A 46,515-nucleotide genomic window follows, 5' to 3' on the forward strand; every position below is an offset into this window, starting at 1 on the left:
TTCCGTTCCCTTGATTTTGATTTGAAGGATGCCTCTACTGTTGTTATCCCCGATTATTCCGGTGAGAACCGTTTCAGTTGGGCTTCACTCTCTTCCGGCGAATTGCTTCGTAAATCCGAGCAGATACCTGTGTCCGATCCGGAACTGTTGAGAGAAAGTGCGCCTGCTGTGGCTCAAGGCTGGAACAGTTTTGTATCATTCAGTCCTGATAAGAAGATATTGGTTTCTGTCACTCAGTTTGGAGATAGGCTCGATATTTATAGCATGGCTTCACAAAAGCATATAGGAGAATTGGGTGGGGATGGTGAACCCCAATTTAAAGTGAGTCCTGAAGGGTATGGACTTCCGGCGGGGAGAATCTGTTATTATGATGTGCAGGTGACTGACCAATACATTTATACCATTTATGACGGTCGTAAATTTAAGGATATTATGAAGTTGGCCGATGCCTATCAGCAGGGTGGTAAAATATTACGTATATCCACCCACGAGGGCGATGTGGTGAAAACCTATGTATTGGATCGTCCTATTGCCGGTATTTATGTAGATGAGGCTGCCGGTATGTTATTCGGTTTGGATGTCAATGCTGACGAGCAGATAGTGAAATTTCCCCTTGAATTGGAATAGAGGAAGTTTTGAAAAGAAATCACCGTGTTATCCTATAATGGCGGATAATTTATTGTAGTGTATGGTTGGAAAAACATAAGTTCGTTTTCCGAAAAGAACAGGGCCTTTTTTAAAAAGGTTCTAGTGTTTTATGAGCTGGACTGTCTGCTTATACCAATTTAGAATTCATGCGTTTTTTCTTTCAAATCCTTCATCCTTATGTAAGATGTTAGTTCTTAGCTGATTATAATGACGGATTTGTACCCGGAAAGCTTCAGCCAAAAAAAATCCTTCAGGGTGAAGGAATATGGATGATTTTCAAGTTTGCTTTCATAGAGTTTAAAAGTGAGAATTATCTGTCACACTGTCACAGTACTAATTATTTTGCTGAAAAACAGGTTGTTAAGATGTGACAGATAGCGTGACGGAGAGTGTGACAGATAAAAGTCTGTCACAGTGTTATTGTCCTGCACTGCATTGTCCTGTGGCCTATAATGAATGAATCAGAATATAGTAACGAGAATCTCTTTGTTTCCCGTGTATTACAGTGTGTTCCACTGTTTGGTACAATTAATTTTATATGGTGGAACAAATAGTTTTATATGGTGGAATATTTAGTTTTACCTTGATGAAATAAATTATTCCACCTTAATGAAACAACTCGTTCCGCTGTGAGAAATGCTTTGTTCCTGCTGCGGTGGGTTGGTGATTTTAAGTAAGATTGTATACCTTATGTATGCTTATTATTGGAAATAGGAGCTATTCATTCGTTTGAGGAGATAACCAGTCGGTATCCTCCTTTTTCTGTCACTATCTGATATTCGGGAAAGTCCTTGAGTGAGGATTTAAGGGTGGAGATATGACTATATATTTTATTTTCGGGATTGTTATCTTTCGGCCAGAAAGCATTTTTAATATCTTCTTTAGTCAAAAGATGCTTGGGCGTTTTGATAAACAGTTCCAGCAGATTGAAATCTGCCGGTGCTATGTGGCAAAGCCGGTCGCCAATATATAGTTTCTTGCTTTCCAACTTTAAAGTCATTTTCCCCAATTGTATGTAGTCCGGATTGTCAGGAATTTCTTCACATGGTATGCAGTCCGGATTGGCGGGAGTTTCTTTTTCCTGTGGTTTTTTCAGAAATGACAGAGACACCCATATCAAGACAATGAAATAAGCAATGATACTCCATAACACTTTTGGAGTGGTATGTTTTACTATTTCTGTCCAATGAATCATAGCCCATGCCTGTACGCCGGCGGTTCTTTTAGCGTCTATTGCTTGTACAGGGGTGACAAGAGCTTTCTGGAAAGAGATTGAATCATTGTCACTGAATACCTTTTTCTTGTTGGGGCAGTAAATGATTCCCGTCTTAGCGGCGGAAACTCCATTCTTTTCCCATTCTTCTTGGAAGATCTTATTGAAATTGTCTGGATTGACGGGGATAATCCTTGTCATCACATACTGGTTGGCCAGTTGGGTAGCCAGTGACTCATGGGTGCTGTCTTCAAAATAAATGATTTCTAGACTATCACCGTATTCTATTTGGACACCTTTTACCTTTCTGCCTAAAGGGCGATAATGAATAAGAATCTTGTTTAAGCGTTCCTGATAATCAATATTGATTGCTTCACGTAGGCTGTCCTTCATTGTTATCAGAACATTTGTTTTTTCATCTTTAAAAGCAACATAACATAGCAGGATGAATACAATCCATCCCAATGCAATAAAGCTAAACTTGAATAAGTTTGTCGGTATTTTCATGTTTCTTGTTCATGTTAGAGATTGCAAAGATACGCATATTTATAAAAAAGGAACTTATAAGTTAAAGAAAGAATATGATTTAATTGGATGAACCTTATGATTTGGAGATCAGGGCATTAAAATAATCCTTCCGATGAAATGGGGATTTTTTGAATCTTAAGAAAACTTTAAGGTCACCTTAAGATCAATTTAAGGGAAAAAATTTGCGTGCCCGATAGATGTTCTCTACCTTCACACAAAAAATGATAAACCAATGAAAAAAGTATTTGTATTATTTACCGTTGTTATGCTAATGGCGGTAATGGCTTGGGAAAAGCAATCCGGAAAGCCGGTAGAGAGTGAGTTTCTTTTAGATAATGTGGAAGCATTGGCTGCAGGAGAATTTGGACGTGATATATGTCTGGGTAGTGGGAATGTGACTTGCAGTACCGGAGAAAAAGTAGAGTGCGTAATTAGACCTTTTGGCTTGGATTAATCAATGAGATACCTTTGTCTATTACTATGTGTTTTTGCTCTTTTTTCCTCCTGCAAGGAATCAGAAAAAGATAAAATCGCTCGTTTGGTTGAGGAATGGGAAGGGAAAGAAATTCTCTTTCCTGCCCATTCCTTTTTTACTATTCAAGGGAAGGATACAGTGGACTTTTCTTTAGCGGATGCGGATTATAAGGTAGTGACTTATATCGATTCTGTAGGCTGTACTAGTTGTAAGTTACAATTGCTTCGCTGGAAGCTGTTTATGCAGGAAGTTGATTCAACGTTGAACCGTCCGGTTCCCTTTGTCTTCTATTTCCATCCGAAAGATATGAAAGAACTGCGTTATATTACCCGTCGTGATGCATTTGTCTATCCTGTTTGTTTCGATGAAAAGGACGATTTTAACCGATTGAACCACTTTCCGGATGAAATGACTTTCCAGACATTCCTATTGGATAAAGACAACAGGGTGGCGGCTATAGGCAATCCTGTTCACAATCCAAAGGTGAAGGAACTTTATTTGAAAGTATTGACAGGTGGTGAAGTTGTAAAAGCGGAAACACCGATAACGAAAGTCAGTCTGGACGTAACAAGCATAGACTTCGGTTCATTTCCTCAGTCGGAGAAGCAGGAACGCAAGTTCACACTGACCAATACGGGACAGCATGTACTGGTGATATACGATGTCATCACTTCCTGTGGATGTACCAAGGTAAACTATAATAAGGAGGGTGTTCGTCCGGGAGAAAAAGCGGAACTGACCGTGATTTATGAAGCCGAAAAGGCTGAGCATTTCAGTAAGACGGTTACCATTTATTGCAATGCAGATAATTCTCCACTTCGTTTGAAGGTAACGGGGAATGCTGAATAAAGGATGAAGTATGAATCAATGGGAGTAAAAAGCGGATGGAAAGAAATTCATTTTCTTTGCCGAAAGTCGATTCTTTCCACCCTGTGGCTCTCTCCTAAAAGAAAAGGAGGTTAAGTCCGATGTAAAAGTAGTGTAAATAATCAGAATAAGCAAGCGGTATTTTTGTTTTTTCTGCGGTGGAGTTCTTTCCGAGAATAAGATGAAAATATGAATAATAATAATTTTTTTTACTAGAAATAAGATGAAGAAGAATATTTTGAAGGCAACTTTGGTTGTTGCGTTTGCTTTGATAGCAGGAATGAATGTGTATAATGCTCAGCAATCGGATGTAATGTCTGATTTGGCTTTGGCTAATGTGGAAGCGTTGGCTAGTGGTGAATCTTCGACAACAAATAGATACCAAACTATGGGGTATTGTGCACCATTAAACATGAATTATATGTGTACTTCAAGACGAACTGCAGAAAGTTGTCGAAGGCCGTGCAGATAAAATGAGAGTATTATGATATAAATTTGAAACAGCTCCAATTCATATACTCCATTGGATTGGAGCTTATTTTAACTTTAAATTCTATATAATGAAAAAGTTGATATTAATATTTTTCCCATTTCTTTTTGTTTCATGTAGTGTAAAACATAAAAAAACATTTGATTATATTTTTAATAAAACTGAAGCAATCACACTTGAGCAAAGCAAATTGACTTTGAGTAAGGATATAACCGTTCTCAGTTTTTCAGATTCTAGTATGGTCGATCGTAATTCATCTATAATTAAAGTTGACAGTGGTTGGATTGTATATTCAAAAAATTCAGAATCATCTATACTTAGCTTTACTAGTGATGGACAGTTTTCCGGTTATATCGGACACAGGGGAAATGGCCCTGGTGAATATACTAGCGTCTATGATGTCGTTGTTAATCAGAAAAGTAAAGTTTTAGAGGTCCTATCAGATGGAGGAATTTTTTGTTATACTTTTGGGGGAGATTTCTTAGACAAGAAGGAGGTTACTTATCCTGCGTTTTCTTTTGCCATAGATGATAGGCAGAATTATTGGTTTTATGTAGGTAACAACACCACGTATGGCGATGCTAAAATGATTTGTACAGATGAAAATATCGCCAATGTGGCATATTATCTTCATCAAAAGTCTAATATGCTTCCGATGGTAGAGAATAATTTTGGAAGAAATGGAGAATGGTTGACGTTTCATGAGTCGCTAAATCATGATTTGTATACGATAGAAAATGGGAAATTGGACTTATCATATGCTATGGACTTTCCTAATTATAAGCTGCCTAAGAAATTACATGAATTATCGGGCATGGAAGTTATAGAAGAATTGCAGCGTTCTAACTATGCATCTATTATAAATTATTTGGAAAATCATGATTATATATTTTTAAATGTTTTATTGAACAATGAAGGTGAACGAATCCCAGAGGTTTATTATTGGATTATTAGTAAGAATTTGCAAGAGGAAGTTATCATCAAAATTGATGGTGGAATTTCTGCAGAATCCTATTTGTTTAATACTCAGTATTTGTCTAATGATAATAAATTATATTGTTTGGGGTATATATGGGAAAATAAGGATGTGGAATCCTTTGAGGAAAATTTAAATCCTTCTGTAGTAGCACTTGAATTTAATGAACTATTTAGTAAAGTACGATGACAAATATAGTATCTTTATTTTATTGTAAGTGTGAATCCTTATTCTCTCCTTTTCTGAAAATAAGATGAAGTAACTAATTATTGAAACTAAAAATATCAATTGAGTCTGATTCTTCAGACTGGTTGAAATGTAGTTTTACTCAGGTACATAATTTAATTCCTGTGTTTTAGATTGTATCAGATAGCGGGAAGAATAAGGTGTGTTTTGAGTTTAGTTTTAATTTATGTTTTCGCAGGGGTAAATTATACTATTCCACCAAATTAACAAATGAATAATATTATGTTCTTAGCAAGACTCCTTGTCCTTTTTTCATTAGTATGTATCTCTTGTGCCCACTCTTCTTTTGAGCAGAAACAATTGAAACATGCTTTAGATTTTGCTACTTCTAATCGTTTGGAATTGGAGATACTGCTTCAGCATTATACCTATGATTCTTTAAAATTGGAAGCGGCTAAATTTTTGATACGGAATATGCCTCATTGCTATTCCTACCAACAGGGAGGTGAAATGGATAGTGTGAAGCGTGTACGTACTTATTATAGTCCTTTCGGACAAATAGACCAGACTTATGCCAGACGTTGGGGGCATTATACCTATCGTAATCTTCCTAAAATATATGATGCCCATATTATCACAGCCGAATACTTGATAGACAATATAGACCGTGCTTTTGATAATTGGCAGAAACGTCCATGGAACCGTTCTCTTTCATTTGAAGATTTTTGTGAATACTTGTTGCCTTATCGTATAGGGGATGAACCGCTGGAAGAATGGCGTGAACTTTATGAAAAGAAATATGGATATTTATTAGATTCCATATATAAAGGCAGTGATGTGGTGGAGGCCGCGAATTTGGTAAGCAGGCATCTACAAGAACCTGTCTTTATTTATTGTGAAGACTTTGAACTGCCTCATATCGGTCCCAGATATTTATTCAGCTATCGATATGGTAGTTGCGTGGATGCGGCGGATATAGTGACTTATGCATTTCGGGCTGTCGGCATTCCTTGTATGGAAGATACGGATGCCAGAGGGGGACATGTGTGGAATGTTGTTCGTGACACGACAGGGCGCGATGTACCTATTTGGTATATAGCTTCGGAGGCTGTAAGGGGGAGTAGGGATACGGGAGGGTATAAACGTGGCAAGGTTTACAGGCCCATGTATGGTTTTCAAGAAGAAAAGGCAGCACATCTGGGAGATGATTGGAAATCAATGCCGCTTTTATTCTATCACCCTTATATGAAAGATGTCAGTTATGCATATTATCCGGATACGTTACGCATACTTACCGGTATTCCTGATGATGAGGTTTGTTATCTGGCCCATTTCCACGAAGCGCATTGGTGGAGTTGTGCCTGTGCACGCTCGGCAAGCGGCAAGATGGAAATACCTAATCTAGAATCGGAACTGGTATATCTTCCCATGAAATATACCAAAGGCAATTATTATCCTTCCGGCTTCCCCTTTTGGTTTGCAGGTGGAGAAATAAATACGTTTCTTCCGGATTGGGAGAAAACAGTAAAGGTTCGTTTGTATAGAAAATATCCGGTATATGGTTGGTTGCGCAGCTTTATGGGCCATGTGGTGGGAGGTACTTTTGAGGGAAGTATGACGAAAAATTTTGAAGATGGAAAGACATTATATGAGATAGCGGATACTCCCGTGATAGCAAGGAATAGAATCTTTCTGAATAAGTCGGTTAAGTGCCGTTACATAAGATATAAGGCTGACAATGATAAATGTGCGGAACTGGCGGAAATGACATTTTATGCCAATGGAAAGGCTGTTTCTCCGATAGCGGTTTGGGGGAGTCCTACGGAAAAAGGAAATATGCATGTGCTGGCAAAGCACGTGGCGGATGGTGATCCTCTTTCTTATTATCTGTCTTCAGACAAAGGAGGGGAGGTTGTTGTTGATTTGGGCCGTGTCGCAGTTATAGATTGCCTGGAGTATATGCCCCGGAATGATGACAATTTTATTTCTCCGGGTGATATTTATGAGTTGTTCTGTCATGCCGGTACTGAAGGATGGAAGAGTTTGGGAAAACAGCGGGCTGATACTACCTGTTTGGACTGGATTGTGCCTGACAATGCATTGTTCTGGTTACGCGATCTGACCCGTGGGCGTGAAGAACATATTTTCTTTATGCAGAACAGGCGGCAGAAATTTCCAACCTTTTAAGATTTAAAATGAGGTATATAAAGAAATACATAGGCGTTTTATATAACTTGCTGGTTTGTGTGACCGGAGGGAGTTTGTTAATGATGATTATTTGGTTGTTATTACAGATATTTGTTTTTGCCTCATTTGCCATACCTTCTGACTCCATGGAGCCGGTTCTGATACCGGGTGACTATGTGCTTGTCAATAAAATGTTGAAAGGACCACGTATATTCAGCCTTGGTGATGCCCGGCAACATAAGCCGCTACACATCGATCGTTTGAAGGGATTCAGTGAATTTCAGCGCAATGAGGTATTGGTCTTTAATTTCCCTTATCCGGAACGATGGGACAGTATAGGGTTTAACCTGATGCTTTATTATGTAAAGAGGTGTATCGCATTGCCGGGTGATACTGTTGAAATAAGGGACGCCCGATATAGGGTCAGAGGTTATGATAAGGAATTAGGAAATATAGTTTCACAAAACAGTTTGGCGCATTTTTTGGAGAAACCGAGGAATGTGGAGAAAATGATACAGGAAAATTGTTTTTTTGCTTATCCCGGTGATACCATCTTAAAATGGAGTATTAAAGATTTTGGTCCTTTTTATCTTCCTTCCCGTGGGGATACTATTGTGATGGATGATAAACATTATTTGCTTTATCGCAATCTTATAGAATGGGAGCAACAAGATAAATTAATAGCAAGTAACGGGCATTTTTATTTAAATGGGCGGGAAGTGGAGCATTATGTTTTTATGCACAATTATTATTTCATGGGTGGTGATAATTGTTATAATTCTCAGGACTCGCGCTATTGGGGGCCTTTGCCGGAGGAATATATTGTAGGAAAGGCGACATTGATATGGAAGTCTAAGAATGGAGTGACGGATGAAATACGTATGGACAGGATATTTAAAAAGATAAAGTAGTATGAGAGTTTGTGGTGTATATTTTGTTTTTGTAATTCTTCTTTCTGCTTGTACAAATGGAGTAAGTCATTTGGATATTGCTTTGCAGCAGGCTAAACATAATAAAGCGGAGTTGGAAAAAGTGTTGAAGCATTTTAAACATGATAGCTTGAAATACCGTGCTGCCTGTTTTTTGATTGAAAATATGCCTGGTAAATATTCAATACTCCCTTATGATTCGTTGGATAGATATAAGAACTTTTTGAAGATTATCCCACAAAATGATCCTATAAGTTGGGATGTGCGATATTCTAAGATTTGGCATGGATTTGATTCTATTTCTAAACGACAGTTGGCAGGTTTTAGTAAGATTGAAGATATAAAAGTTATAACGGGAGATTATTTAATAAAAAATATTGAATATGCTTTTAAAATATGGGAGAATGGAAAAATAAAAGATTACTGTTCATTTGATGAATTCTGTCATTATATTTTGCCTTACCGTATAGACCATGAGCCATTATCGAATTGGCGCGAGGAAGGTTTTCAAAAGTTTGGTCATTTATTGGATTCTTTAATGTCTCCACGAGAATTGGCCCTTCGTATCATAAAATTAGGTGGAATGCGTTATAATATAGGAATGACTAAATATCCTTATAAACAGTCTTATGCTGAAATGCTACAGACCCGTTGGGGTACTTGTGATGATATGGCGGCATTTTTAGCTTTGTCTTTACGTGCCATTGGAATCCCTGCTTCTATTGATTATGTTCCGGCATGGGCTAATAGGAGTTCTTCGCATTGTTGGAATGTGGTGAAAGATGCTACTGGTGATTTTATAGAAGTGGGATATGGCCCTGAAGGAAAAAATGAAGTTGTATACAAGATTTCTAAGATTTATAGGAAAAAATATGATATTCCACTATGTGATGTTACATCCGAATATGCTATGCCTCTTTCTGATTTAACCTTTAGAGTGCCTTCACAGAAAGATAAACAATTAATCAGTCTTTGTACTTTTAATAATCATGACTGGGTTCCTGTTGCTTTATCAAAGGTGATGAATGGAAGTGTTTTGTTTGAATCAGTCGGGAGAGGAATTTTATGGGGAGATAATCAAATAAGAACTTATTTAAACGAAGGAAAGGGGATCGTTTTCTTAGCATTTATCAGCCAAAATGGGCGGTTGAATAATAAACCTATAGGGTTTCCTATAATTCTTTTAGAAGATGGAACCATAAAAGAGCTGTGTGCTAGTACAGAAAAAGAAAGTATTATACTTTACCGTAAATACCCATATTATGGAAGTAATAATGCAATAATACATGATAGTAATGAAATATGTGTCGATAATGAATATGAATTGTTCTATTGGAATATGAAATGGATTAGTTTAGGGCGAAAATTAGCAGTCGACAATAAACTTCATTATGATGATGTGCCTAAAGGCGCTTTATTGTGGTTAAAAAATCATACTCAAGGAAAAGAAGAGCGGATTTTTACATACGAAGACGGGAAACAAGTTTGGTGGTAGAAATGGAAAATAAATGGCTGAAATATGGAATAGCATTGGTGGCAGGCATACCGGTTGCGTTGTGTCTCAGCGTGGTGTGTTGTAGTACGTCTTCACTGTCATCCGATATTTTGGCGGATGACTGGCGGTGGATGTATGCCTGTGGAGTTCTTTCATCGGCAGCTTTTGCCCTGTTGATATTTCTTTTTCCGGCACGGATTAAGGAATGTCTGTCGGCTGTCGTTTCATGGGTGTTTATTCTATACGGAGGTATAGAAGCCGTTTGGGGCATCCGCCAGGTATACGGATTTACCTATTCCAACCATTCCCTCTATGCCTTGACCGGTTCGTTCTATAATCCCGGTCCTTATTCAGGCTACCTTGCCATGATATTCCCTATCTGCCTGTATGAATGGTTAAAGCGGAAAGAGGGTAAGAAAACCATACCTTATTATGTTGCTTTAGCTGTCATGCTATTGATTCTTTGTGTGTTGCCTGCCGGAATGAGCCGCTCGGCATGGATAGCCGCAGCGGTCTCTTCCATTTATGTTTGTGGTATACACTATAAGATGGAAATTCAGCATTATATCAGGCATCATCGTAAGCAGGCAGTGTCTTTTGCCATAGTAACCTTTATTTTGGGCGGTATAGCATTGGGTGGCATTTATCAAATGAAAAAGGATTCGGCAGACGGCCGTCTGTTTATGTGGAAAATTGCTGCCCAAGCTGTCAGTGAGTACCCATGGACAGGATGCAGATGGAACAGTGTTCCGGCTGCTTACGGACAAGCGCAGGAGAATTATTTTGCAGCCGGAAATTATACGGCAACGGAGGAACTTGTGGCAGGTGCTCCCGAATATGTTTTCAATGAATATCTGCAAGTAGCCATTGCCTGGGGAATACCTGTGCTTTGCATCGGGTTGTTGATACTAGGTGGGAGCATGTACATAGGTCATAAACAAGGCATCTATGGACTATGCGGCGCATTGCTATCTTTAGCGGTATTTGCGTTTTCTTCTTATCCATTACAATTTCCAGCGTTTGTTTCGGCTTTGATTATATTAGTATTAGCTTGCGGTATCCGTGTTCTTCCTTTAGAGAAAGTTTGGCCTCGCATTTTATTTACTGTTTTATTGTTAATCGGAAGCTATGGCTGTTTCTGTAAATATCAGCAGAAATCCAAGACTGTAGAAGCTTGTAAGCAATGGACCAAAAGCCGTATGTTTTACCACTCGGGAGCTTATCAGCAAGCGGTGGAAAGCTATGCTGAAATTCAGAAAGAAATGAAAGGGAATGCCCGCTTTATGTTTGAGTATGGCCATGCCTTGCATAAACTGCATGAACCCGAACTGTCTAACAAGGTACTGAAAGAGGCCTTGAAAGTGAGTGGCGATCCCATGATACTAAATATTATCGGGAAAAATGAACAGGACATGAAGCACTATGATAGTGCGGAATATTGGTTTATGCGTGCTGTCCATCGGTTGCCCGGAAGGATTTATCCTTATTATCTTTTGGCCAATCTATATGCGGATCCGTTTTTTTATCGGTGTGACAAATTGGAGCGGATGGTACAGACGGTATTGGAGAAAGAACCGAAAATTCAATCTACCGCTATCAAGCAGATGAGACGGAAAGCACGGGAATTATTAAAAAAAGTACCCGAAAATTAGTTTTTTCAAAATAAAAAGTTTTTATTTGTTATAGATATCACAAAATATGACCATGAAATTACACATATTTGCATCAGGCTTATTATTAGCCGTTTCTTTCACTGCCTGCTCGGGAGAAAAAAAGGAAACAACGGAAAAAGAAGGGGTGGAAACAGTTCTTCCTTCTTTACCCAATGAGGTGACGGTGATGCCGCTGAAAAAGCAGGTTTTCAATCATGAATTGATCAGTAACGGGAAAGTGACGGCACAGGATTATGCCGACCTGTATTTTCGTACCTCGGAAGTGGTGGCGAATATCTGGGTAAAGAACGGGGATATAGTGCGGAAAGGTCAAAAAATAGCCCAATTGGATTTGTTTAAGTTGAACAATACGTTGGTACAGAATAAAAATAGTTTGGCACAGGCTACCCTGGAGATGCAGGATGTGTTGATAGGACAAGGATATGCTCCCGATAATCTGAAGGTGATACCTGCTGATGTGCTGGAACTGGCAAAAGTAAAAAGCGGGTATGAGCAGAGCAAAGCTCAATATGAATCTGCTCAATATGATATGGAACAAGCTACGTTGACTGCTCCTTTCGATGGAGTGATTGCCAACCTCTTTGAAAAGAGATATAATATGCCCAAAACTTCCGAGCCTTTCTGCCGGGTAATCAATGCCGGAAATATGGAGGTGGATTTCACCGTACTTGAAAATGAGCTGCCATTGCTGAAAGTGGGGGATAAGGTGGAGATTACTCCTTATGCATCGGCAGCAGGGGTGCGCCAGGGAAGTATCAGTGAGATTAATCCGCTGGTGGACGAGAATGGAATGGTACGGATAAAGGCGCGAGTGAACGGGAGTAATAAATTGTTCGACGGCATGAATGTAAGGGTAAGCGTGAAGCGTTCTGTGGGCGAACAACTGGTTATCCCCAAAACGGCGGTTGTACTACGTTCCGGCAAACAGGTGGTATTTACACTGAAAGAGGGTAAAGCTATGTGGAACTATGTGCATACGGGATTGGAGAATATGGAGGAATATACTGTCACAGACGGACTGGAAGAAGGCATGGAGGTGATAACTACCGGAAATGTGAATCTGGCTCACGAAGCCCCGGTGAAGGTCATTAAAAATTAGGAGTATGGTTAAGTTCTTATTGCAACGCCCCATTGCGGTGCTGATGGCCTTTACTGCCTGCTTTATTGTGGGGCTGGTGACCTACTTTTCGCTCCCTGTATCTCTGCTGCCCGATATTGCCATACCGCAGATTACCATACAGGTAACGGGTGAGAATTCATCGGCGCGGGAACTGGAGAATACAGTGGTTACCCCTGTGCGCAGACAGTTGCTGCAAGTGGCCGGACTGAGAGAAATAAAAAGTGAAACCCGTGACGGGGCGGGTGTGATCCGTCTGGAATTTGACTTTGGAGTGAATACCGACCTGGCATTTATAGAGGTGAATGAGAAGATAGATGCCGCTATGAACAGTCTTCCCAAGGAAGTGACACGTCCCAAGGCTATCAAAGCAAGTGCAACGGATATTCCTGTACTTTATGTCAATATGACTTTGAAAAACGACGGTGCTTATCAGGAAACCGACGAGCAACAATTTCTGGAGTTGTGCGAATTGGCGGAGAATGTGGTGAAACGCCGCATCGAACAGTTACCCGAAGTGGCTATGGCGGATATAACCGGAGTGCCCGGAAGGCTTTTGCAAATTGTTCCTGATAAAAATAAACTGGCCATGACAGGTATCAGTGTGGAGGATATAGAGAATACACTTTCCGCCAATAATGTAGAGCCGGGAAGCATGTTGGTGAGGGATGGTTATTATGAATATAATATTCGCATAGCTACCCTGCTTCGTACCCCGGAGGATGTGAAGAATATCTATATCCGCAAGGGGGAACGTATTATGCAGTTGAAAGAGCTCTGCAAAGTAGATATTGTTTCGCAAAAAGAGATGGGACGTTCCGTAGCCGGAGGAAAAAGGGCGGTGACGCTGGCCATTATCAAGCAGAGCGATGAAAATATGGATGTCATGAAAGAGAAGCTGAAAGAAACAACCGATTATTTTGCTTCTCTATATCCGGATATTGAATTCAGCGTAAGCCGTAATCAGACGGAATTGCTGGACTATACCATTTCGAATTTGCAGCAGAACCTATCTTTGGGTTTCTTGTTTATCTTTATTGTAGCCGTGCTGTTTTTGGGGGATGTCCGTTCACCGTTGATTATCGGCATCAGCATGGTTACTTCTATTGTAATCACATTCTTTTTCTTTTATTTCTGTCATGTGTCGCTGAATGTGATATCACTTTCGGGCTTGATTCTGGCAGTAGGTATGATGATAGACAGCGCCATTATTGTAACGGAAAATATTTCGCAGTATCGTGAACGGGGGTATTCTCTGAAACGTTCGTGTGCCGTGGGCACGACGGAAATGATCACACCGATGCTCAGTTCGTCCCTTACAACCATTGCGGTATTTGTGCCTTTGATATTTATGAGTGGCATAGCCGGAGCTATTTTTATGGATCAGGCTTTTTCTATCACGGTGGGATTGATGATATCTTATATTACGGGTATTATGTTGCTGCCCGTATTGTATCTGTTGTTTTATAAGGTCGGTATCCGCAGTAAGGGATTTCTTTCCAGACGTTTTGACAATCTGCTGAAAAATGAGTGGCTGGAAAGCTTTTATGATAAAGGGATTGACTGGGTGTTCTCACATAAAAAGCTTTGTGTGACCGGCACGCTGGCAACCCTTCCACTGTGTGTGTTTCTTTTTTATGTAATGGAAAAAGAGCGTATGCCGCAGATTGACCAGAATGAACTGGTGGCAAGGATAGAGTGGAATGAGAATATCCATGTGGACGAGAACAACCGCCGGGTGGATGATTTAATGAAACAGGTGGACGACCGGGTAACGGAGCATGCTGCTTATGTGGGTATGCAGGATTATATATTGAACGGGGGTAGTGAACTTTCGTCTACCGAAGCGGAACTTTATTTCAAGACGGAAAAGCCATCCGGAATCTATTCATTGCAGGAATTATTAGAGAAGGAGATAAGAGAGAAATATCCGTTGGCTGTGGTTACTTTCTCACCTCCCGAAACAATCTTTGAAAAATTGTTTGTGACAGGAGAAGCGGATGTGGTAGCGGAACTCCATACGGCGAATAAGTCGCAGGCACCGGATGCGGAGCATTTGCAGCGGTTGGAAAAGGAAATTACGCGGGTGGCGGGTAATATTCCGACAGGCATCGCTTTCCGGAATCAGATGAATCTGATAATCAATAAAGAAAAACTGTTGTTGTATAACGTATCATATGATGAATTGACGCGGGTGCTCCGCACGGCTTTCAAAGAAAACAAGGTTTCCGTTTTACGCTCTTATCAGCAATATCTGCCTATCAGTATTGCCGGAGAGGAAAAGAGTGTAAATAGTGTATTAAGTGAAACTTTGGTGCGGACGATGGCGGATGGTAACGGAGAGGTGAATCATATTTCTTTGAATAATCTGGTGACGGTAGTGCCCGCCGAAGATTTGAAGAGTATTACGGCGGGAAAGAACGGAGAATATATTCCTTTAAGTTTTTATGATGTGAAGGATGCACCGGAACTGATGCGGAATGTAAAAGAGGTGGTTAGTGAGGAAAAGGAATGGGAAGTGGATTTCTCGGGTAGTTTCTTTTCGAATGAAAAAATGATGGGGGAATTGACAGTGATTCTTTTTGTTTCTTTGTTGCTGATGTATTTTATCCTTTGCGCGCAATTCGAGAGTTTCCTGCAACCGCTGATTGTCTTGATGGAAATTCCTATTGATACGGCTTTTGCTTTGCTGGCATTATGGGTTTTCGGTCACACGTTGAATTTGATGTCTGCCATAGGCATTATCGTGACTTGTGGTATTGTGGTGAATGACTCTATTTTAAAAATGGATGCCATCAATGAATTACGGAAAGCGGGGATGCCTTTGGTGGAAGCCATTCATACAGCGGGCAGGCGCAGGTTGAGAGCGATTATCATGACTTCGCTGACAACTGTCTTTGCAATGGTTCCGTTGCTGTTTACCTCGGATATGGGGTCGGAGATGCAGAAGCCTTTGTCTATTGCCATGATTGGCTCTATGGTGGTGGGAACTTTGGTCAGCTTGTTTATCATTCCTTTAATATATTGGTTTATTTATAGAAAACATGACAAAAATGAAGTACATTAGCATATGGATGGTGGGGTGTATGCTGTTGTCTCTCGGAGCAAAGGCGCAGCAGGTGGTGAAGCTGGATTTGCAACGCACGATAGAGATTGCGAATGATAGTTCCTTGTCCGCTTTCAGATATCAGAATCTTTATTTGTCGGGATATTGGGAATATCGTACTTACAAGGCGAACCGTTTGCCGAGTCTTACGCTGGATCTGACTCCGGCTAAATATTATCGCTATATCACCCAGCGTTATGATTCGAATGAGGATATGGATGTATATCGTGAACAACAGATGTTCAGCGCATCGGGTGGATTGAGTATCAAACAGAATCTGGACTGGACGGGCGGTACTTTCTATATTGATTCGGAACTGGACTTTATGCGTAATTTCGGTGACTCAAAGTCTACACAGTATTCCAGTATCCCTGTGCGTGTGGGATATCAACAGAGCCTGTTGGGATATAATGCTTTTCGTTGGGACCGGAAAATAGAGCCGTTGAAGTATGAAAAGGTGAAGAAGCAATTCATTTATAACACGGAAATGGTTTCAGAAGAAGCGGTGACTTATTTCTTTGCGTTGGCTATGGCACAGGCGGATTACCGCTTGGCGGAGGAGAATGTGGCGTCCAGTGATACCCTTTATAGCATCGGACTCCAGCGTCATAAGATAGCAGCCATATCACGTGCCGATTTGCTGACATTGCAGCTGGACAAAGTGAATGCGCATAATACGTTGCAGAATGCGCAGATTGCTTTGAAACGCGCTATGTTTTCATTGGCTTCCTTTCTGAACCTGGATAAGAATACTGTGATTGAATTGGATATACCGGGACGTCCCACAGGAAAGATGATTCCCGTAGATGATGCGTTGATGCGGGCCAAAGAGAATAATCCTACTTTCCTGGAACAACGGCAGAATGTGCTGGAAGCGGAACAGAATGTGGACAAGACAAAGAAAGAATCCCGTTTCAATGCCAGCTTTAATGCCAGTGTGGGCTTTAACCAGGTGGCGGATAAACTGGGAGATGCTTACAGGCATCCTTTGCAACAGGACTTGGTTTCTGTCAGTGTTTCTATTCCTTTGATTGACTGGGGGGTGAGAAAGGGTAAATATAATATGGCGAGAAATAATCTGAATGTGGTGAGGATTGCCGCCCGTCAGGAAGAACTGAGTGTGGAGGAAGAGGTGATTATGACGGTGAATGATTTTAATATTCAGCAGAGTTTGATTGCGAGTGCGGAGGAGGCTTTGGATCTTGCCGTAATGGCATACGAGCAGACACGCCAACGTTTTATCATCGGAAAGGCGGATGTGAATAGTCTTACTCTTTCGTTGAACCGCCAGCAGGAGGCGCAGAAAAATTATATTTCGGCTTTGCAGAATTATTGGTTGAATTATTATAAGATACGTAAACTGACGCTGCACGATTTTGAGTCCGGTTTTTCCCTTGCGGACAAGTTTGATTTTAATACAGGAATTTATCGATGAGTAATCTGCGTAACCTCTCCTCGTTTACCTTGATAGTGACATTTGTCTGCCTGTCACTGATAGGGGTGGTATTAGTACCGCTGTTGCCGGTTAAGCTGGCGCCGTCGCGTACCTTGCCCGGTCTGACTGTTTCTTTCAGTATGCCCGGCAATTCGTCACGGGTTATTGAGGCGGAGGTTACCAGTAAACTGGAGGCGATGATGGCCAGAGTAAAGGGAATCAGGAAGGTGAACTCTACTTCGGATAACGGCAGCGGCTCAATTTCTTTGGAACTGGACAAGCATGCGGATATTGACGTTACCCGCTTTGAAGTGTCTACCATCATCAGACAGACCTGGCCTCAGCTGCCCGAGGGGGTGAGTTATCCTCAAATCAGTACGCGACGTTCGGATGATAAGGCATCCAGACCTTTTATTACTTATACACTGAATGCGCCTGCCAATCCTATTTTGATTCAGCAGTATGCGGAAGAGAATATCAAGCCGGTATTGGGACAGTTGAAGGGGATTTATAAAGTGGAACTGAATGGAGCTACACCTATGGAGTGGCAGTTGGAGTATGACAGTGACCAGCTTTCACGTTTGGGAATCACACTGCAGGCTGTGCAACGGGCCATTAACCGCCATTATGAAAAAGAATTTCTGGGGATCTGTTCTATTGAAAAAGGTGCGGAGGGCAGAGAGTGGATCAGACTGGTACGTACATCTACTGAAAAAGAAATGGAATTTGAACCGGGAGCCATTCAACTGCAAGCCGAAGATGGAACGATGGTTATGCTGGATAAACTGATAAAGGTAAGGCATGTGGAAGAACGACCGCAAAGTTATTACCGGATAAACGGGCTGAATTCTGTCTACCTGTATATCACGGCCGAGGAAACAGCCAATCAATTAAATTTAAGTGGGGAAGTGAAGCACCTTATGGGTGAGTTGCAACAGAAGATGCCTCCGGGTTATGAGGTACATATCAGTTATGACGCTACGGAATATATTCAGAAAGAATTGGATAAGATTTATTTTCGTACCGGACTGACTGTATTGATTCTATTGTTGTTTGTAGCGTTGATAACACGGAATCTGCGTTATCTGTTCCTGATTGTGGCCAGTCTGGTGGTTAATATATCTGTTGCCGTCATTCTTTATTATACATTTGGTTTGGAAATGCAGCTTTATTCATTGGCGGGCATTACCATCTCATTGAATTTGGTGATCGATAATACGATAGTGATGACAGACCATATTCTGCATCGCCGCAATCTGAAGGCGTTTGTTTCTGTACTGGCAGCCACGCTGACTACTATCGGGGCATTGGTTATTATCTTCTTTCTGGATGAGAAGATACGTCTGAACTTGCAGGATTTTGCAGCGGTGGTCATTATCAATCTGGCTGTATCTTTGTTTGTTGCCTTATTCTTTGTTCCGTCCATGATTGATAAAATAGGTTTGAAGAAGAAAAAGAGAAGAAAAAGAAGACGTTTTCTGCTCAGACCTACTTTTATGAAACGGTTGACTGTCTATTTTACCCGTTTCTATCAAGGGTTGATTTATTATTTATGCCGTTTCAGGGTGATAGCTTGCCTGCTGTTGCTGCTGGGGTTCGGTCTGCCTGTATTTATGCTGCCCGAGAAGATGGAAGGAGAAGGTAAATGGGTGGAATATTATAATAAGGTATTTGATAATTCCACTTTCAAGGATAAGGTAAAGCCGGTAATCAACAAGGCTTTAGGTGGTAGTCTCCGTCTTTTTGCAGAGAAAGTATACGAGGGAAGTTATTTCAATCGAGATGAAGGTGAAGTGGTGCTTTCCGTTTATGCTACTTTGCCTAATGGCAGTACATTAGAGCAGATGAATGTGCTGATAAAGAGGATGGAAACTTATCTGAGCGATTTTAAGGAAATTAGGCAGTTTCAGACGTATATCTATAATGCGCGTCAGGCTAATATTCAGATTTATTTTACAAAAGAAAATCAGCGGAGCGGATTCCCGTATACTTTGAAAGCTAATATAATCAGTAAGGCACTGACTTTGGGAGGTGGTAGCTGGAGCGTATATGGTTTGCAAGATCAGGGATTCAGTAACGATGTGCGTGAGAGTGCCGGCAGTTTCCGTGTGAAACTGTATGGGTATAATTACGACGAACTTTCTTATTGGACGGAACGGCTGAAGGAGAAGTTGTTATTACACCGCCGTATCAAGGAAGTGACGGTAAATTCGGAGTTTTCTTGGTGGAAAGATGATTATAGTGAGTTTTATCTGGATTTGGACAGGCTGAGGATGGCGAAAGAGAATGTTACAGCCACGCAGCTGTTTACCGCTTTGCGCCCTGTATTCGGACGGGATATTTATTGTGGTAACGTGTTGTTTGATAATCAGACGGAACAACTGAAGCTTTCATCGCTCCAAGGGCAGCAATATGATGTATGGGGCTTGGTTAATATACCGTTTTTCATCAATGGCCGTTCTTATAAACTGGCCGATTTCGCTACTGTTCAGAAAGGACAGTCACCCCAGAAAGTTGCAAAAGAAAACCAACAATATCGGCTTTGTCTGCAATATGAATATATCGGTTCTTCCGAACAAGGAAAAAAACTGTTGAAGAAAGACTTGGAAGAATTTAATAAGATATTGCCTATGGGATATACAGCCGAAAATGAGCAGGATTACTGGTCATGGAATAAGAAAGATAACAAGCAATACGCATTGCTGTTGATTGTAATCGCCATTATTTTCTTTACGACGGCTATTTTGTTTAATTCCTTGAAACAGCCTTTGGCTATCATTTTTGTTATTCCGATATCCTATATCGGCGTATTCCTTACGTTTTATCTTTTCGGACTGAATTTTGATCAGGGGGGATTTGCTTCTTTTGTATTACTTTGCGGTATTACAGTAAATGCCAGTATTTATATTCTAAATGAATATAATGCGATAAGAAAAAGGTATCCTCTGTTATTACCGGTACGTGCCTTCACCAAGGCATGGAATTCGAAAATTCTGCCTATCTTTCTGACGGTCGTTTCTACTATTCTGGGATTTATTCCTTTTATGGTGGGAGATGGAAAAGAGGCTTTCTGGTTCCCTTTGGCAGCAGGTACTATAGGCGGGTTAGTTATGTCTATACTTGGAATATTTTTGTTTTTGCCTATATTCTCATTGAAGAAACAAAAAAGATAATAAAGAATTTACTTTTCTTTCTCGATAGAAGTGTTTACTTTTGTTGTTACAAAAAGCATTAAATAAATATTATCTAATACTCGCTAATCATGTTGACTCAAATTATTAACGGCAAGATTTTTACTCCGCAAGGTTGGCTGGACGAAGGCTCTGTACTGATACGGGATAATAAAATATTGGAAGTGACTAACTGTGACCTGGCACTGATCGGTGCAAAATTGATTGATGCTAAAGGGATGTATATTGTACCCGGATATGTGTGTATGCATGCTCATGGCGGTGGTGGTCACGATTTTAATGAATGTACGGAAGAGGCGTTCCGCGCAGCTGTAAAAGCGCATCAGAAGCATGGGGCGACCAGTATTTTCCCAACTTTGTCTTCTTCTCCTTTTTCAGAAATCCGTAAGGCGGTAACTGTGTGCGAAACCTTGATGAACGAGAAGGACAGTCCTGTGTTGGGGTTGCATGTAGAAGGCCCTTATCTGAATCCGAAAAGAGCAGGTGAGCAGTTTGCCGGGAAATTGAAGAATCCTGATAAAGAGGAATATACTTCTTTATTGGAAAGTACTGACTGCATCAAGCGTTGGGACGCTTCACCTGAACTTCCGGGCGCGTTGGAATTTGCCCGCTATTTGAAATCAAAAGGTATATTAGTGGCTGTGTCACATACAGAATCGGAATACGAGGGGATAAAAGCTGCGTTTGAAGCTGGGTTTACTCATACTGCCCATTTCTATAACGGTATGCCGGGATTCCATAAATGTCGTGAATATAAATACGAAGGGACAGTGGAAAGTGTTTATCTGACAGACGGAATGACCATTGAATTGATTGCCGACGGTATCCATTTACCTGCTACTATTCTTCGGTTGGCTTATAAGTTGAAGGGAGTGGAAAAAACTTGTTTGGTTACGGATGCTTTGGCATATGCCGCCGCTGATGGAATGGAAATAACAGATCCTAATGTGATTATAGAAGATGGTGTATGCAAAATGGCTGATCATTCTTCATTGGCAGGTAGTATAGCAACCATGGATGTATTAGTACGGACAATGGTAAAAGCTGGTATTCCGCTGGCCGATGCCGTGCGGATGGCTTCTGAAACTCCGGCACGGATTATGGGAGTGGATGACCGGAAGGGGGCATTGCAGAAAGATATGGATGCCGATGTGTTGATTTTGGATAGAGAACTGAATATCCGGGCGGCTTGGGCTATGGGCAGGCTGGTGGAGGATACGAATACTTTGTTTTAAAATAGAAGATAAAGGGAGAATTAGTATCCTTATTGTGTGGACAAGATGCCTTGACTGTTTCGGAAAACAATCAAGGTATCTTTTTTTCGGGTTTAACTCGTCATTATCAAGAGGATTTGCTACATTTGCAACTTGTTAAAATGAGAACCAAATAATAAAAAACGATATGAACGGAGATTTTAGAGAGGATTTGAAGAGAGCCTGTGAAGTGATGCAGAAGGGAGGAGTGATTCTTTATCCTACTGATACTATTTGGGGAATAGGTTGTGATGCAACTAATCCGGAGGCGGTGAAACGAGTTTATGATATAAAGAAGCGTGCTGACAGTAAGGCGATGCTTGTATTGGTGGACAGTACGGTAAAAGTAAATTTTTATGTTAGTGATGTACCTGCGGTAGCTTGGGATTTGATTGAGTTTACCACAAAACCATTGACTATTATTTATGATGGGGCACGTAATCTGGCTGAGAATTTGCTGGCTGAGGACGGCAGTGTAGGTATTCGTGTTACGGCTGAGGAATTCTCCAAACAACTTTGTTTCCGGTTTCGTAAAGCTATTGTGTCGACTTCTGCCAATATCAGCGGTCAGCCTTCACCTGCCAACTTCAGTGAAATCAGTGAAGAAGTAAAACAAGCTGTAGACTATATTGTGGAGTATAGACAAGATGAAGTGGGGCATCCCAAACCATCCAGCATTATCAAACTGGGTAAAGGGGGAGAAGTGAAGATTATTAGAGAGTAAAAAAAGGAATGGACGCAATTATAGACGAAAATAAGAAAAGTTGGTTACAGCGCTTTATCTTATGGCGCGAAAAGAAGATAAAAGAGAAACACTTTATTCTTATATTAAGTTTTCTTGCTGGTATTTTTACGGCATTGGCCGCATGGTTTCTGAAGTTTCTAGTAGAATGGATCAAGGAATTTCTGACTGAAAATTTTGATTCTACAGGAGTCAACTGGTTGTATTTGGTGTATCCGGTTTTTGGTATTTTTCTTACCGGATTGTTCATTCGTTATATTGTGAAAGATGACATCAGTCATGGGGTGACGAAAATATTATATGCCATATCCCGTCGCCAAAGCCGCATCAAGCGGCATAATACATGGTCGTCTGTGATAGCCAGTGCCATTACTATCGGTTTTGGTGGTTCCGTAGGTGCAGAGGCTCCGATTGTGCTGACCGGATCGGCTATCGGTTCTAATTTGGGAAGTGTATTCAAGATGGAGCATAAGACCCTGATGCTGTTGGTGGGGTGTGGTGCGGCAGGTGCTGTGGCCGGTATTTTTAAGGCTCCTATTGCAGGCTTGGTTTTTACTTTGGAAGTCTTGATGATTGATCTGACGATGGCATCATTGTTGCCTCTTCTTGTTTCCTGTGTCACGGCAGCTACTGTTTCTTATATTCTTACCGGTCCCGATGCCATGTTCAAGTTCCATATGGATGAACCGTTTCTGATGGAGCGCATTCCTTCGGCAATTCTGTTAGGCATTGCGTGCGGATTGGTTTCTTTGTATTTTACGCGGGCTATGAATTCTGTGGAGAATATATTTCGTCGATATAGTAATCCGTATATCAAGCTGGCTATAGGCGGTGCAATGCTGAGCATATTGATTTTCTTGTTTCCTCCATTGTATGGTGAAGGATATGATACTATTAATTTATTGCTGAATGGCGTAACCAATCATGACTGGAATACAGTAATGAATAACTCTATCTTTTATGGGTTCGATAATTTGTTACTCGTTTATTTGGCCATGATTGTACTTTTCAAAGTCTTTGCTTCCAGTGCAACGAATGGCGGTGGTGGTTGCGGGGGAATTTTTGCTCCCAGTTTGTTCTTGGGGTGTATCACCGGGTTTATCTTCGCTCATTTCTGTAATGAACTGCATGTAGGTCCTTATATCCCGGAGAAAAATTTTGCCTTGTTGGGAATGGCGGGATTGATGTCGGGAGTAATGCATGCTCCGCTGACTGGTATTTTTCTGATTGCAGAACTGACTGGCGGGTATGATTTGTTCCTTCCGCTGATGATGGTATCTGTCAGCTCTTATCTTACCATTATGATATTCGAGCCGCATAGTATTTATTCTATGCGTTTGGCTAAGAAAGGTGAATTGATAACGCATCATAAAGACAAGGCCGTATTGACTCTGATGAATATTGACAGTGTGGTTGAAACTGATTTTGAGAAAGTGCGTCCTGATATGGATTTAGGTGAAATGGTTAAAGTCATTTCGCAGGCTAAACGCAATTTGTTTCCGGTAGTGGATGTCAATGGAGAACTTTTGGGCATTGTGGTATTGGATGATATCCGTAATATTATGTTCCGTCAGGAATTATACCATCGTTTCAAGGTGGAAAAATTTATGATTTCTCCTCCGGCACGGATCAATGTTACTGATTCAATGGAAGAAGTGATGAAGAAGTTTGATGATACAAAGGCCTGGAACCTGCCTGTGATTAATGAAGAGGGAAAATACAAAGGGTTTGTTTCCAAGTCCAAAATATTTAATTCGTACCGGCAGGTGTTGGTTGATTTCTCTGAAGATTAAATAATGTAAGTATATGGAAAAGAAAGATTTGCGGATCGTATATATGGGTACTCCCGATTTTGCGGTGGAGAGCCTGAAAAGATTGGTTGAAGGAGGCTATAATGTAGTAGGTGTGATAACTATGCCCGACAAACCGATGGGACGACATGGCAGTGTGCTGCAACCTAGTCCGGTGAAAGAATATGCTGTTTCTCAAGGTCTGAGGATACTTCAGCCGGAGAAATTGAAGGATGAGGCTTTTATAGAGGAACTCCGGTCTTTACAAGCCGATTTACAAATTGTAGTTGCTTTCCGTATGCTTCCCGAAATAGTATGGAATATGCCGCGTTTGGGCACATTTAACTTGCATGCATCTTTATTACCTCAATATAGAGGAGCTGCTCCTATAAATTGGGCGGTGATAAACGGAGATACGGAAACTGGTATTACGACTTTTTTCTTGAAACATGAGATAGATACCGGTGAGATTATCCAACAGGTGCGCGTTCCTATTGCTGATACGGATAATGTGGAAATAGTACATGATAAGCTGATGTATTTGGGGGGAGATTTGGTTTTGGAAACCGTGGATGCTATTTTGAATGGAAGTGTGAAACCTGTTCCTCAGGAAAGTTTGATCCGGCAGGAAACGGAGTTGCGTCCGGCACCGAAAATATTTAAAGAGACTTGCCGTATAGACTGGAATAAAGGTGTGAAGCAGATTTATGACTTTATTCGCGGGCTGTCTCCTTATCCGGCTGCATGGACCGAACTGTGTGTGGCTGATGGAACACGTCAGGTTTTAAAAATATATGAAACGGAGAAAGTTTTTGCTTCACATGAGATGAATATAGGCGATATCCGTACGGATATGAAGACCTATTTTCAGGTGGCTGTAAAAGATGGTTTTATTAATGTGCTTACTTTGCAGCTGGCAGGAAAGAAACGTATGAATGTGGCTGATTTTTTGAGAGGCTACAGAACTTCGGATAATAATAAGGTGGAATAAATGATAAAGGCTGTATCGAAAGATTTTCGGATACAGCCTTTTCGTTACAATAAGACAAGGAGTTGTTAAGAATCATTTAGTTTTTGTGTTGGATATACCTTTCTGTATGAACGGAAAGTTTGTAGATTTACTTTTATTATAACTTACTGTAACGGTTTCTTCGCCATTGTTAATGGTATTCATTTTTATTTTAAATCCTTGTAGCTTACCCTCTTTATATCCGGGAACATCCAATAAAGGGAAGGATACATAACCGGAACTCGGATATTCCTGTCTGTCACCTTCGGCATTGTGGCGTAATTCTACGGCCATATATCCGTTTGCGTCAGGAACAGTTCCTTCTGTGGCTACAAGGCTGATCCGATGTTTGATATTAGAGTTGAAACCTAATATTTGGAACATAAGGGTCAGGTGTGTCTTACCCATAATGGGAGTGATGAGGTTGATTCCATCATGTCCGTAAATATCTTCCTCATTTTCTTTTAATGTATCCATTCGTTTGGTTAAAATCTTCTGCAAGTAATCTATAGAAATAAAAGGTCCTTTCTTACTTGCATCTCCGGTCGGATTGTCTGCATTTATATAGGTATAAAAAATACGTTGCCCCGGATTATTTGTTTCAAAACGTGTTAATTTATCGGGATTCACTACGTATGCTACTCCATCATTATCGCTTTCTATCATTGCTTCACCGGGTATTTCGCTGGGGGTCACTACGGTTGCTAAAGCGGCGTTAAAAGGCATTCCTGCCTGCATGTCGTAGATGTCATCATCATAGTCATCCAGGCAAGATTGCATAAATGGAATCAGCATTACCATAATTATAACAATAACTGTCGCTTTATATTTTCTCATATTCTCTGTTTCTAGAATTGTTTCTATGGCTTAAATGCGAAGATAGTAAGTTTACTGCTTGTAAAAATGTTAAATCTGCTTAAGCAAAAATTTTATTCTTCCGGATGCAGTATTTTTGCAGTCTTATCATTTATCCAATAAAGAAGTGTCACAAACAATGAATGAAACAGAATTGGTGGAACGTTGCGGCAAGGGTGATAACCTTGCACGCAAGCAATTGTATGAGCGTTATGCCGGGCAATTGATGGCCGTTTGTGTTCGTTATACAGGTGATAGGGAAGTGGCACAGGATGTCTTACATGATGGATTTTTGAATATATTTCGTTCATTCAGTCAGTTTACTTATAAAGGAGAGGGGTCATTGAAAGCATGGCTGACACGTATTATGGTAAATGAAGCACTGGGCTATCTTCGCAAGAAAGCTTCTACAAATCAGGAAGTGATAGTCGAAGAGTTGCCCGATGTGATAGATGGAGATGAGGATGATTTTGAGCAAATACCCCAATCTGTTTTAATGCAATTCATTAAAGAGCTTCCGGATGGATATAGAACGGTCTTTAATTTATATGTATTAGAAGAAAAGGGACATAAGGAGATTGCTGAAATGCTAGGAATTACAGAACATACTTCATCATCTCAATTATACAGAGCCAAAACCTTATTGATGAAAAAAATAAATGATTATAGAAAGAGGATATAGGAATGAAAGAAAAAGATAAATGGATAAAAAATTTCCGCACCCGGATGGAGGGCTATTCGGAACCGGCTCCTGCTGATCTTTGGGAACAGTTGGAAAAGGAACTGGATACGGTTCCGAAAGTAATTCCGATGTGGCGTCGCTGGCAGGCTGTAGCAGCTGTTGCCTTGTTAGTGGTTGTGTCTTCATTGACCGTATGGTTTTGGCAGTCACCTTCTGCAAACTATTTGGAGAAACAGTCGGCAGAGTTGAATGTAATGCACGAACCCGATGAGTTGGCGCCGGGATCAATCACTCCTGAGCAACCTATGGCCTTGGTAGTTCCTGCTGCCCGCTCTGGGAAAAAACAACATGTAAAAGTTGGTGGGGTTGCTAAGGCAGAGGCATTGGCTGCCGAACAGGAGGTTTTGCTAAATAAAGAGGTGGAAGAGATACAAATAGAGGAAAATTATATTGAAGAGCAGAAAGAGGAATCTGTTATAGTGGAACAAAAACAGCAGAAACAGGCCGGCAGATCTTCCTATTCGGCTGCCAAAACGAATTACGCTTACGTGGCTCCTCATAGAAAGAAGGACAGAAACTGGACGGTAGGACTTTCTACCGGTAATGGAACCTTTTCATCTTCGACTAGTATGGATGGATATTTGCCTTTGCCTAATGGCACAAGGAATGCAACAATGAATAGCGCTTATGGAGTGGAAACAAGGGCTGAAATTGATAAGCTGGTTCAGTTCAATAACTTGTCGGAAGGAAAGGATGCGCAGTCTGATATAAAATATCGTATGCCTGTTACTTTTGGAGCTTCCCTTCGTTTTGATTTAAGTGATGATTGGGCTGTAGAAACCGGGGTGACTTATACCCAGCTTTCATCCGAAACACGTTCGGGAACCGAAAAAAACAATTATGGTTGGGAAGAGAAACTGCATTATGTGGGTATTCCTCTGAAAGTGAACCGGAATATATGGAGTAACAAGCGGTTTGAAGTGTATGCCTCGGCAGGTGGAGCGGTAGAAAAATGTGTGTCTGGAAAGCGGAGCATTATCGGCAGTGTTTCTACATCAAATGCAGGAAAAGATGAACAGTTTTCGGGAGGGGAGGAAAATGTCAAAGTGAAACCTTTGCAATGGTCTTTGTCTGCAGCGGCAGGTGCGCAGTTTAAGATTACGGAGAAATTGGGTATTTATGCGGAGCCGGGAGTTGTTTATTACTTTGATGACGGCAGTAATGTAAATACGATTCGCAAGGAACATCCTTTTAATTTTAATATACAGTTGGGTGTGCGGTTTACTTTGCCGAAATAAAATGAACTTTTTCACTGTTCTTATATAAAATATGGTTATCTTTGTTCTGTATAAAAAGAATAAGAACAGTGAACCATGAATAGATCTCTGATATCCCCTTCTTTGTTGTCTGCCAATTTTGCTAATCTACAGGCAGATATAGAACAAATAAATCGTAGTGATGCCGACTGGCTGCATATTGATATAATGGATGGTGTGTTTGTACCGAATATTTCTTTTGGTTTTCCTGTATTGAAATATGTAGCCGAGTTGTCTGAAAAACCTTTGGATGTACATTTGATGATTGTTAATCCTGAGAAATTCATTAAAGAAGTGAAAGATTTGGGAACAATGATGATGAATGTGCATTATGAAGCCTGTGTACACTTGCATAGAGTGGTGCAACAGATAAAGGATGCCGGAATGAAAGCGGCTGTCACATTGAATCCTTCTACTCCTGTAGCTATGTTGGCCGATATTATCCGTGACGTGGATATGGTGTTGCTGATGAGTGTGAATCCCGGTTTTGGTGGTCAGAAATTTATTGTACATACCTTGGATAAGGTGAGGGAATTACGTGAATTGATAACGAATACAGGTTCGCAGGCATTGATAGAGGTTGACGGGGGAGTGAACCTGGAAACCGGCAGACAGCTTGTAGAGGCTGGAGCGGACGTGCTGGTGGCAGGAAATGCTGTGTTCAAAGCTCCTGATATGTCAGACATGATACATCGGTTGAAATCTCTTTGAGCTTAAAACCAAAGTGCGAAATATAGCGGCTGTAAAGCCTTGTTCCATGTTCCGGTTGACTATACCTCTAGTCGCCGGAATTTTTGTATCCGATCATTTTTTTCAAGGCGCCTTGCCTGTGCTTGTTTCTGGCACGGGAATATTGGGGTGCTTGATTGGCTTGATTGTATTGATGAAATGGCAAGGCTACCTTTCCCGATGGTTATTTGGAGGCATGGTTTTTATGTTTCTATTTTGTGTAGGGGCATTGTTGCTACAGCAAAAATGGCAACGGGTGGACTATGAATGGTCATCAGGGAAGAATATGTATCAAGGGGTGATAGTGGATGTTCCACAAGAAAAGGCAAAAACATATCTCTGTAAATTGCGGATAGATAAAGAAATGTCTGAGAGGGGGATGGTTCCTGTTAATCGTATGATACTAGTCTATATTATGAAAGATAGTCTTTCTGTAAATTTACGATGTGGAGACCATTTGAACTTTTATACACGTATCTCGACTCCTGAAAGAGAGGTGATTCCGGGAGAATTTGATTATGCGGCTTATCTTTTCAGACAGCAAATTAGCGGAACGGCCGTAATCTTTCCGGGGTATTGGCAATGGACAGGCAAGAAATCGGCATTGACATGGAAACAGCGGGCAGGTGTATGGAGAGAGAAAATACTGGACAGTTATCGGAAGTGGGGATTCTCGGGAGATGAATTTGCCGTATTGTCGGCTTTGACTGTTGGCTATAAAGAGGAACTGAGTGAGGATTTACGTGAAACTTATCAAGTGGCGGGAGTGAGCCATATCTTGGCTTTGTCAGGAATGCATATAGCTGTTTTGTGGGGATTATTGTGTTGGATATTGCGTCCGCTGGATAGAAGTTGCCTGCTGCGATGGGTAAAGTGTGGCATTATTGTGTTGTTGTTATGGACATTTGCTTTTTTAGTGGGCTTGCCTCCCTCGGTTATACGGGCGGTGGTGATGTGTATGTTAATGACAGCGGCGCGTGCGGCAGGAGAACGGACTTTGTCATTGAATACCTTGTCTGTAGCGGCATTCTTTATGCTGCTTTACAATCCTTTTTATCTTTTTGATACCGGGTTCCAGTTGTCATTTCTGGCTGTACTTTCAATTTTGTTTATTTATCCTGTCATTTCCCGGTGTTGGCGGGTGCGTCACCCTGTACCTCGTTATATTTGGGGGATAGTGGCAGTTTCGCTGGCGGCACAGTTAGGAACAGCTCCCGTGGTTATTTATAAATTCGCTTATTTTCCTGTTTATTTTTTACCGGCCAATCTGATAGTGGCACCTTTAGTGCTTGTTATAATTTATGGATCGGTAGCAAGTTTTGTCTTGTCTCCTTTTACGGTATTGCATATATGGGTGGTAAAAGGATTGAACGGGGTGTTGCGGTTGCTGAATGACAGTATGCAATGGGTGGGGGATTTGCCTGTATCACATTCCGGCGATATACATTTGTCTTTGCTTCAGGTTGGTATTCTTTATGTATTATTGTTTGTGGTATTATCTTATCTGTTATCTCCTTCACGGAAATCGTTGATTACTGTTTTGTGTGGAATCAATCTTTTTATAGGATTTTCAGGTTGTCTATATTATATGAAAGAGGAGTCTTTTCAGTTAATCCTGGCCCATTCGCAAGTAAAAGTTTCCCCTCAAAAAGATGTTTGGCAACAGGATAGCATTTATCATTATAAAGGTATGAATATATGTGTTTTGGTGGATAACCGCTGGCGGAGCAGATCGGTTGATAGTTTGTTGGATATTGATTATATGTACTTGTGTAAAGGTTTTAAAGGAAAAATTGCCCCATTACAAAAAATATTTAAAATAAGGACGGTCATACTGGATGCTTCGCTCGGTGGGTATAGATTGAATTTGTTAAAGGACGAGTGTAGAGGTTTGGGATTGGATTATATTGATATGTCTCCGAAAGGTTCTTACCGTATTCTTCTGTGAATAAAGAATTAATTTGTAAATTTGCCATTTCAAAAGAAAAAGATTGAATATGTTATCAAAAGTAATTGCACAGGCTAATATAGACCATGCCGAAAAATGGTTTGAAAGAGCTGATAAAATAGTTATTGTTACCCATGTGTCACCGGATGGTGATGCCATTGGCTCCTCGTTAGGATTATGGCATTTCTTGGAATCACAGGAAAAGACGGTGAATGTCATTGTTCCCAATGCTTTTCCGGATTTTCTGAGATGGATGCCGGGAGCCAAGGATATAATCCGGTACGATAAATATACTGAATTTGCCAATAAGCTGCTGAATGAGGCGGATGTGATCTGCTGTCTGGATTTCAATGCATTGTCTCGTATTGATGCGATGGCGGATGCTGTGGCTCAGTCGCCGGCACGCAAAATGATGATTGACCATCACCTTAATCCGGAAGCCTTTTGTAGAATCATTATTTCTCATCCTGAAATATCTTCTACATCGGAATTGGTTTTCCGGTTGATATGCCGTCTGGGGTATTTTGAGGATATCACCAAGGAAGGTGCTGAATGTATTTATACGGGGATGATGACCGATACAGGTGGCTTTACTTATAATTCTAATGACCGTGAGATTTATTTCATTATCAGCGAACTGCTTTCGAAAGGCATTGATAAGGATGAGATTTATCGTAAAGTTTATAATACGTATTCTGAAGGGCGTTTACGCCTGATGGGATATGTGCTGTACGACAAGATGCAAGTATTTCCTCAGTTCAATTCGGCATTGGTTTGGCTGACAAAAGAGGAGCAAAGTAAATTCCAGTATGTAAAAGGAGATACGGAAGGGTTTGTGAATATTCCACTTTCCATAAAGAATATTATTTTCTCCGTATTTTTGCGTGAGGATACGGAAAAGAATATGATAAAGGTATCTCTGCGTTCTGTAGGTGCTTTCCCTTGTAATAAAGTGGCTGCCGAGTTTTTTAATGGAGGTGGTCATCTGAATGCATCCGGTGGGGAGTTTTATGGAACAATGGATGAAGCCATCGATCTGTTTAAACAGGCTTTGGTGAAGTACGAGGAACTGCTTCTGGCAAAAAAATAGTTATTTTAGTATAATTGCATACAAACAATATAAAAGTTAGGGGCTTATTTATTAATTTTGTCCGAAAATAACAGAACTTAGAATGAAGAAATTAGGTATATTGTTCGCATCTGTGTTTCTTTTAGGGCTGGTCTTCCAGTCTTGCAATAATGGAAAGACCTATGCTGAAATGAAAGAAGAAGAGAGAGAAGCTATCAAGCGATTTATTGAAAAAGAAGATATCAATGTGATCAGCTTTGACCAGTTCCAGGAACAGGATTCTACGACCAATGTGGATGAAAACCAGTTTGTCCTTTTCTCGGAAACAGGTGTTTATATGCAGATTGTGGAAGAGGGAAAGGGGAAACCTCTGAGCGCTTGGAAAGATGGTGCGCGTCGTGAGGTTATAGTTCGTTATGTGGAAGAACGGATTACAGAGGAAGGCATTGGTGATTCTTTGTCTTGGAATACGGATCATAATAGTGAGTATATGATTTATCCTGATATCATGATGGTAACTAAAAATGGGAAAAGCCTGTCGGCTACGTTTACCGAGGGGATCATGTATAACACTTATGGTACTCCTTACGTACCTTCAGGATGGTTGATTCCATTCAATTACATAAAGGTTGGCAGGGAGATTTCCAGTCGTTCTAAGATCAGACTGATTGTACCTCACAGTGAAGGACAGTCTGACGCTTCTGCTTCTGTCTATCCTTGTTACTATGAAATAACTTATCAATTAGCACATGACATTAATTAAATCAATATCCGGAATTCGTGGAACCATTGGTGGGCACGTGGGGGAAGGTTTGAACCCGCTGGATATAGTGAAATTTACATCAGCTTATGCAACGCTGATACGTAAAACAACCGCAGTAAAGAGTAATAAAATTGTAGTAGGACGTGACGCACGTATCTCCGGTGAAATGGTGAAGAACGTGGTATGCGGTACTTTAATGGGAATGGGGTTTGATGTGGTGAATATCGGACTGGCATCTACACCGACTACAGAACTGGCTGTAACCATGGAAGGAGCGTGCGGTGGCATTATTTTGACTGCCAGCCACAATCCCAGACAATGGAACGCTTTGAAGTTGCTGAATGAGCATGGAGAATTCCTGAATAAGGAAGAAGGAAATGAAGTGCTGCGTATAGCAGAAGCGGAAGCGTTTGAGTTTGCCGATATAGACCACATCGGAAGTTATCGCGAAGACAATACCTACAATCAGAAACATATAGATAGTGTTTTGGCTTTGAAATTGGTAGACGTGGATGCTATCCGTAAGGCCAATTTCCGTGTAGCTATAGATTGCGTTAATTCAGTTGGCGGTATTATTCTTCCTGAATTGTTGGAACGGTTGGGAGTGAAGCATGTAGAAAAGCTTTATTGTGAAGCGACCGGTGATTTTCAGCATAACCCGGAACCTTTGGAAAAGAACCTGGGGGACATTATGGGATTGATGGCCAAAGGCGGTTGTGACGTGGCTTTCGTTGTAGACCCGGATGTTGACCGTCTGGCTATGATCTGTGAGGATGGAAAAATGTATGGCGAAGAATATACATTGGTGACCGTGGCAGACTATGTATTGAAACATACTCCCGGAAATACCGTTTCTAACTTGAGTTCTACCCGTGCTTTGCGCGATGTGACCCGTAAATATGGCTGTGAATACAATGCTTCGGCTGTAGGGGAAGTGAATGTGGTTACCAAGATGAAAGCGACTCATGCTGTGATTGGAGGTGAAGGAAATGGTGGAGTAATCTATCCTGAAAGTCATTACGGACGTGATGCATTGGTGGGAATTGCTTTATTCCTGAGCCATTTGGCGCATGAAGGGAAGAAAGTCAGTGAACTGCGTGCTACTTATCCTCCTTATTTCATTGCCAAGAATCGCATTGATCTGACTCCGGAAACGGATGTGGACGCTATTCTGGCCAAGGTGAAGGAACTGTATAAGGATGAAGAGATAAACGACATAGACGGTGTGAAAATAGATTTCCCGGACAAGTGGGTACATTTGCGTAAGAGTAATACCGAACCTATTATCCGTGTGTATTCTGAGGCTGCAACCATGGAGGCGGCAGATGAAATAGGCCAGAAGATAATGGATGTGGTTTATAGCCTGGCGAAATAAATACATTATTAATAGATAATTAGCCGTATTGAATGAGATTATATTTCGTTTGATACGGCGTTGTTTTTTAATCAGATAGAAATAAATACTATGAGAAAAAGCCTTTTATTTGTTTGGGCCTGCATGGGGCTGGTTTGTTTGATGAGTGCTTGTAAGACATCGGTTAAAAGTAAAGAATGGAAGCTGGTATGGGTAGAGGACTTTGATCAAAAAAACAGTTTTGACGAATCGGTATGGACTAAGATACCTCGCGGAACATCCGATTGGAACAACTATATGTCTTATTATGATTCATGTTATGCTATGCAGGATGGGAATCTGATACTTCGTGGAATAGCCAATCATACTCAGAAGAATGATACGGCTCCTTATCTGACCGGTGGTGTATATACCAAAGGAAAGAAACTGTTTACGGGCGGAAGAGTAGAAGTATGTGCCAGGTTGCAAGCCGCTAAGGGGGCATGGCCGGCTATATGGATGCTTCCCGAAAAAGCGGAGTGGCCCAAAGGAGGAGAGATTGATATTATGGAACGGTTGAACCATGATCATATTGCTTATCAGACTACTCATTCATATTATACGCATATATTAGGTATAAAGGATAATCCGCCTCACGGAGGCATCAATAAGATAAATCTTGAGGAATACAATATCTATTCGGTAGATATTTATCCGGATAGTCTGGTGTTTGCTGTCAATCATCGTCATACCTATACTTATCCGCGCATTGATACGGACAAGGAAGGGCAGTTCCCTTTCTATCAACCTTACTATTTATTGATAGATATGCAGTTGGGTGGCTCATGGGTTGGTGCTGTGGATCCGAAAGAGTTACCTGTGGAAATGTGGGTGGACTGGGTGAAGTATTACGAGAAACGCTGAATGCTGTTTGTCGGGAAACGGGGGGCTGTTCAATGTTGAACAGCCCCCCGTTCTGTTTAATTATAAGGTAAATAGGCCTGGATGTAACATCATCAAAGAAAAATGTTACAGGCGGAGCACGTCTGTTCTGCCTGTAAAGATGCGTGTATCATTGTGATTACAGGAATCATAAAGCTTTGTGTACTTTTGTTTCGTCTGGAATAAGATTCTAAAGATTGGAGCAGGGACAACATTTTGTTTAGCTCATTTTTGTTTTCAATAGGCATAAAGTAATTCCAGCCAATGGATGGAATTACTTTTTATGGAAGATATTTTAATGTAATAACCATGAATACACAAAGTCAAAAAGTTTCGATGGCCGAGAAAATCGGTTACAGCCTGGGGGATTGCTCGGCTAATCTGGTCTTCCAGATGATGATGATTTATCAGACAAAGTTTTATACGGACATATTCGGTCTGGAAGGTGCCATTGCCGGTACGGTGATGTTGGTGGCGCGTATCACGGATGCCTTTGTCGATCCTACAGTGGGGTTATTGAGTGACCGCACCAAGACACGTTTCGGGAAATATCGTCCATGGGTGCTTTGGACTGCGTTGCCTTTCATGGTTTTCTATGTGTTGGCTTTCTATAATCCGGGCATTGAAGATAAAGGGCTGGTAGCATTGTATGCTACGCTGTCTTATACCTTGCTGATGAGCCTTTATTCTTTTAACAATACGCCGTATGCTTCTTTGGGCGGAGTGATGTCCGGTGATATAAAGGAACGTACCAGTATCACTTCCATTCGTTTTGTGGCGGCTACCATTGCCCAGTTTGTGGTGCAGGGACTTACGCTCCCTTTGGTAAGCAAGTTTTCGGATGGTGGAGACAAAGCGCATGGCTGGTTATGTACCATCTCTTTGTTCGCTTGTATCGGGTTCGTTTTTCTGGTCATTACTTTCTTTTCAACTCGTGAGCGCATAGAGCCGCCTGCCAGTCAAAAGACAGATACGCGTCAGGATATAAAGGATGTGTTTGGAAGCGTTCCTTGGCGGGCTATGTTCATACTTACGCTTTTCATTTTTATTACGCTTGCCATGTGGGGTAGTGCCATGAACTATTATTTTGAGAATTATGTGGATGCCGGAGCATTGTATGCCTTTCTTGACCGTCTGGGACTGGTGGCAATGGAAACGGATGGCAGCGCGGGGTATGCTGTGTTGAATGCTTTCGGGCTGGTAGTCAATTCTTCCGATAAGGCATACGAGGTAGGATTTGGAGTGTTTAATATGTTGGGAGCACTTGTCCAGTTCTTTGGGGTGATTCTCTTGTCCGGCTTTTTGGCAAATCGTTATGGTAAGAAACGCGTTTTTATCGTTTGCCTCTCACTTACGGCCATTTTTACAGCTTTGTTCTATTTCCCGGGAAAAGCGGATGTGGAAACGATGTTTGTACTGAATTTCCTGAAGAGTTTGGCATACGCGCCGACTGTACCTTTGTTGTGGGCGATGATTGCGGATGTAGCCGACTATTCAGAATATAAAAATTACCGTCGCGCCACAGGCTTTGTGTTTGCTGGTGTAGTTTTTGCCTTGAAGGCCGGGCTGGGTATCGGTGGGGCCATCCTGGGGTTTCTGCTTTCAGGATTTGGGTATGTGTCCGGTATCGGGGCAGAGCAAAGCGGTACGGCTATAAGGGGGATTGTACTTTCCTCCAGTCTGATTCCGGCTATGATATTTGGAATGGGAGTAGCTGCCTTATGCTTCTATCCTATTACAAAAAAATACAACGAACAGATGCAGGCGGAACTTGCTGACCGTCGCAGTAAGGCCGGTTATTAATGAAAAAGAACAAGTTATTTACCTTAAAAACTTTGTAATATGAAAATAAGATATGTGACATTATTGGCTGCCATTGCCGGATTAATGGCCGCTTGCGGCAATGACCGGAAGGTCGAGCCGGATCCTTCGCTGAAGGAAGCAGCTTCGGGCAAGTTTCTGATGGGGGTAGCGTTGAATGTACGTCAGGCAGCAGGTCAGGATACTTGCGCCTCGAAAGTGGTAAAACGTCATTTTAATTCCATTGTGGCCGAGAATTGCATGAAATGCGAAGTGATTCATCCGAAGGAAGACCGTTTTGATTTTACGGAAGCGGACCGGTTGGTTCGTTTTGGCGAGGAGAACGATATGGCTGTTATCGGGCATTGCCTTATCTGGCATTCACAGCTGGCACCTTGGTTCTGTGTGGACGAACAAGGAAAAACAGTAAGTGCCGACATCTTGAAGGAGCGTATAAAAAAACATATCCAGACTATTGTGACGCACTATAAAGGGCGTATAAAGGGCTGGGATGTATTGAATGAAGCCATTGAATCGGACGGCTCCTGGCGTAAATCTCCTTTTTACGAGATATTAGGCGAAGAGTACATCCCGCTTATTTTTCAGTATGCTCATGAAGCAGATCCGGAAGCCGAACTTTACTATAATGATTATGGTATGGACGGGAAGGCTAAGCGTGACAAAGTAGTCGAATTGGTAAAGATGCTGAAAGACCGTGGACTGCGCATCGACGCGGTAGGTATGCAGGGACACATGGGAATGGATTATCCGTCAGTGTCCGAATTTGAAGCCAGTATACTGGCATTTGCAGCTACCGGAGTAAAGGTGATGGTAACCGAATGGGATATGAGTGCATTGCCCACGGCACGGATGGGAGCCAATATTTCGGATACGGTGTCTTATAAACAATCCTTGAATCCCTATCCCGACGGTTTGCCCGACTCTGTGTCTGTGGCATGGAATAACCGGATGAAGGAATTTTTCGGTCTTTTCCTGAAACATTCGGATATCATTACCCGTGTGACAGTGTGGGGGGTGACGGACGGTGACTCATGGAAGAATAATTTCCCTGTGCCCGGACGTGTGGATTACCCTTTATTGTTCGACCGTGATTGCCAGCCGAAACCTTTTGTGGAAGAACTGATAGGAAAACATAACATTTAATAACGTAACGATATGGAAAAGAAATTCAGATACTTGGTGCCCCGAGACTATATGGCAGATCCTGCTGTACATGTTTTTGACGGAAAGCTTTACATTTATCCTTCTCATGATCGCGAGAGCGGAGTGGAGGAGAATGACAATGGTGATCATTTTGACATGTGTGACTATCATGTCTTTTCTACAGAAGATGTGATGAACGGAACAGTGACTGATCACGGAGTCGTACTGAAAGTTTCGGATGTCCCTTGGGCCGGGCGTCAGTTGTGGGATTGTGATGTGGCCTGTAAAAACGGGAACTATTATATGTATTTTCCATTGAAAGACCGGAACGACATCTTCCGTATCGGCGTGGCGGTGAGCGATTGCCCCGAAGGGCCGTTCATTCCCCAGCCCGATCCCATGCGTGGAAGCTACAGTATAGATCCGGCGGTATTTGATGATGGTAATGGGAACTATTATATGTATTTCGGCGGTTTATGGGGTGGACAGCTTCAGCGTTATCGCAACAACAAGGCATTGGAGTGTGCGGCTTTTCCGGCTGATGGTGAACCGGCTTTGCCTTCACGTGTGGTAAAACTTTCGGACGATATGCTTCAGTTTGCCGAAGAGCCGCGGCCTTTGGTTATTCTGGATGAACACGGACATCCGTTGAGTGCCGGTGACAATGCGCGTCGCTTTTTCGAGGCTTCATGGATGCACAAGTACAACGGGAAATATTATTTTTCTTATTCTACGGGAGACACTCATCTGCTTTGCTATGCCACAGGAGATAATCCGTATGGTCCGTTCACTTATCAAGGGGTTATTTTGCAGCCTGTGGTAGGTTGGACTACTCATCATGCCATTGTAGAATACAAAGGAAAATGGTATCTGTTTCATCACGATTGTGTCCCTTCGGGGGGAACCACTTGGTTGCGTAGCCTAAAGGTATGCGAATTGGAGTATGATGCGGAAGGGAAAATAAAGACCATAGAATCTGTCTGAAAATAAATCAGTGATACATCATTCGGACAGATTGGACCGGTTGCTTTGCCGGGCATTGTCCAAACAGACCGTTTGCAGAAATTATGTTCATTGTCCGGAACTTGCAAACGGTCTGTTTATATCTGTGCTCTTCAAATATAATGTCTGGTGGTGTGAATGTAATTTGTTGTAATATAATGTGTTATGTGTGTATTGTAACGCAGGTAAAGATTCATGTAACACGTTTGAAGCAAGATGTAACTCTACGAAAGATGCGTGTATCATGCAGAGAATTTATATTCGGCGACACTTTCTATATTTGCGTCTGAAATCCGTAAAGGAATTGGTCAATTATAATACTAGAAAGACAATGAAACAAAAACAAAAGCTGAAAAGATGGTCGGGCGTGCTGATCGCTTTAGGGGTGCTGGGCTCCTCTTTTACCTCATGTAGTTCGATCAAGAAAGGAAATGATTTGCCAGTTGTAGGAAAGTCTGTCGCTCTTTTCGATTACTTTAATTATAAAGGTGAGGATGATGTCTATATTTCCAATCCGCTTCCAGGAGATGATTATTTTTATAATCCTATTCTGCCGGGATGGTATTCCGATCCCAGCATTTGCACCAATGGTGAAGGTGATTATTTTCTGGCTGTTTCCACCTTTACTTATTATCCGGGTGTGCCTCTTTTCCACAGCAAGGACTTGGTGAACTGGAAGCAGGTGGGGCATATCTTGAATCGTCCTTCTCAATTAGTCAACATGGAGGGGCAACACGTAAGTGGAGGGATTTTTGCCCCGGCCATATCCTACAACCCGCATAACAAGACTTATTATATGGTTACTACCAATGTAGGGGTTGGAAACTTCTTTGTGAAGACACAAGATCCTTTTGGCGAATGGTCTGATCCTATTATGTTGCCCGAAGTGACAGGCATTGATCCCTCTTTCTTTTTCGATGAAGATGGGAAGGCCTACCTTGTCAATAATGATGACGCGCCGGACAACAAGCCTGAATACAGCGGACATCGTACCATCCGTGTGCAGGAATTTGATGTGAATGCGGACAAGACGGTGGGGCCGCGCAAGATTCTGGTGAACAAGGGAGCTCGTCCGGAGGACAAGCCCATCTGGATTGAAGGTCCGCACCTTTATAAAATAAACGGGAACTACTTCTTGATGTCTGCCGAGGGTGGAACAGCCGGATGGCATTCGGAAGTGATTTTCCGTGGTGATTCTCCGACGGGCAAATTCACACCGTGGAAGAACAACCCTATTCTGACCCAGCGTCAGTTGGATGCGGAGCGTCCTAATCCGGTGACGTGCGCTGGACATGCCGACTTGGTTCAAACCCGGGAAGGGGATTGGTGGGCAGTCTTTCTGGCTTGCCGTCCCATAAACAACACGTTCGAGAATTTAGGACGTGAGACTTTTATGATGCCCGTTAAGTGGAGTGAGGATGGTTTCCCCTATATGACGCAGGGGGATGATCTGGTGCCAGTCATTGTTCGCCGCGAAGGAGTGAAGCGTGACGAATCTGCCACCTTCGGAAACTTTGAAATGAATGACGGTTTCGACGGACAAACATTGGGTATGGAATGGATGACTTTGCGTGCTCCTGCTACCGGACTTTACTCGCTTTCCCAGACTCCGGGTTATCTCACTTTGAAATGTGATTCAGTCAGTGCTTCCGAAAAGAAGGTGCCGGCTTTTATATGCCGCCGGTTGCAGCATCATAAGTTCGAATGCAGCACACGTATGTTGTTCTGTCCGCAGAGCAAGGCGGAGCAAGCGGGCATATTGTTGTTCAAGGACGAAAAGCATCAATATTTCCTAGCTGTAGGCAGGGATGATCAAGGTGAATGTATTTCCCTCAGGCAGATAGGCGATGGGGAAAGTAAGGTGCTGGCTTCCGTTCGCTTGGACGACGGAGGAGTGCTTACCGACCTGAAGGTGGTTTCGCGCGGAACACATTATGATTTCTACTATGCTCGCCAGGAAGGTGTGTGGTACGTGTTGTGCAGGAATGTGGACGCTGGGTATCTGTCAACGGCCACTGCCGGAGGCTTTACTGGAACAACGATAGGCATGTATGCTACCTTAAAATAAATGACTGTTTGATTTTTTGTATAACTTAAATTAATGTATTAATGAAAAATGCTATGAATTTTAGGCCGGTGGGGCTGATGCTTCTATTCTGTCTCATTCCTTTGTGGGCATTTGCACAGAGCGTGATGGTAAAAGGTGTAGTAAAGGACACAAGTGGTGAAGCCATCATCGGAGCCAGTGTCTTGGAAAAAGGCACTACCAACGGTACGATTACCGATTTTGATGGTAACTTTGCATTGAATGTATCGAAAAACGCCGTGTTGGTGGTGAGTTTTGTCGGTTACAAGAACGAGGAAATCCCGGTAGCGGGAAAAAGTTCTTTAAAGATTACATTGAAGGAAGATTCCAAAGCTTTGGAAGAAGTGGTGGTGATTGGTTACGGTAGCGCCCGCAAGAGTGATGTGACCGGATCTATTGCATCGGTAGGCGGAGAGAAGCTGCGTGAGATGCCTGCCACCAATATTACATACGCTTTGCAGAACCGCGTGGCAGGTGTGGATATGTCGCAGACTTCTTCCGCACCGGGTGCTTCCATGCAGATCCGTATCCGTGGTACCCGTTCGTTGAACGCCAGTAACGACCCGTTGGTGGTATTGGACGGAATCCCCTTTATGGGTAATTTGTCCGATATCAACCCCGGTGATATCAAGAGCATGGATATTTTGAAGGATGCATCCTCTACTGCTATCTACGGTTCGCGTGGTGCCAATGGTGTTATCCTGATCACTACACACAAAGGGGCACAGGGTAGTCCCGCCCGGTTTACTTACAATGGGTATGCAGGTATGAAGAAGGTATTTTCCAAATATCCCATGATGAACGGTAGCAAGTTTGCCGAAATGCGTAAACTAGCAGGCAAGTTCGAGAATTCGGTGGACGAGTCGGACGATGTGGATACTGACTGGCAGGACTTGATGTTACGAGACGGTTATGTAAACAGCCACGATGTCAGCGTGTCCGGTGGTACCAACGGTGGAGGCTATAGCTTTGGCGCGGCTTACTATAAGGATCAAGGTGTCATTCCTACTCAGAACTATACCCGTTACTCTCTGCGTGGTTCTTTCGATCAGGGTGTGGGAAAATATTTCCGCTTCGGACTGGTGAACAATACCAACTATAACGTCACCAAAGGTTCCAATATCGGACTGTATGGTGTACTTTCCATGTCTCCTATCGCCGACCCCTATAATGCGGACGGCACATTGAAACGTACCGTGAAATACAACAGTCAGGATGAGTCATTTGTACTGACCAGAGGCGTTGTGGAAGAATTGGAAGACAGTTGGCTGAGCAAGACCGAAGGCTTCGGTACGTACAATAACCTGTTTGCCGAAGTGAAATGCCCGTGGATGGAAGGTTTGAAATACCGTGTCAACCTGGGTTTGAACTATCGTTCTACTAAAGGTGGATCGTTCACTGGCGAAGGCATCAACAGCACTACGGCAGACACTCCGTCCACCGCTTCGCTGAACCACTCGGAAACGACTAATTGGACTGTGGAGAACCTGCTGACTTACGACCGTACTTTTGGAAAGCACCAGCTGAATGTTGTCGGTATGTACTCTGCCGAACAGACTGTCTATACACGTTCGGACGTTGCCGGACGGGATATTCCTGCCGAATATTTCCAGTTCTATAACATCGGGCGTGCGGAAGGCACCATTACGGTGAACCCCGACAACTGGAACTATCAGAAGAGCGGTCTGATGTCTTGGATGGGTCGTGTGATGTACACTTACGACAATCGCTATATGTTGATGGCGACTGTACGTGCCGACGCTTCTTCACGTTTGGCAAAGGGACACCAATGGCACACTTATCCCGCCGTATCGGCAGGATGGAACATTCGTCAGGAAGAGTTTATGGACGAGGTGGACTGGATAGATATCCTGAAACTGCGTGTAGGTTACGGACAGACCTCCAACCAGGCTGTTGATCCTTATAAGACCTGGGGACGCTTGGCAACCCGTCCTTATAACTTCGGTCCTACTGGCTATGTCACCGGTTACTATGTATCCGAACTGCCTAATGCCGAATTGGGTTGGGAATACTCTTCTACATGGAACTTCGGTCTGGACTTCACCTTGCTAAGAGGACGCCTGTCCGGTACATTTGAGTATTACATTCAGAAAACCACCGACTTGCTGCAAAGCGTAAGCCTTCCTTCCACTTCGGGAGTAAGCAGCTATATGGCTAATGTGGGAAAGACGGAAAATAAAGGTTTTGAATTTACCTTGAACGGAACGATTCTGGACAACCATAACGGATGGACATGGGAGGCAAGCCTCAACCTGTCTGCCAACCGTAACAAACTTACCGAACTGGCTTCGGGTTCCAAAGATGATAAAGCGAACAACTGGTTTGTAGGACATCCCATCGACTGTATCTATGACTATGAAAAAGTAGGCTTATGGAACAGTGATGATCCCGATTTCCAATACTTGGACATTCTGGAGCCGGGTGGCAATGAAGGTATGATCAAAGTGAAATATACCGGTGATCGTGATGCCAGCGGCAAGCCGACCCGCGCCATTGGTCCCGAAGACCGTCAGATTATCAGCTTGGAACCTAAATTCCAAGGAGGTTTCAGCACTCGCGTGGCCTATAAAGGCTTTGACTTGAACGTTATCACCGCCTTCCGTTGCGGAGGCAAGCTGATCAGTACACTGCACCACAGCAACGGTTACCTGAATATGCTGACCGGTCGTCGCGGACAAGTGGATGTAGACTACTGGACACCGGAGAACAAGGGGGCCAAGTACCCGAAACCGGGTGGTATCCAGAGTGGTGACAATCCGAAATACGGAAGCACATTGGGCTATTTTGACTCTTCTTACTGGAAAGTACGCAACATTACGCTGGGCTACAACTTCGAGAAGCAGGCTTGGCTGACCCGCATGGGCATACAGAGCCTGCGTGCTTACCTGTCCGTGCAGAATCCGTTCATTATCTGTTCTCCTTTCCATAAAGAAACCGGACTGGATCCCGAAACCAACTCTTACGGTAACGAGAATGTAGCTGTGACAGAAGGTATTCAGAAACGATTCCTGACAGTAGGTACTAACTCACCGTCCACCCGTAACTATTTATTCGGTATTAACTTAACATTCTAAATGAAAGCATGACTATGAAACCTATATTTTCAAAAATAAGAGTTTTGGGAACAGCCGCACTGGCTTTGTTCCTGACAGCATCCTGTTCAGACATTCTGGACGAGCAGCCGCGCAGCAGTTATGATCCTACTTTCTTTAAGACAGAAAAGGGAGTGGAAGGCGGTGTGACCTCTATGTATGCACACTTGCGCTATATTTACGGACAAGCTTATTATTATAATTCCTGTCTGACGGGAACCGACGAGGCAACCTGGGGATGGAGTGCCGATGGTAACTTCAAGGATGCCGACCTGTCCGGAGTAGGCAACCTGACTGCCACGACTTGCCGTTCCGACGCCTTGTGGGGAACCGCTTTCTCGAACATCAACACCGCTAACGGAGTGATAGAGAACGGTGCCGAAGTAGGAGTCAATGAATCATTGGTTTCCGAAGCCCGCTTCTTCCGTGCGTTCGATTATTTCCTGTTGGTGCAGACCTTCGGCGGAGTGCCTTTGGACCTAGGGTCCGGCGAACTGAAGTTCAATATCACTCCTTCACGTACATCCGTGCGCAATACCGTGCCCGAAGTGTATACCAAGGCCATCTTCCCCGACTTGCTGACCGCTATCGAGAACTTGCCTGCCAATCCCCGTGTGACGGGTGGAGTGACCAAAACCGTTGCTCGCCTGTACTTGGCAAAGGCTTACCTGACTTATGCCTGGTGGCTGAAGAATCCGAATAACATTCCTACTTATCCCGAGTGCCAGCGTACAGACCCCAACGGACACGATGCGGCATGGTACTTCCAGCAGGCATACGATGTGGCGGTTACCGCTATCGAGAACCCTGGTCCTTTCGGCTTGCAGGAAAGTTTTTGGATGGTGAATGCCGGACCCAATGATCGTAACATGGAAATCCTGCTCTATGCAGACCATACGCAGGAAGACGAGTATTATAATGGTGGCAGCCTGAGCTACGGTGGCGGTGGTGCTCCCGATAACTTTGCCGGATGGATGATGAATTGGAACTATACCGACGCGCGTTCGGCTGATAATCAGGCTGTCATCAACCGTATTGCCGAGCAGTGTTATGGCCGCCCTTGGACCCGTATGGCTCCTCCGTTGGGTGTGTTTACCAAGACGTTTGCCGACAAGGTGAACGACTCCCGTTACGACGGTACTTTCACTACTGTTTATCGCGGCAACTGGTCTACAGCCGGACAGAACTGGGAATCGGTGACCAATGCCAACGGAATGAAAGTGAAAGAACGTGAACCTATATTCTCTTTCGTATTCCAGGATATGGATAAGATAGACTATGCAGGAGAAGGTTCTAAAAGCAATCTGGGAGCAGGTACGTTGCCCGGTCGTGCCGACTGGGTATTGGGACTGGATGCGGTAGGTCGCTATGTATATCCCGGTCTTTGGAAACTCGGCCCGTATCGTACAGACAACGGCTCCGGAGCAGGACAGCCCAATGCGGGAAGTACCCGTCCGTATAACATCGCCAAGTTCTCCGAACTTTATCTGGTTGCTGCCGAAGCTGCCGTAGAAGGAGCTGCCACACAAGCCGGCAAGTCTGCCCGTGACCTGGTGAACGTGCTTCGTGCCCGTGCCGGTCGCTGGACTTACAGCAATGCCGAGTACAAGGAAGTGGATCGTGATTTCAGTGCTGAAATGACAGCCGCCACTCCGGCAACCATTGACATCAACTATATTCTGGATGAACGCAGCCGCGAGTTCTATGGCGAAGGTTATCGTTGGTTCGACTTGGTTCGTACTCAGAAATGGAACGAATATGCTGACAGTTACGTGATTTGTGGAGGCAAGGGTGATCACAATCCGCAGACTTACAGCCGTACCATCGAAGCGTTCCATTATCTCCGTCCTATCCCACAAGGACAGTTGGATGGCATGGAAATGACAGAGGAGGAAAAAGACGCTTATCAGAATCCGGGATACAGAGATTGATTTTTTGTTTTTTAAGAGTACCCGCCGTTTCTTTCTGTTTCTGATGGAAGAAGCGGCGGTCTTTTTATGGTATGGATTGCTGGGTAGGTTATCATCTTCCCATAGAATATATGTTTTCAGTTTGATGAGTATGTGGCTTCCTCCTGATAAAATTATCGTTTCACTTAAGTGGGTAAGTTTTATCACTTAAGTGATAAAGATTCTTCACTCAAGTGATGTAATTTCATCACCTTAGTGAAATGATAAATTTATCAAGAGGAATAGGGCAGATGCATTATATTTTTTACTATATTATCCCTTGTAGTTTGTTTGTTATATTGTTGATTATTAATGTATTATTATTTGCTTATGTCGATTATTTTTCTTATCTTTATAAGATATATTAAAACATAAAATAACATGAAAATTGGTATAATTGACCTTTGTAAACAAATAGAAGATCCTAGGATGAACCGCAAAAAAGTCCATAAAA

The 46,515-nt window shown here is 42.4% G+C and carries 33 protein-coding genes (1 of these 33 running past the window's edge); 31 read left to right on the plus strand and 2 right to left on the minus strand.

Annotation, left to right across the window (positions count from 1 at the left end):
• Positions 1 to 627 carry the 3' portion of a BF3164 family lipoprotein gene (locus tag AB5062_RS01645; protein WP_005842980.1) on the plus strand. Its footprint begins 453 nt before the window's first position, so the window shows 627 of its 1,080 coding nt (coding positions 454–1,080); its start codon lies beyond the left edge, outside the window; its stop codon occupies positions 625 to 627.
• Positions 628 to 1,369: 742 nt separating this feature from the next.
• Here the strand turns inward: AB5062_RS01645 and AB5062_RS01650 are convergent.
• The gene (locus AB5062_RS01650) at positions 1,370 to 2,368 is read right to left on the minus strand and encodes a winged helix-turn-helix domain-containing protein (RefSeq protein WP_022508243.1); all 999 of its coding nucleotides are present in this window, start codon (positions 2,366 to 2,368) and stop codon (positions 1,370 to 1,372) included.
• A gap of 253 nt (positions 2,369 to 2,621) precedes the next feature.
• Here AB5062_RS01650 and AB5062_RS01655 point away from each other — a divergent pair, with 253 nt between their 5' ends.
• The 16 genes from AB5062_RS01655 (at position 2,622) to fmt (ending at position 25,292) form a co-directional block, all read left to right on the plus strand.
• Entirely contained in the window at positions 2,622 to 2,843 is a 222-nt protein-coding gene (locus tag AB5062_RS01655; protein ID WP_005842976.1) for an NVEALA domain-containing protein, read from the plus strand.
• Between the two features lie 3 nt (positions 2,844 to 2,846).
• Entirely contained in the window at positions 2,847 to 3,713 is an 867-nt protein-coding gene (locus tag AB5062_RS01660) for a DUF1573 domain-containing protein (RefSeq protein ID WP_005842974.1), read from the plus strand.
• 241 nt (positions 3,714 to 3,954) lie between these two features.
• Complete coding sequence (locus tag AB5062_RS01665) at positions 3,955 to 4,203, plus strand: NVEALA domain-containing protein (protein ID WP_008670225.1); 249 nt, start codon at positions 3,955 to 3,957, stop codon at positions 4,201 to 4,203.
• 88 nt (positions 4,204 to 4,291) lie between these two features.
• Positions 4,292 to 5,386 (plus strand): 6-bladed beta-propeller, encoded by a 1,095-nt coding sequence (locus tag AB5062_RS01670; RefSeq protein WP_011964611.1) that lies wholly within the window; start codon positions 4,292 to 4,294, stop codon positions 5,384 to 5,386.
• 279 nt (positions 5,387 to 5,665) lie between these two features.
• Complete coding sequence (locus AB5062_RS01675) at positions 5,666 to 7,570, plus strand: hypothetical protein (RefSeq protein ID WP_032952728.1); 1,905 nt, start codon at positions 5,666 to 5,668, stop codon at positions 7,568 to 7,570.
• Between the two features lie 8 nt (positions 7,571 to 7,578).
• Positions 7,579 to 8,481: a signal peptidase I gene (lepB, locus tag AB5062_RS01680; protein WP_016270772.1), complete on the plus strand. Its 903-nt coding sequence runs from the start codon at positions 7,579 to 7,581 to the stop codon at positions 8,479 to 8,481.
• A 1-nt stretch (position 8,482) separates the two neighbouring features.
• Positions 8,483 to 9,994 carry a transglutaminase family protein gene (locus AB5062_RS01685; RefSeq protein WP_011964608.1) on the plus strand — a complete coding sequence of 504 codons (1,512 nt, stop codon included), beginning with the start codon at positions 8,483 to 8,485 and terminating at the stop codon, positions 9,992 to 9,994.
• Positions 9,995 to 9,996: 2 nt separating this feature from the next.
• On the plus strand, positions 9,997 to 11,646 hold the full coding sequence (locus AB5062_RS01690; protein WP_016270770.1) for an O-antigen ligase family protein: 1,650 nt from the start codon (positions 9,997 to 9,999) through the stop codon (positions 11,644 to 11,646).
• Positions 11,647 to 11,698: 52 nt separating this feature from the next.
• Positions 11,699 to 12,766: an efflux RND transporter periplasmic adaptor subunit gene (locus tag AB5062_RS01695; protein WP_032952767.1), complete on the plus strand. Its 1,068-nt coding sequence runs from the start codon at positions 11,699 to 11,701 to the stop codon at positions 12,764 to 12,766.
• 4 nt (positions 12,767 to 12,770) lie between these two features.
• On the plus strand, positions 12,771 to 15,851 hold the full coding sequence (locus AB5062_RS01700; protein ID WP_234241307.1) for an efflux RND transporter permease subunit: 3,081 nt from the start codon (positions 12,771 to 12,773) through the stop codon (positions 15,849 to 15,851).
• Positions 15,838 to 17,325, plus strand: a complete 1,488-nt coding sequence (locus AB5062_RS01705; protein WP_007839821.1) for a TolC family protein — start codon at positions 15,838 to 15,840, stop codon at positions 17,323 to 17,325. The genes AB5062_RS01700 and AB5062_RS01705 overlap by 14 nt, the downstream gene beginning before the upstream one ends.
• Positions 17,322 to 20,498: an efflux RND transporter permease subunit gene (locus AB5062_RS01710; protein ID WP_119064162.1), complete on the plus strand. Its 3,177-nt coding sequence runs from the start codon at positions 17,322 to 17,324 to the stop codon at positions 20,496 to 20,498. Before AB5062_RS01705 ends, AB5062_RS01710 begins: the two co-directional genes overlap by 4 nt.
• An 89-nt stretch (positions 20,499 to 20,587) precedes the next feature.
• Complete coding sequence (nagA, locus tag AB5062_RS01715) at positions 20,588 to 21,751, plus strand: N-acetylglucosamine-6-phosphate deacetylase (protein ID WP_011964604.1); 1,164 nt, start codon at positions 20,588 to 20,590, stop codon at positions 21,749 to 21,751.
• A gap of 166 nt (positions 21,752 to 21,917) precedes the next feature.
• The gene (locus AB5062_RS01720; protein WP_005842961.1) at positions 21,918 to 22,493 is read left to right on the plus strand and encodes an L-threonylcarbamoyladenylate synthase; all 576 of its coding nucleotides are present in this window, start codon (positions 21,918 to 21,920) and stop codon (positions 22,491 to 22,493) included.
• Positions 22,494 to 22,501: 8 nt separating this feature from the next.
• Positions 22,502 to 24,304, plus strand: coding sequence for a chloride channel protein (locus tag AB5062_RS01725; RefSeq protein WP_005842960.1), 1,803 nt, complete (start codon positions 22,502 to 22,504; stop codon positions 24,302 to 24,304).
• A 13-nt stretch (positions 24,305 to 24,317) separates the two neighbouring features.
• A complete protein-coding gene (gene fmt, locus AB5062_RS01730) occupies positions 24,318 to 25,292 on the plus strand; it encodes a methionyl-tRNA formyltransferase (protein ID WP_005851165.1) in 975 nt (324 codons plus the stop codon).
• A 72-nt stretch (positions 25,293 to 25,364) separates the two neighbouring features.
• Here the strand turns inward: fmt and AB5062_RS01735 are convergent, their stop codons facing one another.
• Complete coding sequence (locus AB5062_RS01735) at positions 25,365 to 26,147, minus strand: NigD-like protein (RefSeq protein WP_008670208.1); 783 nt, start codon at positions 26,145 to 26,147, stop codon at positions 25,365 to 25,367.
• Between the two features lie 157 nt (positions 26,148 to 26,304).
• On the opposite strand from AB5062_RS01735, the gene AB5062_RS01740 reads away from it, so the two are divergent.
• The 14 genes from AB5062_RS01740 to AB5062_RS01805 all read left to right on the plus strand — a co-directional run bounded on the left by AB5062_RS01740 (position 26,305) and on the right by AB5062_RS01805 (position 46,043).
• Complete coding sequence (locus AB5062_RS01740) at positions 26,305 to 26,847, plus strand: RNA polymerase sigma factor (RefSeq protein ID WP_005851170.1); 543 nt, start codon at positions 26,305 to 26,307, stop codon at positions 26,845 to 26,847.
• A 2-nt stretch (positions 26,848 to 26,849) separates the two neighbouring features.
• A complete protein-coding gene (locus AB5062_RS01745; protein WP_117700130.1) occupies positions 26,850 to 28,145 on the plus strand; it encodes an outer membrane beta-barrel protein in 1,296 nt (431 codons plus the stop codon).
• 75 nt (positions 28,146 to 28,220) lie between these two features.
• A complete protein-coding gene (rpe, locus tag AB5062_RS01750; protein WP_368326828.1) occupies positions 28,221 to 28,874 on the plus strand; it encodes a ribulose-phosphate 3-epimerase in 654 nt (217 codons plus the stop codon).
• Positions 28,875 to 28,920: 46 nt separating this feature from the next.
• Entirely contained in the window at positions 28,921 to 30,840 is a 1,920-nt protein-coding gene (locus AB5062_RS01755) for a ComEC/Rec2 family competence protein (RefSeq protein WP_032938731.1), read from the plus strand.
• 49 nt (positions 30,841 to 30,889) lie between these two features.
• Entirely contained in the window at positions 30,890 to 31,930 is a 1,041-nt protein-coding gene (locus AB5062_RS01760) for a bifunctional oligoribonuclease/PAP phosphatase NrnA (RefSeq protein ID WP_005842948.1), read from the plus strand.
• Positions 31,931 to 32,012: 82 nt separating this feature from the next.
• The gene (locus AB5062_RS01765) at positions 32,013 to 32,672 is read left to right on the plus strand and encodes a DUF4827 domain-containing protein (protein WP_032952719.1); all 660 of its coding nucleotides are present in this window, start codon (positions 32,013 to 32,015) and stop codon (positions 32,670 to 32,672) included.
• Positions 32,659 to 34,047, plus strand: coding sequence for a phosphoglucosamine mutase (gene glmM, locus AB5062_RS01770; RefSeq protein ID WP_032952718.1), 1,389 nt, complete (start codon positions 32,659 to 32,661; stop codon positions 34,045 to 34,047). Before AB5062_RS01765 ends, glmM begins: the two co-directional genes overlap by 14 nt.
• 90 nt (positions 34,048 to 34,137) lie before the next feature.
• Complete coding sequence (locus AB5062_RS01775; RefSeq protein WP_032952717.1) at positions 34,138 to 34,929, plus strand: glycoside hydrolase family 16 protein; 792 nt, start codon at positions 34,138 to 34,140, stop codon at positions 34,927 to 34,929.
• Between the two features lie 327 nt (positions 34,930 to 35,256).
• Complete coding sequence (locus tag AB5062_RS01780; RefSeq protein ID WP_008672108.1) at positions 35,257 to 36,750, plus strand: MFS transporter; 1,494 nt, start codon at positions 35,257 to 35,259, stop codon at positions 36,748 to 36,750.
• A 39-nt stretch (positions 36,751 to 36,789) separates the two neighbouring features.
• Positions 36,790 to 37,911 carry an endo-1,4-beta-xylanase gene (locus tag AB5062_RS01785; protein ID WP_005842936.1) on the plus strand — a complete coding sequence of 374 codons (1,122 nt, stop codon included), beginning with the start codon at positions 36,790 to 36,792 and terminating at the stop codon, positions 37,909 to 37,911.
• A gap of 12 nt (positions 37,912 to 37,923) precedes the next feature.
• Complete coding sequence (locus AB5062_RS01790; protein WP_005842934.1) at positions 37,924 to 38,895, plus strand: glycoside hydrolase family 43 protein; 972 nt, start codon at positions 37,924 to 37,926, stop codon at positions 38,893 to 38,895.
• A 349-nt stretch (positions 38,896 to 39,244) separates the two neighbouring features.
• Entirely contained in the window at positions 39,245 to 40,981 is a 1,737-nt protein-coding gene (locus AB5062_RS01795) for a glycoside hydrolase family 43 protein (protein WP_008782291.1), read from the plus strand.
• A 41-nt stretch (positions 40,982 to 41,022) separates the two neighbouring features.
• The gene (locus AB5062_RS01800) at positions 41,023 to 44,094 is read left to right on the plus strand and encodes a TonB-dependent receptor (protein WP_008670182.1); all 3,072 of its coding nucleotides are present in this window, start codon (positions 41,023 to 41,025) and stop codon (positions 44,092 to 44,094) included.
• Between the two features lie 14 nt (positions 44,095 to 44,108).
• Entirely contained in the window at positions 44,109 to 46,043 is a 1,935-nt protein-coding gene (locus tag AB5062_RS01805) for a RagB/SusD family nutrient uptake outer membrane protein (RefSeq protein WP_005842928.1), read from the plus strand.
• The last annotated feature ends 472 nt before the right edge of the window (positions 46,044 to 46,515 follow it).

It is taken from the genome of Phocaeicola sp. RTP21359st1_B8_RTP21360_211022 (assembly GCF_040911965.1).
GTDB lineage: Bacteria > Bacteroidota > Bacteroidia > Bacteroidales > Bacteroidaceae > Phocaeicola > Phocaeicola vulgatus.

Excerpts from the sequence above, each read along its gene's own strand:
- AB5062_RS01650 (WP_022508243.1), bottom strand. The coding sequence starts at position 2,368 with ATGAAAATACCGACAAACTTATTCAAGTTTAGCTTTATTGCATTGGGA.
- AB5062_RS01655 (WP_005842976.1), top strand. The coding sequence starts at position 2,622 with ATGAAAAAAGTATTTGTATTATTTACCGTTGTTATGCTAATGGCGGTA.
- AB5062_RS01660 (WP_005842974.1), top strand. The coding sequence starts at position 2,847 with ATGAGATACCTTTGTCTATTACTATGTGTTTTTGCTCTTTTTTCCTCC.
- AB5062_RS01665 (WP_008670225.1), top strand. The coding sequence starts at position 3,955 with ATGAAGAAGAATATTTTGAAGGCAACTTTGGTTGTTGCGTTTGCTTTG.
- AB5062_RS01670 (WP_011964611.1), top strand. The coding sequence starts at position 4,292 with ATGAAAAAGTTGATATTAATATTTTTCCCATTTCTTTTTGTTTCATGT.
- AB5062_RS01675 (WP_032952728.1), top strand. The coding sequence starts at position 5,666 with ATGTTCTTAGCAAGACTCCTTGTCCTTTTTTCATTAGTATGTATCTCT.
- lepB (WP_016270772.1), top strand. The coding sequence starts at position 7,579 with ATGAGGTATATAAAGAAATACATAGGCGTTTTATATAACTTGCTGGTT.
- AB5062_RS01685 (WP_011964608.1), top strand. The coding sequence starts at position 8,483 with ATGAGAGTTTGTGGTGTATATTTTGTTTTTGTAATTCTTCTTTCTGCT.
- AB5062_RS01690 (WP_016270770.1), top strand. The coding sequence starts at position 9,997 with ATGGAAAATAAATGGCTGAAATATGGAATAGCATTGGTGGCAGGCATA.
- AB5062_RS01695 (WP_032952767.1), top strand. The coding sequence starts at position 11,699 with ATGAAATTACACATATTTGCATCAGGCTTATTATTAGCCGTTTCTTTC.
- AB5062_RS01700 (WP_234241307.1), top strand. The coding sequence starts at position 12,771 with ATGGTTAAGTTCTTATTGCAACGCCCCATTGCGGTGCTGATGGCCTTT.
- AB5062_RS01705 (WP_007839821.1), top strand. The coding sequence starts at position 15,838 with ATGAAGTACATTAGCATATGGATGGTGGGGTGTATGCTGTTGTCTCTC.
- AB5062_RS01710 (WP_119064162.1), top strand. The coding sequence starts at position 17,322 with ATGAGTAATCTGCGTAACCTCTCCTCGTTTACCTTGATAGTGACATTT.
- nagA (WP_011964604.1), top strand. The coding sequence starts at position 20,588 with ATGTTGACTCAAATTATTAACGGCAAGATTTTTACTCCGCAAGGTTGG.
- AB5062_RS01720 (WP_005842961.1), top strand. The coding sequence starts at position 21,918 with ATGAACGGAGATTTTAGAGAGGATTTGAAGAGAGCCTGTGAAGTGATG.
- AB5062_RS01725 (WP_005842960.1), top strand. The coding sequence starts at position 22,502 with ATGGACGCAATTATAGACGAAAATAAGAAAAGTTGGTTACAGCGCTTT.
- fmt (WP_005851165.1), top strand. The coding sequence starts at position 24,318 with ATGGAAAAGAAAGATTTGCGGATCGTATATATGGGTACTCCCGATTTT.
- AB5062_RS01735 (WP_008670208.1), bottom strand. The coding sequence starts at position 26,147 with ATGAGAAAATATAAAGCGACAGTTATTGTTATAATTATGGTAATGCTG.
- AB5062_RS01740 (WP_005851170.1), top strand. The coding sequence starts at position 26,305 with ATGAATGAAACAGAATTGGTGGAACGTTGCGGCAAGGGTGATAACCTT.
- AB5062_RS01745 (WP_117700130.1), top strand. The coding sequence starts at position 26,850 with ATGAAAGAAAAAGATAAATGGATAAAAAATTTCCGCACCCGGATGGAG.
- rpe (WP_368326828.1), top strand. The coding sequence starts at position 28,221 with ATGAATAGATCTCTGATATCCCCTTCTTTGTTGTCTGCCAATTTTGCT.
- AB5062_RS01755 (WP_032938731.1), top strand. The coding sequence starts at position 28,921 with ATGTTCCGGTTGACTATACCTCTAGTCGCCGGAATTTTTGTATCCGAT.
- AB5062_RS01760 (WP_005842948.1), top strand. The coding sequence starts at position 30,890 with ATGTTATCAAAAGTAATTGCACAGGCTAATATAGACCATGCCGAAAAA.
- AB5062_RS01765 (WP_032952719.1), top strand. The coding sequence starts at position 32,013 with ATGAAGAAATTAGGTATATTGTTCGCATCTGTGTTTCTTTTAGGGCTG.
- glmM (WP_032952718.1), top strand. The coding sequence starts at position 32,659 with ATGACATTAATTAAATCAATATCCGGAATTCGTGGAACCATTGGTGGG.
- AB5062_RS01775 (WP_032952717.1), top strand. The coding sequence starts at position 34,138 with ATGAGAAAAAGCCTTTTATTTGTTTGGGCCTGCATGGGGCTGGTTTGT.
- AB5062_RS01780 (WP_008672108.1), top strand. The coding sequence starts at position 35,257 with ATGAATACACAAAGTCAAAAAGTTTCGATGGCCGAGAAAATCGGTTAC.
- AB5062_RS01785 (WP_005842936.1), top strand. The coding sequence starts at position 36,790 with ATGAAAATAAGATATGTGACATTATTGGCTGCCATTGCCGGATTAATG.
- AB5062_RS01790 (WP_005842934.1), top strand. The coding sequence starts at position 37,924 with ATGGAAAAGAAATTCAGATACTTGGTGCCCCGAGACTATATGGCAGAT.
- AB5062_RS01795 (WP_008782291.1), top strand. The coding sequence starts at position 39,245 with ATGAAACAAAAACAAAAGCTGAAAAGATGGTCGGGCGTGCTGATCGCT.
- AB5062_RS01800 (WP_008670182.1), top strand. The coding sequence starts at position 41,023 with ATGAAAAATGCTATGAATTTTAGGCCGGTGGGGCTGATGCTTCTATTC.
- AB5062_RS01805 (WP_005842928.1), top strand. The coding sequence starts at position 44,109 with ATGAAACCTATATTTTCAAAAATAAGAGTTTTGGGAACAGCCGCACTG.